Annotated in this window: 46 protein-coding genes, 2 tRNA genes and 2 pseudogenes (2 of these 50 running past the window's edge); 10 read left to right on the top strand and 40 right to left on the bottom strand. The window is 59.8% G+C overall.

All coding sequences use genetic code 11. The features are described 5' to 3' along the window. From LOY56_RS02560 to rnr, 11 genes are all read right to left on the bottom strand, one after another. A protein-coding gene (locus tag LOY56_RS02560) for a DUF2126 domain-containing protein (RefSeq protein ID WP_258619459.1) crosses the window boundary here: on the bottom strand, window positions 1–2,447 show its 5' portion. The gene continues 829 nt to the left of window position 1, outside the view; 2,447 of the gene's 3,276 nt are visible here — the first part of the coding sequence; the start codon lies at window positions 2,445–2,447; its stop codon lies off the left edge, out of view. A 188-nt stretch (window positions 2,448–2,635) separates the two neighbouring features. Then, a complete protein-coding gene (locus tag LOY56_RS02555) occupies window positions 2,636–3,085 on the bottom strand; it encodes a hypothetical protein (RefSeq protein ID WP_258619458.1) in 450 nt (149 codons plus the stop codon). Beyond that, complete coding sequence (locus LOY56_RS02550; protein ID WP_258619456.1) at window positions 3,082–4,002, bottom strand: NAD synthetase; 921 nt, start codon at window positions 4,000–4,002, stop codon at window positions 3,082–3,084. Before LOY56_RS02550 ends, LOY56_RS02555 begins: the two co-directional genes overlap by 4 nt. Window positions 4,003–4,213: 211 nt before the next feature. Further along, window positions 4,214–6,517 (bottom strand): YgiQ family radical SAM protein, encoded by a 2,304-nt coding sequence (locus LOY56_RS02545; RefSeq protein WP_030128321.1) that lies wholly within the window; start codon window positions 6,515–6,517, stop codon window positions 4,214–4,216. 269 nt (window positions 6,518–6,786) lie between these two features. After that, window positions 6,787–8,181 (bottom strand): replicative DNA helicase, encoded by a 1,395-nt coding sequence (dnaB, locus tag LOY56_RS02540; RefSeq protein ID WP_109627711.1) that lies wholly within the window; start codon window positions 8,179–8,181, stop codon window positions 6,787–6,789. Between the two features lie 122 nt (window positions 8,182–8,303). Next, window positions 8,304–8,750: a 50S ribosomal protein L9 gene (gene rplI, locus LOY56_RS02535; protein WP_008035347.1), complete on the bottom strand. Its 447-nt coding sequence runs from the start codon at window positions 8,748–8,750 to the stop codon at window positions 8,304–8,306. Window positions 8,751–8,769: 19 nt separating this feature from the next. After that, window positions 8,770–9,663, bottom strand: coding sequence for a hypothetical protein (locus LOY56_RS02530; RefSeq protein WP_007902692.1), 894 nt, complete (start codon window positions 9,661–9,663; stop codon window positions 8,770–8,772). 36 nt (window positions 9,664–9,699) lie between these two features. Beyond that, the gene (rpsR, locus tag LOY56_RS02525; RefSeq protein ID WP_002551829.1) at window positions 9,700–9,930 is read right to left on the bottom strand and encodes a 30S ribosomal protein S18; all 231 of its coding nucleotides are present in this window, start codon (window positions 9,928–9,930) and stop codon (window positions 9,700–9,702) included. Window positions 9,931–9,958: 28 nt separating this feature from the next. Next, window positions 9,959–10,381: a 30S ribosomal protein S6 gene (gene rpsF, locus LOY56_RS02520; protein ID WP_007902678.1), complete on the bottom strand. Its 423-nt coding sequence runs from the start codon at window positions 10,379–10,381 to the stop codon at window positions 9,959–9,961. Between the two features lie 271 nt (window positions 10,382–10,652). Further along, the gene (gene rlmB / locus LOY56_RS02515; RefSeq protein WP_258619437.1) at window positions 10,653–11,414 is read right to left on the bottom strand and encodes a 23S rRNA (guanosine(2251)-2'-O)-methyltransferase RlmB; all 762 of its coding nucleotides are present in this window, start codon (window positions 11,412–11,414) and stop codon (window positions 10,653–10,655) included. Next, window positions 11,411–14,041 (bottom strand): ribonuclease R, encoded by a 2,631-nt coding sequence (gene rnr / locus LOY56_RS02510; protein WP_258619436.1) that lies wholly within the window; start codon window positions 14,039–14,041, stop codon window positions 11,411–11,413. Before rnr ends, rlmB begins: the two co-directional genes overlap by 4 nt. 226 nt (window positions 14,042–14,267) lie before the next feature. Here rnr and LOY56_RS02505 point away from each other — a divergent pair. Together LOY56_RS02505 and LOY56_RS02500 are read left to right on the top strand one after the other, a co-directional pair. Continuing rightward, window positions 14,268–14,354: transfer RNA gene (locus tag LOY56_RS02505), tRNA-Leu, on the top strand. Window positions 14,355–14,519: 165 nt separating this feature from the next. Next, window positions 14,520–14,606: transfer RNA gene (locus tag LOY56_RS02500), tRNA-Leu, on the top strand. 204 nt (window positions 14,607–14,810) lie between these two features. On the opposite strand, the gene LOY56_RS02495 is transcribed toward LOY56_RS02500, so the two are convergent. The 12 genes from LOY56_RS02495 to LOY56_RS02440 form a co-directional block, all read right to left on the bottom strand. Beyond that, window positions 14,811–16,745 (bottom strand): methyl-accepting chemotaxis protein, encoded by a 1,935-nt coding sequence (locus tag LOY56_RS02495; protein ID WP_258619435.1) that lies wholly within the window; start codon window positions 16,743–16,745, stop codon window positions 14,811–14,813. Window positions 16,746–16,894: 149 nt separating this feature from the next. Beyond that, complete coding sequence (locus LOY56_RS02490) at window positions 16,895–18,184, bottom strand: adenylosuccinate synthase (RefSeq protein ID WP_030128327.1); 1,290 nt, start codon at window positions 18,182–18,184, stop codon at window positions 16,895–16,897. A 54-nt stretch (window positions 18,185–18,238) separates the two neighbouring features. Then, entirely contained in the window at window positions 18,239–19,426 is a 1,188-nt protein-coding gene (locus LOY56_RS02485) for an ATP phosphoribosyltransferase regulatory subunit (protein WP_258619434.1), read from the bottom strand. A gap of 313 nt (window positions 19,427–19,739) precedes the next feature. Then, window positions 19,740–20,609: a protease modulator HflC gene (gene hflC / locus LOY56_RS02480; protein WP_258619432.1), complete on the bottom strand. Its 870-nt coding sequence runs from the start codon at window positions 20,607–20,609 to the stop codon at window positions 19,740–19,742. Then, window positions 20,609–21,781, bottom strand: coding sequence for an FtsH protease activity modulator HflK (gene hflK / locus LOY56_RS02475; protein WP_008009825.1), 1,173 nt, complete (start codon window positions 21,779–21,781; stop codon window positions 20,609–20,611). Before hflK ends, hflC begins: the two co-directional genes overlap by 1 nt. A 96-nt stretch (window positions 21,782–21,877) precedes the next feature. Further along, the gene (gene hflX, locus LOY56_RS02470; RefSeq protein WP_008009827.1) at window positions 21,878–23,179 is read right to left on the bottom strand and encodes a ribosome rescue GTPase HflX; all 1,302 of its coding nucleotides are present in this window, start codon (window positions 23,177–23,179) and stop codon (window positions 21,878–21,880) included. A 12-nt stretch (window positions 23,180–23,191) separates the two neighbouring features. Next, the gene (gene hfq, locus LOY56_RS02465; protein ID WP_007902656.1) at window positions 23,192–23,452 is read right to left on the bottom strand and encodes an RNA chaperone Hfq; all 261 of its coding nucleotides are present in this window, start codon (window positions 23,450–23,452) and stop codon (window positions 23,192–23,194) included. Between the two features lie 94 nt (window positions 23,453–23,546). Then, window positions 23,547–24,518: a tRNA (adenosine(37)-N6)-dimethylallyltransferase MiaA gene (gene miaA / locus LOY56_RS02460; RefSeq protein ID WP_258619424.1), complete on the bottom strand. Its 972-nt coding sequence runs from the start codon at window positions 24,516–24,518 to the stop codon at window positions 23,547–23,549. Continuing rightward, window positions 24,518–26,428 (bottom strand): DNA mismatch repair endonuclease MutL, encoded by a 1,911-nt coding sequence (gene mutL, locus LOY56_RS02455; RefSeq protein ID WP_408980349.1) that lies wholly within the window; start codon window positions 26,426–26,428, stop codon window positions 24,518–24,520. Before mutL ends, miaA begins: the two co-directional genes overlap by 1 nt. Further along, window positions 26,425–27,855 (bottom strand): N-acetylmuramoyl-L-alanine amidase, encoded by a 1,431-nt coding sequence (locus LOY56_RS02450; RefSeq protein ID WP_309474872.1) that lies wholly within the window; start codon window positions 27,853–27,855, stop codon window positions 26,425–26,427. The genes mutL and LOY56_RS02450 overlap by 4 nt, the downstream gene beginning before the upstream one ends. Beyond that, a complete protein-coding gene (gene tsaE, locus LOY56_RS02445) occupies window positions 27,856–28,326 on the bottom strand; it encodes a tRNA (adenosine(37)-N6)-threonylcarbamoyltransferase complex ATPase subunit type 1 TsaE (RefSeq protein WP_258619422.1) in 471 nt (156 codons plus the stop codon). It lies immediately after the preceding gene. Beyond that, window positions 28,314–29,813 (bottom strand): NAD(P)H-hydrate dehydratase, encoded by a 1,500-nt coding sequence (locus LOY56_RS02440; protein WP_258619415.1) that lies wholly within the window; start codon window positions 29,811–29,813, stop codon window positions 28,314–28,316. The genes tsaE and LOY56_RS02440 overlap by 13 nt, the downstream gene beginning before the upstream one ends. Window positions 29,814–29,876: 63 nt before the next feature. Here LOY56_RS02440 and queG point away from each other — a divergent pair, with 63 nt between their 5' ends. Then, window positions 29,877–30,941 carry a tRNA epoxyqueuosine(34) reductase QueG gene (queG, locus tag LOY56_RS02435; protein WP_258619409.1) on the top strand — a complete coding sequence of 355 codons (1,065 nt, stop codon included), beginning with the start codon at window positions 29,877–29,879 and terminating at the stop codon, window positions 30,939–30,941. A gap of 83 nt (window positions 30,942–31,024) precedes the next feature. Here queG and LOY56_RS02430 read toward each other — a convergent pair whose 3' ends face one another. Then, window positions 31,025–31,636: a trimeric intracellular cation channel family protein gene (locus LOY56_RS02430; RefSeq protein WP_258619400.1), complete on the bottom strand. Its 612-nt coding sequence runs from the start codon at window positions 31,634–31,636 to the stop codon at window positions 31,025–31,027. A gap of 246 nt (window positions 31,637–31,882) precedes the next feature. After that, on the bottom strand, window positions 31,883–32,425 hold the full coding sequence (gene orn, locus LOY56_RS02425) for an oligoribonuclease (protein ID WP_008068863.1): 543 nt from the start codon (window positions 32,423–32,425) through the stop codon (window positions 31,883–31,885). A 107-nt stretch (window positions 32,426–32,532) separates the two neighbouring features. On the opposite strand from orn, the gene rsgA reads away from it, so the two are divergent. Continuing rightward, window positions 32,533–33,564, top strand: coding sequence for a small ribosomal subunit biogenesis GTPase RsgA (gene rsgA, locus LOY56_RS02420; RefSeq protein WP_007902636.1), 1,032 nt, complete (start codon window positions 32,533–32,535; stop codon window positions 33,562–33,564). Between the two features lie 100 nt (window positions 33,565–33,664). Here the strand turns inward: rsgA and motB are convergent, their stop codons facing one another. Both motB and motA read right to left on the bottom strand, forming a co-directional pair. Continuing rightward, entirely contained in the window at window positions 33,665–34,693 is a 1,029-nt protein-coding gene (gene motB / locus LOY56_RS02415; protein WP_258619389.1) for a flagellar motor protein MotB, read from the bottom strand. Between the two features lie 3 nt (window positions 34,694–34,696). Next, on the bottom strand, window positions 34,697–35,548 hold the full coding sequence (motA, locus tag LOY56_RS02410) for a flagellar motor stator protein MotA (RefSeq protein ID WP_258619388.1): 852 nt from the start codon (window positions 35,546–35,548) through the stop codon (window positions 34,697–34,699). A gap of 165 nt (window positions 35,549–35,713) precedes the next feature. On the opposite strand from motA, the pseudogene LOY56_RS02405 reads away from it, so the two are divergent. The 3 genes and pseudogenes from LOY56_RS02405 to asd all read left to right on the top strand — a co-directional run bounded on the left by LOY56_RS02405 (window position 35,714) and on the right by asd (window position 39,037). Then, window positions 35,714–37,247: pseudogene (locus tag LOY56_RS02405) on the top strand (HDOD domain-containing protein). 95 nt (window positions 37,248–37,342) lie between these two features. Next, a complete protein-coding gene (locus tag LOY56_RS02400) occupies window positions 37,343–38,158 on the top strand; it encodes a rhodanese-like domain-containing protein (RefSeq protein ID WP_258619386.1) in 816 nt (271 codons plus the stop codon). A gap of 18 nt (window positions 38,159–38,176) precedes the next feature. Beyond that, entirely contained in the window at window positions 38,177–39,037 is an 861-nt protein-coding gene (asd, locus tag LOY56_RS02395) for an archaetidylserine decarboxylase (protein ID WP_258619384.1), read from the top strand. A 56-nt stretch (window positions 39,038–39,093) separates the two neighbouring features. On the opposite strand, the gene LOY56_RS02390 is transcribed toward asd, so the two are convergent. Beyond that, window positions 39,094–39,495, bottom strand: coding sequence for a lectin OAA (locus tag LOY56_RS02390; RefSeq protein WP_258619380.1), 402 nt, complete (start codon window positions 39,493–39,495; stop codon window positions 39,094–39,096). A 198-nt stretch (window positions 39,496–39,693) separates the two neighbouring features. On the opposite strand from LOY56_RS02390, the gene LOY56_RS02385 reads away from it, so the two are divergent. Continuing rightward, entirely contained in the window at window positions 39,694–41,481 is a 1,788-nt protein-coding gene (locus LOY56_RS02385) for a molecular chaperone (protein WP_258619379.1), read from the top strand. A 50-nt stretch (window positions 41,482–41,531) separates the two neighbouring features. On the opposite strand, the pseudogene serB reads toward LOY56_RS02385, so the two are convergent. After that, window positions 41,532–42,747, bottom strand: a pseudogene (gene serB / locus LOY56_RS02380) (phosphoserine phosphatase SerB). Between the two features lie 134 nt (window positions 42,748–42,881). On the opposite strand from serB, the gene LOY56_RS02375 reads away from it, so the two are divergent. Continuing rightward, a complete protein-coding gene (locus LOY56_RS02375) occupies window positions 42,882–44,417 on the top strand; it encodes an AhpA/YtjB family protein (RefSeq protein ID WP_258619378.1) in 1,536 nt (511 codons plus the stop codon). Between the two features lie 253 nt (window positions 44,418–44,670). Here LOY56_RS02375 and LOY56_RS02370 read toward each other — a convergent pair whose 3' ends face one another. From LOY56_RS02370 to LOY56_RS02330, 9 genes are all read right to left on the bottom strand, one after another. Continuing rightward, the gene (locus LOY56_RS02370) at window positions 44,671–45,384 is read right to left on the bottom strand and encodes a membrane integrity-associated transporter subunit PqiC (protein ID WP_258619375.1); all 714 of its coding nucleotides are present in this window, start codon (window positions 45,382–45,384) and stop codon (window positions 44,671–44,673) included. 176 nt (window positions 45,385–45,560) lie between these two features. Further along, window positions 45,561–47,828, bottom strand: coding sequence for a DNA topoisomerase IV subunit A (parC, locus tag LOY56_RS02365; RefSeq protein WP_038978692.1), 2,268 nt, complete (start codon window positions 47,826–47,828; stop codon window positions 45,561–45,563). Window positions 47,829–47,838: 10 nt separating this feature from the next. Continuing rightward, on the bottom strand, window positions 47,839–48,360 hold the full coding sequence (locus LOY56_RS02360) for a TIGR02281 family clan AA aspartic protease (RefSeq protein WP_095052871.1): 522 nt from the start codon (window positions 48,358–48,360) through the stop codon (window positions 47,839–47,841). After that, window positions 48,357–49,343: an esterase-like activity of phytase family protein gene (locus LOY56_RS02355; RefSeq protein WP_258619370.1), complete on the bottom strand. Its 987-nt coding sequence runs from the start codon at window positions 49,341–49,343 to the stop codon at window positions 48,357–48,359. The genes LOY56_RS02360 and LOY56_RS02355 overlap by 4 nt, the downstream gene beginning before the upstream one ends. Beyond that, on the bottom strand, window positions 49,343–51,247 hold the full coding sequence (gene parE, locus LOY56_RS02350; protein ID WP_258619369.1) for a DNA topoisomerase IV subunit B: 1,905 nt from the start codon (window positions 51,245–51,247) through the stop codon (window positions 49,343–49,345). The genes LOY56_RS02355 and parE overlap by 1 nt, the downstream gene beginning before the upstream one ends. Window positions 51,248–51,299: 52 nt before the next feature. Beyond that, complete coding sequence (locus LOY56_RS02345) at window positions 51,300–51,908, bottom strand: YqiA/YcfP family alpha/beta fold hydrolase (protein ID WP_258619368.1); 609 nt, start codon at window positions 51,906–51,908, stop codon at window positions 51,300–51,302. Between the two features lie 146 nt (window positions 51,909–52,054). After that, window positions 52,055–52,870, bottom strand: coding sequence for a 3',5'-cyclic-AMP phosphodiesterase (gene cpdA, locus LOY56_RS02340; protein ID WP_258619367.1), 816 nt, complete (start codon window positions 52,868–52,870; stop codon window positions 52,055–52,057). A 98-nt stretch (window positions 52,871–52,968) separates the two neighbouring features. Further along, window positions 52,969–53,421: a DUF1249 domain-containing protein gene (locus LOY56_RS02335; RefSeq protein WP_007902592.1), complete on the bottom strand. Its 453-nt coding sequence runs from the start codon at window positions 53,419–53,421 to the stop codon at window positions 52,969–52,971. Then, window positions 53,412–54,029 (bottom strand): NUDIX domain-containing protein, encoded by a 618-nt coding sequence (locus tag LOY56_RS02330; protein ID WP_052965984.1) that lies wholly within the window; start codon window positions 54,027–54,029, stop codon window positions 53,412–53,414. Before LOY56_RS02330 ends, LOY56_RS02335 begins: the two co-directional genes overlap by 10 nt. A gap of 240 nt (window positions 54,030–54,269) precedes the next feature. On the opposite strand from LOY56_RS02330, the gene LOY56_RS02325 reads away from it, so the two are divergent. Continuing rightward, window positions 54,270–55,016, top strand: coding sequence for an RsiV family protein (locus tag LOY56_RS02325; RefSeq protein WP_258619366.1), 747 nt, complete (start codon window positions 54,270–54,272; stop codon window positions 55,014–55,016). Here LOY56_RS02325 and cytX read toward each other — a convergent pair. Both cytX and thiC read right to left on the bottom strand, forming a co-directional pair. After that, entirely contained in the window at window positions 54,985–56,277 is a 1,293-nt protein-coding gene (gene cytX, locus LOY56_RS02320; protein WP_258619365.1) for a putative hydroxymethylpyrimidine transporter CytX, read from the bottom strand. The genes LOY56_RS02325 and cytX overlap by 32 nt on opposite strands. A gap of 108 nt (window positions 56,278–56,385) precedes the next feature. Beyond that, a protein-coding gene (thiC, locus tag LOY56_RS02315) for a phosphomethylpyrimidine synthase ThiC (protein WP_258619364.1) crosses the window boundary here: on the bottom strand, window positions 56,386–57,671 show its 3' portion. The gene runs 604 nt beyond the window's last position; the window shows 1,286 of its 1,890 coding nt (coding positions 605–1,890); its start codon lies off the right edge, out of view — the gene reads right to left on this strand; it ends in the stop codon at window positions 56,386–56,388.

Genomic DNA, 57,671 nt, shown 5'->3' with positions numbered 1-57,671 from the left:
GAATAGAGTTTGTCGATGCAAAACTCGGCGCGGTGGGTGTTGCCGGTCACATCGATCAACAGGTTGCGCAACAACCGGTCGACCAGCCATGGCGGACATTCTTCGCCCGGTTTCGGCATTTGTGCGAAGGCGATTTCCAGTTCATACAGCGAATCGTTGCGCGCCTCATCCACCCTCGGCGCTTGAGACGTCGGGCCGATGAACAATCCGGAAAACAGGTAGGACAAGGACGGATGGTTGTGCCAGTAACTGATCAGGCTGCGCAGCAAATCGGGACGGCGCAGAAACGGTGAGTCAGCCGGAGTCGCGCCGCCCAATACGAAATGGTTGCCGCCGCCGGTCCCGGTGTGTCGACCGTCGATCATGAATTTCTCGGTGGTGAGTCGAGTCTGGCGCGCCTCTTCGTAAAGAAACTCGGTGCGCTCCACCAACTCATCCCAGGTGGCGGACGGCTGGACGTTGACCTCGATCACGCCCGGGTCCGGGGTAATGCGGAAGTTGCTCAAACGCGGATCACTCGGCGGTTCATAGCCTTCCAGCAACACCGGGCAATGCAATTCCTCGGCGGTGGCTTCAATGGCGGCGACCAGCTCCAGATAGTCCTCGACCCGCTCCAGTGGCGGCATGAACAGGTACAACCGGCCTTCTCGCGCTTCGGCGCAGAACGCGGTGCGGGTCAGCCAATCGGCGGACTCATCGATCTTTGGCGCACGCTCGTCGGCGGTTTGCGGTTGAGCGTGATGCTGTAGCTGGTCGGTGCCCGGCAGCTCAGGGAAATCCTGATTCGGGTCGACAGGGTGAATGAACGGGTACTCCGCTGCCTTCACCCAGGGCTGCGAACCGAGTGGCAAGCGATACCCCAGCGGCGAATCCCCCGGCACCAATCGGCAATGTTCTTCCCGCAGATACCAGCGACCGCTCTGCCATTGATCGCCCTTGGCGGTGCGCGCCAGCGGCAGGACCTGACCGATGACTTTGTCCAGGCCTTGGCTGAAGACTTTGCGCAGGCGCGCACGCTCCAAAGGTTCTTCCAGCCGTGAGTCTTCGGCGCAGACGTTCTGCGGCAATGCGCCTTCGCGCCAGAGGTAATAGAAATTGTCTTCGTAGGCCGGGAACACAAAGCGCGTCGGAATTTTCAGGCGCTCGGCGACACTCGCCAGAAAACGCCCGGCCATTTCACCATCGGCGCCGTAGTCTTCCTGCTCATCGGCGATCAGCGCGCTGTTGTGCCAGATCGGCACGCCATCGCGGCGCCAGTAGCCATTCAGCGACCAGCGCGGCAATTGCTCACCGGGGTACCACTTGCCCTGACCAAAATGCACGAGCCCCTTGGGCGCGTAATGTTTGCGCATGCGTTGAAACAGTTCGGCAGACAGACGACGTTTGTCGGGCCCAAGCGCCGCGGTATTCCACTCGGCGCCGTCCGGGTCATCGATGGAAACGAAGGTCGGCTCGCCGCCCATGGTCAGGCGCACGTCACCTTCGAGCAGGTCGGCATCGATCTGCCGACCCAATGCCTGAATCGCCAGCCACTGGTCATCGGTGTAGGGCTTGGTAACCCGCGGCGCTTCCCAAATCCGCTCGACCGACATCTCATGGGTGAATTCGCACTCGCACGGTTCCACCAAGCCACTGATCGGTGCCGCAGAGGACGGATCGGGACTACAGGCCAACGGAATGTGTCCTTCACCGGCAAACAGCCCGGAAGTCGCATCCAGGCCGATCCAGCCAGCACCGGGCAAATAGACCTCGCACCAGGCGTGCAGGTCAGTGAAGTCCACTTCGGTACCCGAGGGGCCGTCGAGGCTTTTGACATCGGCGGTCAACTGAATCAGGTAACCGGAAACAAATCGCGCCGCCAGGCCAAGGTTGCGCAGCAATTGCACCAGCAACCATGCCGAATCGCGGCAGGAGCCGGAGGCATGCTCGAGCGTGTGTTCCGGGGTCTGTACGCCTGGCTCCATGCGAATCAGGTAGCCGATGTCTTCGCTGAGGCGCTGGTTGAGCGCGACCAGGAAATCCACACTCGGCAGCGGCGTGCGATCGATGCCATCCAGATAGGCCTTGAATGTCGGCGTCAGGGGCAAGGTTTCCAGGTACGGCGCCAGCTCTTTGCGCTCATCCGCGGCATAGGCGAAAGGGATCTTTTCGGCGTAGGGCTCGAGGAAGAAGTCGAACGGATTGAACACCGCCATCTCCGCCAGCAAGTCGACCTCGATCCGCAGCTCATCGGTTTTCTCCGGGAACACCAACCGCGCCAGGTAGTTGCCTTGGGGGTCCTGCTGCCAGTTGATGAAATGCTGCTCGGGCGAGACTTTCAGCGCATAGGACAGTATCCGCGTGCGGCTGTGGGCAGCCGGGCGCAGGCGAACGATCTGCGGACCGAGCTCGATGGCGCGGTCGTAGCGGTAATGCGTGACGTGATGCAATGCGACATGAATCGACACGGCGGCCTCCTGCGAGCCAGGGCATGGACACAGAGCGCGCAAGACTTATGCCAGAGCGGCCGTCATTGCGCTTTATCAACAGACCCGGTGCAGTACAGCACCAAAACGGCGCCGTGGCTGCGGTTATAGTGCAAGGGCTGCACATATTTGTGGCGCACGTGTGAGGGGCGGGTGCTGAATCCACCCAACTAACGGTCTTTGTGCTTTGCAATAACAGCTTGGCGCAAGTGACGTACTTCAAGCAGCTTCTGGCGCATCTCGCGGTGACGCTTGCTGTTGAGCAACAATAGCGCCAGCAGTGGGAACAGCAACGTCACAGCATAAGTCAGGGGATGCACCTCATATGCAATGGTGGGCAATACCCCAAGAAAACAAAGGGCCAGAAGCACGACCAGAGGCCGCACCCATTGCGGACGACCGCGCGCGATCATGAAATGGCAGTGCACGACGATGAGGGTCAGCGCGATCCCCCCGAAAAAAGAGTACTTGGCGTTGTCAGCCAACGGAAGGTTTCGAAAATAGCTTTCGAAAAACAAAGGCACCGCAAAGACCAGGGTAAAAATTGACGCGAATATTGCCCCCATGAAGACGGGGAAATACTTCGGTAGAAAACTGCGAATGCTGGGCAGCTCATTCATTGCTCAGCCTCCTCGTACAGACCTACGGCAATGGTGCGGACATTCCCCGAAATTGCACTGCCGGTAAAACCGATAGCGGCGCCCAAAGCGTCTTTTATCTGAGTGACCGTTGCATGCTTGACCTCGGTGGGCGTGAAACGCTTGGGCAATTCACCCGACAACTGCTTCAACTTGATCATCTTCGACGTCAAGCGCGGGTCGTTGATGCTCAATAGTTCTTTCGTCAGTTTGGCACGTTCCTGTCGATTCAGACCCCTGAGCACTTCCCTGACACTTTTCCCGGTCGTGGCCTTATTCAGCCTGACCAGTTTGAGCGTTGTCAGCGAGGATGCTCCTACCCCGACCAAGGACGCAGCATCCAGCGCAATCATGGTGTACTGGTACCACTCTTCGCTGTCGAGCTGATCGTTACGGGCAGGGTTGACGATCTCATTGCGGGTCCGATAGCCGCTGGCAAAACACTGCACTGAGCTGGCAGCCGCAGCGGTATAACCGAGCGCAGCGACCACAGTACTTGCCCCTGCCGAAAACGGAATAGCCACGGAGCCACTGAGCACTACGATCCAGCCGATCACTGCACCCGCGCACGATAAGGTGGTGTTAACTGCCTCACCAACCAGGCGTGATTCGCGAGGATTGTCCTGCACCTGCTGGGCGAATTGCGCAGGCGCAATGTACTTTTGCGCTTCGCGCAAAATGATTTTCTTGGGCCTGATACTGCAAATCGGCTGGAACTCGCGCAGGGTCACTACGTTGAATTCGGCGTCGATGTACACCACGCCCGCGCCGACAATTCCGGGGTCGGCGTCAATGGCGGCGAACAGGCGTGGCAGGTTGATCTGGCTTTCGATGCGTTGGCGAGCCATGAACTGGGAGGGGCTGTAGTCCATGCCGATGCCCGGTAAGGGGTTACTCATGTGATCGTCCTTGAAAATCGGGGTGAGATCTTTATTGCCCGTGCCGCCGTCATCGCGGGCGAGTCCAGCTCCCACAGGGTTTGGCGTTGTTCAGGGAAATCGGTTTCCCGGGCAGTCATGAAGTGCGCGCCACCTTAGCAAACAGGTCGCACACTCGCCAGAAAACAAAACGCCAGCACTGAGGCTGGCGTTTTGCGATAGGGCGTGCAGATTAACGCGGCACGACTGGCTTGCGGGCCGGTTTCGGTCCCTTGCCTTTGGCCGCGTCCTTGCGCTCCTTGGCCGCCTGCTGATTGCGGGCAAACGCCGCAGCCTTGGCCTGTTCACGCTTGTCCCACGGATTGCCGCCGTCGCTGGCGCGCGGCGGCAAGCCAGTGTGCTGGGTCAGGATCTTGGTGGTCTTTTCTCCGGCCACTTTGTGGCTGCCGGCCGGTGTCGAGTTCTTGCGACGGGCGCTCTGGTAGCTGTCGGTCGCCGGCTGATGCAGCGGGATCAACTGGTTCTTGCCCGGCCCGATCAGGTCGGCGCGGCCCATGCGGGTCAGCGCTTCACGCAGCATCGGCCAGCCTTTCGGGTCGTGATAACGCAAGAACGCCTTGTGCAGACGACGCTGCTCTTCGCTCTTGACGATGGTCACGCCGTCACTCTTGTAAGTGACCTTGCGCAACGGGTTCTTGCCCGAGTGGTACATCGCGGTGGCGGTGGCCATCGGCGACGGGTAGAACGCCTGCACCTGGTCGGCACGGAAACCGTTGCCCTTGAGCCACAGGGCCAGGTTCATCATGTCTTCGTCGGTGGTGCCCGGGTGAGCAGCGATGAAGTACGGAATCAGGTACTGCTCTTTCCCGGCTTCCTTGGTGTACTTCTCGAACATGCGCTTGAACTTGTCATAGCTGCCGATGCCCGGTTTCATCATCTGGTTGAGCGGACCTTCCTCGGTGTGTTCCGGGGCGATCTTCAGGTAACCACCGACGTGGTGGGTCACCAGCTCCTTGACGTATTCCGGCGACTCGACCGCGAGGTCATAACGCAGGCCGGAAGCGATCAGGATCTTCTTCACACCCGGCAAGGCACGGGCGCTGCGATACAACTGAATCAGCGACGAGTGATCGGTGTTCAGGTTCGGGCAAATGCCGGGGAACACGCACGAAGGTTTGCGGCACGCAGACTCGATCTCCGGCGTCTTGCAGGCGATGCGGTACATGTTCGCGGTCGGGCCGCCGAGGTCGGAAATGACACCGGTGAAGCCTGGGACTTTATCGCGGATCTCTTCGATTTCGCGAATGATCGATTCTTCGGAACGGTTCTGGATGATCCGGCCTTCGTGCTCGGTGATCGAGCAGAACGTACAGCCGCCGAAGCAGCCGCGCATGATGTTCACCGAGAAGCGGATCATGTCGTAGGCAGGAATCTTTTCCTTGCCGTACGCCGGGTGCGGAACCCGTGCGTAAGGCATGCCGAACACGTAATCCATTTCTTCGGTGGTCATCGGAATCGGTGGTGGGTTAAACCACACGTCGACTTCGCCATGCTTCTGCACCAGCGCACGGGCGTTGCCCGGGTTGGTTTCCAGGTGCAACACGCGGTTGGCGTGGGCGTAAAGCACCGCGTCGCCACGGACTTTCTCAACCGATGGCAGACGAATCACGGTTTTGTCGCGAGTCATCTTCGGGCTGGCCAGGATCTGCACGACCTTTGCTTCGCTCGGGTCTTCAACCGGACCTTTTTCCTGCTCGATGGCGCAGGCCTGCGTGTCCTGGGTGTTCACGTACGGGTTGATGATCTTGTCGACTTTGCCCGGACGGTCGATGCGCGTGGAATCGACTTCGTACCAGTCTTTGGGCGTGTCACGACGAATGAACGCGGTGCCGCGCACGTCAGTGATGTCTTCGATCTTGTGACCGTAGGACAGACGCTGGGCGACTTCGACGATCGCACGCTCGGCGTTGCCGTAGAGCAGAATGTCAGCACAGGCGTCGATCAGGATCGAGTTGCGCACTCGGTCCTGCCAGTAATCGTAGTGGGCGATGCGGCGCAGGGAAGCTTCAATGCCACCGAGCACGATCGGCACGTTCTTGTAGGCTTCCTTGCAGCGCTGGCTGTAAACCAGGCTCGCGCGGTCCGGACGTTTGCCCGCCAGGCCACCGGGGGTGTAGGCGTCGTCGGAACGGATTTTCTTGTCGGCGGTATAGCGATTGATCATCGAGTCCATGTTGCCGGCCGCGACGCCGAAGAACAGGTTCGGCTCGCCGAGCTTCATGAAGTCGTCTTTGGACTGCCAGTTCGGCTGCGCGATGATCCCGACGCGGAAGCCCTGGGCCTCCAGCAGTCGGCCGATGATCGCCATGCCGAACGACGGGTGGTCGACGTAGGCATCACCGGTGACGATGATGATGTCGCAGGAATCCCAGCCAAGCTGATCCATCTCCTCCCTGCTCATCGGCAGGAATGGCGCTGGCCCGAAACATTCGGCCCAGTACTTGGGATAGTCAAATAACGGCTTGGCTGCTTGCATGTCGATAACCGGTGTTGGCTTTCATTGAATTTCGCGGGCGCGGAATATAGCACAAAATTTGATCAATTCCGACGGCTATGGTCGGAAATGTCGGTGGTTGTTTTGAGCATTGATCCTAAGGTCACGCCTCTGTGGCGAGGGAGCTTGTCGGAACGCCGCACCGTCCCGCTGGGCTGCGAAGCGGTCCCAAAATCTTGTGAGCGCTGCGCACTCAAGCGGGAGCAAGCTCCCTCGCCACAAAAGCTTCTTTGCCACAGGTTTTTGCCGGGTCACTCGTCGTCGAAGTTGTAGCTGCCCGGCGCCAGGTTTTCGAAGCGGGTGTATTTACCGATGAACGCTAGTCGTGACGTGCCGATCGGGCCGTTCCGCTGCTTGCCGATGATGATCTCGGCGATGCCTTTATGCTCGGTTTCCGGGTGGTACACCTCATCTCGGTACACGAACATGATCACGTCAGCATCCTGCTCGATCGCTCCGGATTCCCGCAAGTCGGAGTTGATCGGGCGTTTGTTCGGTCGCTGCTCCAGGGAGCGGTTGAGCTGGGACAGCGCCACTACCGGGCAGTTGAACTCCTTGGCGAGGGCTTTCAAGGAACGGGAGATCTCGGAGATCTCGTTGGTCCGGTTGTCGCCGCCGGAACCTGGAATCTGCATCAGCTGGAGGTAGTCGATCATGATCAGGGCTACGTCGCCGTGCTCACGCACCAAGCGACGGGTCCGCGCACGCATTTCTGACGGGCTGATACCGGCTGTGTCGTCGATGAACAGCTTACGATCGTTCAGCAGGTTGACCGCCGAGGTCAGGCGTGGCCAATCGTCGTCATCCAGGCGACCGGCCCGGACCTTGGTCTGGTCGATACGCCCAAGGGACGAAAGCATACGCATGATCAGCGATTCGCCTGGCATCTCCAGCGAGTAAACCAGTACGCACTTGTCGCTGCGCAACACGGCGTTTTCCACCAGGTTCATCGCGAAGGTGGTTTTACCCATGGACGGACGGCCGGCGACGATGATCAGGTCGGAAGGCTGCAAGCCGCTGGTCTTCTCGTCGAGATCGGTGTAACCGGTGGACAGGCCGGTGATGGCGTTGTCGGTGTTGAACAAAGTGTCGATGCGGTCGATAGCCTTGGTCAGCAGGTCATTCACGCTCACCGGGCCGCCGGTTTTTGGCCGGGCCTCGGCGATCTGGAAGATCTGTCGTTCGGCTTCGTCGAGAATTTCTTCAGCCGTACGGCCTTCCGGGTTGAAGGCGCTGTCGGCGATTTCGGTGGCGATGCCGATCAACTGCCGCAACGTCGCCCGCGCACGAACGATTTGCGCATAGGCCTTGATGTTGGCGACGGACGGCGTGTTTTTCGCCAGCTCACCCAAGTAACCGAGGCCACCGACCTGGGACGTCTGACCTTCCTTGTCCAATTGCTCGGCAAGGGTCACGACGTCGATCGGGGAGTTCTGATCGGCCAGTTTGGCGATCGCACGGAAGATCAAACGGTGATCATGACGATAGAAATCGCCGTCCGAGACCTGATCGAGCACACGTTCCCAGGCGTTGTTGTCCAGCATCAGACCACCGAGTACGGCCTGTTCGGCCTCGATGGAATGTGGCGGCACCTTCAGGGCAGCGGTTTGCAGATCGTATTGCTCAGGGGCGGAGATATCGTTCATGGCCACTTGGATTCTGGTTATGAAAAGCGGGAGTTGCAGAAAGACAAAGGGCACGACCTGTAAACAGGATCGTGCCCGATGTTACCGGCAAGCACCCGAAGGTACCAGCCGACAAGTGCTGCTTAAGCTGCTACCACGACAACGCGTACGGTGGCTTCAACTTCGGCGTGCAGGTGCACGGCTACGTCGAATTCACCTACGTTGCGGATGGTGCCGTTCGGCAGACGAACTTCGCTTTTTGCAACTTCAACGCCAGAGGCGGTCAGTGCATCAGCGATGTCGTGGGTGCCGATCGAACCGAACAGCTTGCCTTCGTCACCAGCGGTGGCAGTGATAGTCACTTCCAGCTCAGCCAGTTGGGCGGCACGGCTTTCAGCCGAAGTTTTACGGTCTGCTGCGGCTTTTTCCAGCTCAGCGCGACGCTCTTCGAACGCAGCCAGGTTGGCTGGGGTCGCAGCGGTAGCTTTGCCGTAAGGCAGCAGGTAGTTACGACCGTAACCAGCCTTAACGTTCACTTTGTCACCCAGGTTGCCCAGGTTGGTGACTTTTTCCAGAAGGATCAGTTGCATGTGAAAATCCTCTTAACTTTTAACCTTCACCGTTCGCGTTATCGGCATCTTTCGGTGCCGAACGACCGCGAAAATCAATCAGGCTGTCGACGATGGCCAAGACCACCAGCAACGGATAGATCAGCTGCATGAACAGCAACAGCGTGACGTACAACCCCACCAGCCAGAATTTGGCCAGTCGCTTTTGCGCCACCAGCCCGTGAATCAGGGCCAGCCCGGCGAACACCAGCGGTACACTGCACAACGGTGTCAACATGGCCATCTGCGAACCTAAGTTAGGCCCCAGAAGCATCAACACCAGCAGCAACATCGCCGGTAAAAGCGGGATTCGGATGGCGCGAAACTCGCGACCAAAACCACCCGGGTTGTACAACAACGCCTGCCAGTAGCGCCCGACAATCAGGCTCAGCACACTGACGATTTGCAACAAGGCCGCAATCAGGCCGGTCAGGACCGGTGCAATCAGGGACGCGAAACGCGCTTGCTCGTCTACCGACAATTGCTGGTAGACATCACCGAGTAGCGACGGCATGACTTTTATCAAAGCCTGCGCCAGCATCTCGATCTGGGGCGCAAAAGCCGCCCCCAGCACCACTGAAAACACCAATCCCATCGCTATGCTGACCAGCAGCACGCGGTTCCAGGACTCGCTTGCGCGCAAAACCAACGCAAGGCTCGAAGACCCCAGCAGCACCAGAAGTGCCCGTGGGTCGTCGGAGTAAAGCCACCAGATCAACGCCGGCAGCAGTCCCAGAGCAAGAACGCCCAAGGCGTCCTTCAATCCGCGCCGCAGGAGCACAAGGCATCCGGCGGCAGCACCCAACCAATACAACAGCGGCAATGTTGCGCATCCGGCCACTACCAGAGTGGCCTGCATACGGCCGCGCATGATGAACTCAGCTAAGGCGCGCATGCATTCAATCCTTTGCAACGTGTCGACTGCCCGGTCTCAGCGGCCGTGGCTGTCGGTGTAGGCCAGCAGGGCCAGGAAGCGGGCGCGCTTGATAGCGGTGGCCAGCTGACGCTGATAACGAGCTTTGGTACCGGTGATGCGGCTTGGAACGATTTTGCCGGTCTCGGATACGTAAGCTTTCAGAGTGTTGAGATCTTTGTAATCGATCTCTTTCACGTCTTCAGCGGTGAAGCGGCAGAATTTACGACGACGGAAGAAACGTGCCATTTGATAGGCTCCTTAAAAGGTCCGTGGATTACTCGTCAGCGTTATCGCTGGCGTCGCTGTCATCACCATCAACGCCTTCGGCGTCGGAGTGCTCAGGACGGTCGCGACGCTCACGGCGCTCACTGCGGTTTTCTTCAGCCTTGAGCATCTCGGATTGGCCGGTAACGGCTTCTTCGCGACGGATGACCAGGTTACGGATCACTGCATCGTTGTAGCGGAAGTTGTCTTCCAGCTCGGCCAGGGCCTTGCCAGTGCACTCAACGTTCAGCATCACGTAGTGAGCCTTGTGAACATTGTTGATTGCGTAGGCCAGTTGACGACGGCCCCAATCTTCCAGACGGTGGATTTTGCCGCCGTCTTCTTCGATCAGCTTGGTGTAACGCTCAACCATGCCGCCGACTTGCTCGCTTTGATCCGGGTGGACCAAAAAGATGATTTCGTAATGACGCATGAATGCTCCTTACGGGTTGTAGCCTGCCGCTCAAAAGCGGTCAGACAAGGAGTGAATGACACTTATGGACTTGCTTGCGATAGACACATGCGTGCCTGCCATCACAGCAAGGGGCGCAATTGTAGAGAAGGGACAAGAGAGGCGCAAGGCAATTGGTGATTATTTGAGCAACAGCTACAAGCTACAAGCTACAAGCTACAAGCTACAAGCTACAAGCTACAAGCTACAAGCGCGGACCGCTCTTAACTTGAGGCTTGCAGCTTGCAGCTTGTCACTTCCGCGAAGCGGCGGCTTTGACGCCGCGCTGGCGCAGGGCCTCGAACAGGCACACTCCAGTAGCCACGGACACATTGAGACTGCTGACACTGCCCGCCATCGGCAGACGCACCAGGTAGTCGCAAAGATCGCGAGTCAGGCGGCGCATTCCGCTGCCTTCCGCGCCCATGATCAGGATGGTCGGGCCGGTCAGGTCTTGCTGATACAGCTCCTGCTCGGCCTCGCCCGCCGTACCGACGACCCACAAGCCACGCTGCTTGAGCTTTTCCAGGGTGCGCGCCAGGTTGGTCACAGCCACCAACGGAATCACTTCCGCCGCGCCGCAGGCGACTTTACGTACCGTCGGGGTCAGGGTCGCTGACTTGTCCTTTGGCACGATCACCGCCAGCGCGCCGGCCGCATCGGCCGAACGCAGGCAAGCGCCGAGGTTGTGCGGGTCAGTCACGCCGTCGAGCACCAGCAATAGCGGCGCGCCTTCGGTACGATCGAGCAATTCGTCGAGCATCGCTTCGCCCCAGACCTGACTCGGACTGACGTCCGCGACCACGCCCTGGTGCACGCCCTCTACCCACGCATCCAGCTCACGACGCTCAGCCTGACCGACCGCTACGCGATTTTCGGCAGCGAGTGCGATCAGCGTCTGCACCCGCGGATCACTGCGGCCTTCCGCCAGCCAGATCTGCTTGACGCGTTTCGGGTGATGACGCAACAACGCTTCTACAGCGTGCACGCCATAGATCTTTTCCAACTGACTCATGACTTGGCCTTAGGTTTGCGCGCCCCGCCGCTTCTGGCGGCTGGAGCGGAACCCGCTTTTGGCGGGCCTTTACGGTGTTTGCTCGGTTTGGCTGGCTGGCCGCCGGAGGCCTTGTCAGGCGCCGACCGCCCGGTCTTTCCCCCTGACGCCGCCTTACCGCCGCTTTTCGCTTCAGACAGCAACGCCTGTTTCAGTTCACGACTTTTGCGCAACTCGGCATTTTTTGCCGCTGCATCGCTCGAGCGATAGGCTTCGACAGCCTTTTCCTTGGCAGGACGACGACCGGTTTTCGACGGTACCGGCTCTGCGGCGGTTTTGGCGGCAGGAGCTGCGGTTTCAGCGCCACGTTTTTTGCGGCCGATCGGCGCGCTGATGGTTTTTTCAGCCATCTCGAAGTCAATCTTGCGCTCGTCGAGATCGACGCGCATGACGCGCACTTCAACGGTGTCACCAAGACGGAAGCTGCGACCGGTACGCTCACCGGCGAGGCGGTGGTGGACAGGATCGAAGTGATAGTAATCACCCGGCAGCGCGGTGACGTGCACCAGACCCTCGACGTAAATGTCGGTCAGTTCGACGAACAGACCGAAACCGGTCACGGCAGTGATCACACCCGGGAACGATTCGCCCACGCGGTCTTTCATGAACTCGCACTTGAGCCAGTTCACCACGTCACGGGTCGCTTCGTCGGCACGGCGCTCGCTCATCGAGCACTGCTCGCCGAGTTGCTCCAGGGTCGCTTCGTCGTACGGGTAGATGCGCGCTTTCGGAATGATCATCGCGCCGGCACGGCGAACGTGCGGGGTGTCCATTTTCGAATGGATGACGCTGCGAATCGCCCGGTGCGTGAGCAAATCCGGGTAGCGGCGTATCGGTGAAGTGAAGTGGGTATAGGCTTCGTAATTCAGGCCGAAGTGGCCCTGATTATCGGCGCTGTACACCGCTTGGCTCAACGAACGCAGCATGACGGTCTGGATCAGATGGAAATCCGGACGGTCCTTGATGCTTGCCAGCAAAGCCTGGTAATCCTTCGGCGACGGACCATCCTTGCCTTTGTGCAGGGACAGGCCGAGCTCGCCAAGGAAGGCGCGCAGTTTTTCCAGACGCTCCGGTGGCGGGCCGTCGTGGACGCGATACAAAGCAGGGATTTCGTGTTTTTTCAGGAATTCGGCAGTGGCCACGTTGGCCGCCAGCATGCATTCCTCGATCAGCTTGTGGGCGTCGTTGCGAACGGTCGGACGAATTTCGGCGATCTTGCGCTCGGAACCGAAGATGATCCGGGTTTCCTGGGTTTCGAAATCGATCGCGCCGCGTACGTGACGGGCCGCCAGCAGAACCTTGTACAGCGAATACAGCTGCTTGAGGTGCGGCACGACGTCGGTGTATTCGCCACGCAGCTTGCGCGCCTCGGTGGCTTTCGGCGTCTCCAGCATGGCACTGACCTTGTTGTAGGTCAGGCGAGCGTGAGAGTGAATCACCGCTTCGTAGAAGCAATAATCGGTCATCTCACCGGATTTGGAGATGGTCATCTCGCAGACCATGGCCAGACGATCGACGTGCGGGTTCAGCGAACACAGGCCGTTGGACAGCTGCTCTGGCAGCATCGGAACGACACGCTCGGGGAAGTACACCGAGTTGCCACGAACCTGGGATTCGTTATCCAGCGCCGAACCGATTTTCACGTAGCTGGAAACGTCGGCAATCGCCACGTACAACTTCCAGCCACCGGAGAACAGGCGCAGCTTGCCCGGCTTGGCTTCGCAGTAAACCGCGTCATCGAAGTCGCGCGCATCTTCGCCGTCGATGGTCACGAACGGCAGGTGACGCAGGTCGATGCGCTTCTCTTTGTCCTTCTCTTCGACTTCAGGCTTGAGCTTGGCAGCTTCCTTGAGCACCGCTTCAGGCCAGACGTGAGGAATATCGTAGGTGCGCAGGGCAACATCGATTTCCATGCCCGGCGCCATGTAGTTACCCACGACTTCGACCACGTCGCCTTGCGGCTGGAAGCGTGGTGTCGGCCAATGAGTGATCTTCACTTCGACGAACTGACCGATCTGGGCGTTGGCGTTGCGGCCGGGCGTCACCAGCACTTCTTGCTGGATCTTCGGATTGTCCGCGACGACGAAACCGATACCGCCCTCTTCGAAGTAACGACCGACGATGGTCTCGTGGGCACGAGACACCACTTCAACGATCATGCCTTCGCGACGACCGCGACGGTCGAGGCCGGAAACGCGGGCCAGGGCACGGTCGCCATCGAACACCAGGCGCATTTGTGCCGGGCTCATGAACAGGTCGTCACTGCCGTCGTCCGGGACCAGGAAGCCAAAACCGTCACGGTGACCGCTGATGCGGCCCAGGATCAGATCGAGCTTGTCCACCGGCGCATACGTGCCGCGACGGGTATAGATGAGTTGAGCATCGCGCTCCATGGCGCGCAAGCGGCGGCGCAGGGCTTCGATCTGGTCTTCTGTGGTCAGACCAAACTCTTCGACCAGCTGCTCGCGGTTAGCAGGCGAACCTCGATCAGCAAGGTGCTGAAGGATCAGTTCGCGGCTAGGAATAGGGTTTTCATATTTTTCCGCTTCACGAGCGGCCTCGGGATCGAGGGATTGCCAATCGGCCATTAGAGAGTTTTCACCTTGTCTATATGCGGGTTAGTTTGGCATAGGCGTAATGAAACGGGAAATTTCAAGCTGTGACAGCCCATCTAAAGCCCTTTATCGACATCGCAAAGCTGATTTGAATGCCTCTTGTAAAATTTTCCAGGTTTTTTTGGCGACAGGGGTTTACAGTTAAAAAGACGCTCCGTATAGTGCGCGCCATCGACGACGCAGACGCGCTGCCGATACTGCCCAGATGGTGAAATTGGTAGACACGCCAGCTTCAGGTGCTGGTGACCGCAAGGTCGTGGAAGTTCGAGTCTTCTTCTGGGCACCAATTTAGAGCTTGAGATTAGAACAATTTCAAGACTCACACAAAAACCCGCGAAAGCGGGTTTTTGCATTACAAGCATCTGATTTATTAAATCCAAATCAGGGGTTTACAGATCAAAAGGCGCTCCGTATAGTGCGCCACATCAACAGCGGCAACGCTGAAGATACTGCCCAGATGGTGAAATTGGTAGACACGCCAGCTTCAGGTGCTGGTGACCGCAAGGTCGTGGAAGTTCGAGTCTTCTTCTGGGCACCAATTCAAATTCAAGGTCACGATCTTGAATTTCACAGAAACCCGCGAAAGCGGGTTTTTGCATTTCTGGCTCTCAGAAATAAAGCTTCGCGGGCAAGTCGGATCGCCGCCCGCTCACCCCTGCAATTGCGTAATCCTTATAGGAGCGAGCGGGCGGCGATCCGACTTGCCCGCGAAAGCGCCAGACCTGCAGAACGCAGAAAAAATTTAAGCCCTGAACTGCCCCAGGCTCGCCTTCAACTGCGCCGCCAAGCCATCCAGCACTTTGCCGCTGGCCGTGGTTTCCACCACCGCCTGAGCAGCCCTCTCAGCCTGCGCATGAATGGTCTCAACCCGCCCACGCACTGCCTGTGCACCTTGCGCCTGATGCGCCGCGGCCTGGGTCGCCAGACCGATCGCCGCATGCACCTGCTCGACCGACGCCTGCACCGACTGCTGCAACCGCGCACTGTCGCGCAACACCAACAAACCTTCGCTGGCCTGACGTCCAGCTTGACCAATCGCTGCAACAGCCTCCCGCGCGCCCCGCTGCAGCGCAACGATATGGGCCTGAATGTCGCCGGTTGAACTCTGAGTCTTGCTCGCCAGCGCCCGCACCTCATCCGCCACCACGGCAAACCCCCGACCGGTCTCGCCGGCACGCGCCGCCTCAATGGCCGCGTTCAACGCCAGCAAGTTGGTTTGCTCGGCGATCCCGTGAATCACCGTCAACACCACTTCAATCTGCTCACTCTGTTGCGCCAGGCGCTCAATGACTTTCGCGCCAGTGTCAACTTGTCCGGCCAACGCTTCGATCAGGCCGCCGACTTTCGCCGAGGTCCGAGTGTTTTCATCCGTGGCCTGGCGAATGTCCACCACTTGCTTCAAAGCAGCCTGCATGGCGTGGCTTTCAGACTGAGCTTCGTCAGCCATTTGCGACAACGCGCGCAAACTTTCAGCCACTTCATCGCGCTGCATGCCCGCCGCTGCATCCGCACCGGCATTGCGCAGGGTCATGGCGCCGATTTCCACGCCGGTACGCTGGGCCACATCGCCCGCCTCCCGCACGATCGGCTGCAACTTATCCACAAAGCGATTGACCGCCGAGGCCATGTCGCCAATCTCATCCTGGCTGTTGATCTGCACACGCTTGGTCAAATCGCCCTCACCTGCCGCCAGGTCATCCATGGCGGCGATCAGCAGCTTCAAGCGATTGACCACTCGCCGACCCAGCACCACCGCCAGCAACAACAGCACACCAAAACCCACCACCGCCAGCCCCATACCGATGCGCCAGCGCAAAGCCCCGGCAGCTTCCTGCACCGCACCAGTGGTATTGGCTTTCATTTCAGTGGCGGTGGACTGCGCCGATTGCAGACGTCCACGCATCGCCGCTGCGCTATCAGCTGCCGCGCCTTTGAGGCTGTCACCCACCAATTGATCGCTACTGGCGATCAGCGCCGAGAAGCGCTTGTCCAGCGCCGCCAGATCGGTTTCCACCGAGGCGGTCGAGACACCCATCAAAACCTTGCCGATCTCCACCCCATTGGGGTTGATCGAAGCTTCAAGGTAGTAGACCGACGGATCGCTCTTCGCCGCATCCAGCACCTTGTCCAGCGCCCGCTCACCTTGACCCTTTTCCAGAAGCGCCTTGTTGATCGGGTTCTCCCGGTTGAGGTAGCGCGTCAGGTGCTGGCCCGTGGCGTCGTCGTAGACCACGAACAACACATTGGGATTGCGCTGGGCACGGCGAGCGAATTCGGACAGGGTGGGAATGTCGCTGTCCCACATAGCGCGGGGTGCGACCGAGGCCAGAAGCTGTGCCATGTCGTTGGCCGAATCCTTCAGATCCTTTTCCAGCGTCGTACGCAGTTGTGCCTGCTCGTCCTTCAGACGCGAAGACAGCCCGACGGTCAAGCGCTGACGGGTACTGGTGGAGAGACTATCCAGACTCGACGTGACTTCACGGCCTGCCTGCTCAAGCTCACCAGAGAGCTTTTGGCTATCAGCGTCCAGCCGTGCACCCAGATCAGCCTCCAGCGCAGTCACGGTGCTCCGGGTCAGAGCGACAGCCACCAGCACCTGCACCAAAAGGGCGATACCAAGGGTAACGAACACGGGCCGCAAGAGACGGCTTTGTAACAGTGAGAGAACGGCCGACACTTTAAATCCCTCTGCTTGGGCGCCATTAAATTGATGGCACACTGGAAGCGATGCTTTTAACAAGATCACAGCAAAGGTCATGCCGTGCGACAGGCATAAACGACAAAGGCCCCAATTAAGGGGCCTTTGTGTTTTACATCAACGGCTTATTAAGCGAACGGATGACGCAGTACGATGGTTTCGTTGCGGTCCGGGCCCGTCGAAATAATGTCGATCGGCGCGCCGATCAGCTCTTCAACGCGCTTGATGTAAGCACGGGCGTTAGCGGGCAGCTCTTCCAGGGTTTTGGCACCCACGGTCGACTCTGTCCAGCCCGGCACTTCTTCGTACACCGGCTGCAGACCCATGTAGCTGTCAGCGTCAGTCGGAGCAACGTCCTTACCTTCTGCATCTTTGTAGCCGACGCAGATGTTGATGGTTTCCAGACCGTCGAGTACGTCCAGCTTGGTCAGACAGATGCCCGAGATGCTGTTCACATCGATAGCGCGACGCAGGATAACGGCGTCAAACCAGCCACAACGACGAGCACGGCCAGTAGTCGCGCCGAACTCGTGACCTTGTTTAGCCAGGTGCGCACCGACTTCGTCGAACAGCTCAGTCGGGAATGGACCCGAACCAACGCGCGTGGTGTAGGCCTTGGTGATACCCAGGATGTAGTCCAGGAACATAGGACCAACGCCCGAACCGGTAGCAACGCCGCCAGCGGTGGTGTTAGAGCTGGTCACGTACGGGTAGGTGCCGTGGTCGATGTCCAGCAACGAACCTTGGGCGCCTTCGAACATGATGTCTTTGCCAGCACGACGCAGGTCGTGCAGCTCGGCAGTCACGTCCAGCATCAGCGGCTTGAGCAGCTCAGCGTATTCTTTGCACTCGGCCAGGGTCTTGTCGAAGTCAATGGCTGGCTCTTTGTAGAAACCGACCAACATGAAGTTGTGGTATTCCACCAGCTCACGCAGCTTGGCTTCAAAGCGCGGCATGTTGAGCAGATCGCCTACGCGCAGACCGCGACGGGCAACCTTGTCTTCGTAAGCCGGGCCGATGCCGCGACCGGTGGTGCCGATCTTCAGCTCGCCACGGGCCTTTTCACGGGCCTGGTCCAGCGCTACGTGGTAGGACAGGATCAGCGGGCAGGACGGGCTGATACGCAGGCGCTCGCGCACCGGTACGCCTTTCTCTTCCAGCTTGATGATTTCCCGCAGCAGGGCGTCAGGTGCAACCACCACGCCGTTGCCGATCAGGCACTGCACGCCTTCGCGCAGCACGCCCGACGGGATCAGGTGCAAGACGGTTTTTTCGCCGTCGATCACCAGGGTGTGGCCAGCGTTGTGGCCACCTTGGTAGCGCACCACGGCGGCAGCATGTTCGGTCAGCAGATCAACGATCTTGCCTTTGCCCTCATCACCCCATTGGGTGCCCAGGACTACGACATTCTTACCCATAACACTTGTCCTCATTCGCGCAAACTTGGTGCCGGCGGCGGCCGGCAGGAAAACTCAAGAAGCCAGCGGCAATACTTGCCAAAGCCCGTTCTGCTGAATCAATTGCCGGTCGCAGTCCGCTTCACGGGCGGCGGCCAAAGGTTGCCCAGGCAACGCCTGAACGACACGCTGACCCTCACTGCGCAACTCGCAAACCTGCTGCCAGAGTGCTGCATCCGTACTGTCAGGCATCCAGATACCGCCAGACGGTAGCTCGATTTCAGCACGCCCCAGGGTCACCAGGGTTTTCAAATCGGTAGAGAAACCCGTTGCCGGACGGGCACGACCGAAGTCGGCGCCGATGTCGTCGTAACGACCACCCTGAGCAATGGACTGGCCAACACCCGGCACGAACACGGCGAACACTACACCCGTGTGGTAGTGATAGCCGCGCAACTCGCCCAGGTCGAAATACAGCGGTAATTCCGGGAAACGCGTGGACAGACGTGCGGCAATCGCCAGCAAATCGTCCAGAGCCGCCAACACGGGTGCCGGCGCATTGGCCAGACGCTCACGCGCTGCACTCAACACTTCACGACCGCCACACAGGTCGACCAGCGCACGCAGCATGCCCGACAGATCGGCGGGCAGGCCTTCGGTCAAGGTAATGACCTCGTCGATGGCTTTACGTTGCAACGCGTCGAACAACTGTTGCTCGACTTCGCCGGACAAACCGGCGGCGCGGGCCAGGCCGCGATAGATACCGACATGACCCAGGTCCATGTGCACATCCGGCACATCGGCCAGTTGCAGCATGGCCAGCATCAGGCTGATGACTTCCACGTCACTGCTCGGGCTGGCATCGCCGTACAACTCGGCGCCCAGTTGAATCGGGCTGCGCGAGGACGACAAGGCGCGCGGCTGAGCATGCAGCACGCTGCCGGCATAACACAAACGGCTCGGCCCTTCGCGACGCAGGGTGTGCGCATCGATGCGCGCCACTTGCGGCGTGATGTCGGCACGGAAACCCATCTGCCGGCCCGACTGCGGGTCGATGACCTTGAAGGTACGCAGATCGAGGTCAGAACCTGCGCCGGTCAGCAGGGATTCCAGGTACTCGATATGGGGAGTCACGACAAACTCGTAACCCCAGCTCTGGAACAGATCCAACACCTGGCGACGCGCTACTTCGATGCGCGCAGCTTCTGGTGGCAGTACTTCTTCGATGCCATCTGGCAGCAGCCAGCGGTCTACCGTTGCCATTACGCCATTCCCCTATGATCCGGGCGACAAGCCTTTGGGCGAGCCTTGAGTGAAGCAGAAAATGATCGGCTCATGTGCAAACCACGCGCATGAACAACGGGGCGAAAAGCCTGAAACCGGCTTCGCCAACCACTTTCCTCGAAAAACCTGTCGAGTTATTCAACTCGGGCGCCCGCATAAAAACAGCAATCAAACGTGCAGACGCAAAAAAGCCGGGAATTTCCCGGCTGCCGCATCATACACACGTTTTCCAAAAGGATCACCCCGCCCGAGGTTTTAGCCGCCCGGCGGGATGATTCAGGTCAACGTCGTATCAAGGCTTGGCTTTTTCCAGGTAACGGAAAAAGTCACTGCCCGGGTCCAGGACCATGACATCGGATTTGTTCGCGAAGCTTTCACGGTAGGCGCGCAGGCTACGGTAGAACGCGTAGAACTCCTGATCCTGACCGTATGCCTTGGAGTAGATCGCAGCAGCCTGGGCGTCACCGTCACCGCGAACCTCTTCGGATTCACGATAGGCTTCAGCCAGCAGCACGCGGCGTTGACGATCGGCGTCGGCACGGATGCCTTCCGCCAGCTCGTTACCCTTGGCGCGGTGCTCGCGAGCTTCACGTTCCCGCTCGGTGCTCATACGCTCGAACACGCTGCGGTTCACCTCTTTCGGCAAGTCGATGGTTTTGACCCGAACATCGACAACTTCGATGCCTAGCTCTTTTTCCGCCATCTTGTTCAGCGAAGAGGTGATGTCCGCCATCAGCGCATCACGCTCACCAGACACCACTTCGTGCAGGGTGCGCTTACCGAACTGGTCCCGCAGGCCCGACTCCAGACGACGGGAAAGACGCTCGTCGGCAATCTGCTTGAGGCCGGAAGTCGCGGTGTAGAAGCGCTCGGCATCTTTCACGCGCCACTTGGCATAGGCATCGACCATCACGGCTTTCTTTTCCAGCGTCAGGAAGCGTTGTGTCGGTGCATCCAGTGTCATCAGGCGCGCGTCGAATTTGCGCACTTTGTTTACGTAAGGCACTTTCACGTGCAGGCCCGGCTGAACGTCGGTCTGAACCACGCGACCGAACTGCAGCATCACCGCGCGCTCGGTCTGAGCCACGATGTAGAAGCAGTTCCAGGCAACGATCGCCACGACGACGCCGACAATAAGGGCGATCAGCGATTTATTGCTCATCAGCGACTCTCCCTGGTACGCGCTTGCTGTTGCTGCAGATCAGCTGCCGCACGCGCATTCACTTCATTACTGCTGGCTGCTGCGCCGGTCACTGGAGCGCCGGGGCTGCGACCACTGTCGATCATCTTGTCCAGCGGCAAGTACAGCAGATTGTTCTGGCCATTCTTGTTGCCGGTCACGAGAACCTTGCTGGTGTTGCTGAAGATTTCCTGCATGGTGTCCAGGTACAGACGCTGGCGGGTAACTTCAGGGGCCTTGCGATACTCGGCCACCAGCTTGGTGAAGCGATCAGCCTCACCCTTGGCGCGGGAGACGGTCTCGTCACGGTAACCGTTGGCATCCTCGAGGATGCGCTGGGCCTGACCACGGGCTTCCGGCACGACGCCGTTGGCGTAGGTTTCAGCCTGGTTGCGCGAACGCTGCTCGTCTTCACGGGCACGGATCACGTCATCGAAGGCTTCCTGAACTTCACGCGGTGCCGCTGCGCTCTGTACGTTGACCTGGGTGACGGTAATGCCGGTGCGATAGGTATCGAGGAAGCGTTGCAGACGTTCCTTGATTTCGCTGGCCATCAATTCACGACCTTCGGTCAGCACCTGATCCATGGCGGTAGAACCCACCACGTGACGCAAGGCACTGTCAGTCGCATGCTGCAGGCTGATTTCCGGCTGATCGACGTTCAGTACGAAATCCTGCAGATTGCTGATCTTGTACTGCACGGTCAGCGGCACTTCGACGATATTTTCGTCTTCAGTCAGCATTTGACCCTGCTTGGTATAGGCACGCTCACGCGTGACGTTTTCCATGTACTTGCGATCGATCGGCGGGAAATAGATGTTCAGTCCTGGGCCGACGGTTTCATAGTATTTGCCGAAGCGCAGCACTACCGCCTGCTCCTGCTCGTCGACCACGTAGACAGCGCTGTACAGCCACACGGCCGCCAGCACGACCAGGCCGATGCCGAGCAGGCCGCCGAAGCCGCCACTCTTGCCCGAACCGCCGCCCTCGTCACCGCGTTTTTTACCACCACCGAACAACCCGTTCAGGCTTTCCTGCAGCTTTCGGAAGGCCTCGTCGAGATCCGGTGGTCCCTTGCGGTCGCCGTTATTGCGGCGCTTGCCACCCCAAGGATCCTGATTATTCGAGTTGCCACCCGGCTCATTCCAAGCCATAGCGCTCTCCATCTGATAAAGCAAAGACGCACCCACGGCGCGCCGACCAATGCTACAGAATGCCTGTCACCACGGCACAACCGCTTTCTCAGGCTTTTATTGCAAAGTGTGTTGCTCGATGAATTCCATCGGTTGCAGACCTTCGCGACTCACGAGTCGATTCAACTCGATCCGTGGCAAGCGAACGGCCAGCAAGCTGATGCCTTCTTCGTCATGTTCTTCTTTTTGCACCGCACCGAGTTCGAAAAACTGCGCACGCAGTCGAGCAAAACGTTGCGGCAAGCGCAAGGTGCCAACAAACAAATCACTGCCTAACAGTTCAGCCACAGCCTGCTTGAGCAGGTCCAGGCCGGTACCGTCCTTGGCCGACAACCAGACCCGCTGCGGTTTGCCATCGGCATCGCGCTGGATCTGCGGCTCAACACCCTCGAGCAAATCGAGTTTGTTGTATACCTCAAGGATCGGCAAGTCCTGCGCCCCGATCTCCCCGAGCACCACCATGACCTGTTCAATCTGGGCCATCCGCTCAGGCTCATGCGCATCGATCACGTGCAGCAGCAGGTCGGAGTTGCTCGACTCTTCGAGCGTAGCCCGAAATGCCTCGACCAGTTTGTGCGGCAAGTGGCGAATGAAGCCCACGGTGTCGGCCAGCACGATCGGCCCGAGGTCATCGAGTTCGAGTCGGCGCAGGGTCGGGTCGAGGGTAGCGAATAGCTGGTCGGCGGCGAAGACGTCGGAATCGGTGACCGAGTTGAACAGCGTCGATTTGCCGGCGTTGGTATAACCCACCAGTGAAACCGTCGGAATGTCAGCACGTTTGCGCCCGCGACGAGATTGCTCGCGCTGGCTGCGAACCTTTTCCAGGCGCCCCTTGATCTGCCGCAGGCGAACCCGCAACAGGCGCCGGTCGGTTTCCAGCTGGGTTTCACCCGGGCCGCGCAGACCGATACCGCCCTTCTGCCGCTCAAGGTGAGTCCAGCCACGAACCAGCCGCGTACTCATGTGTTCAAGCTGGGCCAGTTCGACCTGGAGCTTGCCTTCATGGGTGCGGGCGCGTTGGGCGAAGATATCGAGAATCAAACCCGTGCGGTCAATCACGCGGCACTCGAAAATACGTTCGAGGTTACGTTCCTGACTGGGCGTGAGGATGTGATTGAAAATCACCAGATCGACCTGTTCGGCGCTGACCAGGTCGCGTAACTCTTCGACCTTGCCGCTGCTAATCAGGGTTTTGGCGGTTGGCCGATGACGCGGCACGTTAAAAAACGCGACGGTCTCGGCGCCAGCCGAAATTGCCAACTCCTGAAACTCCTGCGGATCTTCGCGCGCCTCAGGGTCCTGACCATCCAAGTGAACGAGAATTGCCCGTTCACCACCACCGTGGCGCTCAAAGAACAAAGGAGACTCCTATCAGGCGTTACCTGGCTCAGCGTCACCTGCTTCGGATTCGGTTGCGCTAGGCAGACGAATTGGACGAACCGGCACCACTGTAGAGATAGCGTGTTTGTAAACCATTTGGCTAACGGTGTTTTTCAGCAGGATAACGAACTGGTCGAAAGACTCGATCGTGCCTTGCAGTTTGATCCCGTTGACCAGGTAGATGGAAACCCCCACTTTCTCTTTACGTAAAGTATTCAAGTAAGGGTCTTGTAGCGAATGCCCTTTTGACATGTGCCGCACTCCTTTAAGGATTCAATATAAAAAATAGGTAAACAGATGGCTTGGGGCCGTCACACCCCCAAGGATAGACGGCAATTGCAAGGACTCAGCTCAATATGGAGATGGTCCCGAGGTATTTCAAGGCGCGCGGCAGATTGTCGCAATCGAGGCTGTCCAACCAATGTAAATCAGCCCAACTGCGCAGCCAGGTGAACTGGCGCTTTGCCAATTGGCGCGTGGCAATGATTCCACGCTCCTGCATCTCGGCTTGCGTCAGCTTGCCATCCAGGTAATCCCAGACTTGTCGATAGCCTACAGCACGTATAGACGGCAAACCCGAATGCAGGTCACCTCTATCTCGCAGGGCTACGACCTCGTCGATGAATCCCTGTTCCAACATATTTGTGAATCTTTGTTTAATACGCTCGTGCAGTACCTGGCGATTTGCCGGGGCGATGGCCAAGTTCGCGACAGTATAGGGCAATTGTTGCAGTCCCGAAGCGGCTGCTTCAGTACTTTGCGCAGATTGTCGCAAGCGTAGCTCAGTCATGCTCTGACCACTGACGCGATAAACTTCCAGCGCTCGACTGAGGCGTTGTGGATCGTTCGGATGAATACGCGCCGCGGACTGCGGATCGATGACCGCCAATTGATCGTGCAGGGCTTGCCAGCCAAGGCGCGCAGCTTCCTCTTCGATTTGCGCGCGAACGTCCGGGTCGGCCGCTGGCATATCGGCCAGACCTTCGAGCAAAGCCTTGTAGTAGAGCATTGTGCCGCCTACCAATAGCGGAATTTTGCCCCGCGCGGTGATCTCGGCCATGGCCTCAAGCGCATCGCGACGAAAATCCGCGGCGGAATAACTTTCGGCAGGGTCGAGAATATCGATCAGGCGGTGTGGGAATTCGGCCAAAAGTTCTTTGGAGGGCTTGGCGGTGCCAATGTCCATGCCACGGTAAACCAGCGCCGAATCGACGCTGATCAGCTCGCAAGGCAGGACCTTGGTGAGTTCGATGGCTAGGTCGGTCTTGCCGGCAGCCGTCGGCCCCATCAGGAAAATCGCAGGAGGGAACTGGCTCATCAACGACCGCGCAAAAACAGTTTGTCCAGATCGTCCAGGCCCAATTGGGTCCAGGTCGGTCGGCCATGGTTGCATTGACCGCTGCGTTCGGTGTTTTCCATGTCCCGCAGCAGACCGTTCATTTCCGGCAGGGCCAGACGCCGATTCGCGCGAATCGCGCCGTGGCAGGCCATAGTACCGAGCAGTTCGTTCAGGTGTGCCTGAATCCGGTCGCTGGTGCCGTATTCCATCAAATCCGCCAGAACGTCGCTGACCAGTCGATTGGCTTCAGCCTGTTTCAGCAACGCGGGGATTTGCCGGATCGCCAGAGATTCCGGGCCAAGGCGCTGTAATTCAAAGCCCAATCGCTGGAACCAGGCGACATGCTCTTCAGCGCAATCGGCTTCGCGCTGACTGACCGCCAAGGACTCTGGCACCAACAGCGGTTGACCGCTCAGGCCTTCACTGGCCATGGCGATTTTCAGGCGTTCGTACATGATCCGCTCATGGGCGGCATGCATGTCTACCAGCACCAGGCCCTGGGCGTTTTCCGAAAGAATATAGATGCCCTTGAGCTGCGCCAACGCGTAACCCAGCGGCGGAATATCGTCTTGCCCGGCCGGCAGCGAGACCGCGTTGGCCTCAGGCAACGGCGCGAAGAACTCGCGATAGGCCGCCTGAGCTTCAGCGACGGGCACGCCAGACTGAGGCCGCGGCGTGTATTGATACTGATAACCGGCACCAGCGCCGGAGCCCGCCGGCGTGTTGAACGACGGTTGTGCCTGAGGCTGTTCCAGCAGCGCATTGGCCGCCAGACGCATTTCGCCCTGCGGACCGAACTCACCGGCGTCGAGCCCGGTGGGCCTGACCATGGCCGTCGCGACAGGCGCGGCCAGATGATCTTCCGGCCGCACATCGCCGAGGGCGCGGTGCAAAGTGCCATAGAGGAAATCGTGAACCATGCGCCCGTCACGGAAGCGTACTTCGTGCTTGGTCGGGTGCACGTTGACGTCGACGCCCGCCGGATCGACTTCGAAAAACAGCACGAACGTCGGGTGCCGACCGTTGAACAGCACGTCGCGATAAGCCTGACGCACCGCGTGGGCCACCAGTTTGTCGCGCACGGCACGGCCATTCACAAAGAAATATTGCAAGTCTGCCTGGCTGCGGTTGAAGGTCGGCAACCCGACCCAGCCCCACAAGTGCAGGCCGTTGCGCTCGATTTCGATCGGCAACGCCTGCTCCAGAAAACCCGCCCCGCAGATCGCCGCCACACGCCGGGCGCGGGCCGCGTCATCGTGGGCTTCGTGCAGGCTGAGGATGGTTTTGCCGTTGTGGCGCAGATGGAACGCCACATCGAACCGCGCCAGCGCCAGACGCTTGATTACTTCTTGCAGGTGATCGAACTCGGTTTTTTCGGTCTTGAGAAATTTACGGCGCGCCGGGGTGTTGAAGAACAAATCGCGCACTTCCACCGAAGTCCCCACCGGATGGGCCGCCGGTTGCACGCGCGGCGCCATGTCCCGGCCTTCGGTTTCCACCTGCCACGCCTGATCGGCATCGCGAGTGCGGGACGTCAGGGTCAGACGCGCCACGGAGCTGATGGACGCCAGTGCCTCACCGCGAAACCCCAGGCTCATCACCTGTTCAAGGTCTTCCAGATTACGAATCTTGCTGGTGGCGTGACGGGCCAGGGCCAAAGGCAGGTCATCGGCGGAAATGCCGCTGCCATCGTCGCGTACCCGCAGCAGCTTGACGCCGCCCTGTTCCACATCGACATCAATGCGTTTGGCACCGGAGTCGAGGCTGTTCTCCAGCAACTCCTTGATGACCGAGGCCGGGCGCTCAACCACTTCACCGGCGGCAATCTGGTTCGCCAGTCGTGGGCTGAGCAGCTCGATGCGAGCGCTGCTGATCACGCTCTGATTCATTCTTTGGCCGCCAGTTCGGTGCCTGGAATGGTCAAGTGCTGACCGATCTTGAGTTCATCGCTCGACAGGTTGTTGGCGCCGCGCAAGGTGGCCGGAGACACCTGATAGCGCACAGCGATCATTGCCAGGGTTTCGCCGGGGCTCACACGATGATCACGCGGGCCTTGGGCTATCTTGCCGGAGTCGCGCAACCAGGCAATGTAAGTACCCGGCGGTGGATTCTGCTGGAAGAATTGCCGCACGCCGCTGCTGATAGAACGCGCCAGTGCCTGCTGGTGGTTCGCTGCGGCAAGCTTGGAAGCCTCGTTGGCGTTGGAGATAAAACCGGTTTCCACCAGGATCGACGGGATATCCGGCGACTTCAGCACCATGAACCCGGCTTGCTCCACGCGCTGTTTGTGCAGCGGCGTGACGCGACCGATGTTGCTCAAGACTTTCTGGCCAACGTTCAGACTGGATGTCAGGGAAGCGGTCATCGACAAATCGAGCAACACGCCGGCCAGCATGCGGTCCTTGTCATCGAGGCTGACGTTGCCGGCACCGCCGATCAAGTCGGAACGGTTTTCGCTGTCGGCCAGCCAACGGGCGGTCTCCGACGTAGCGCCGCGGTCGGACAGGGCGAACACCGACGCCCCGAACGCGGCGGCTGAAGGTGCAGCGTCAGCGTGGATCGAAACGAATAGATCGGCGCCCTTCTTGCGGGCGATTTCGGTACGGCCGCGCAATGGAATGAAGTAGTCGCCGGTACGCGTCAGTTCGGCGCGGAAGCCTTTCATACCATTGACCTGACGCTGTAGTTCACGGGCGATGGCCAGCACCACGTCTTTCTCACGCTGCCCGCGAGAGCCCGAGGCGCCCGGGTCTTCGCCACCGTGGCCGGCATCGATTACCACGATGATGTCGCGCTTGCCGGCCGGAGCGGGTGGCAGCTTGATCGCCGGTTCGACAGGCGTGACTGGCACCGCGGGAACCGTTGCGACCGAAGGCGTCGGCGCCGGAGGAGGCGCGGCGTCAGCCGGGTTATCGAACAGATCGACCACCAGGCGGTTGCCGTACTGGGCGTTGGGGGCCAGGGAGAAGCTTTTCGGCGTCACGGCCTTTTTCAGGTCGATAACCACCCGCAGGTCGGTCGGCGTGCGCTGAGCCGAGCGCATGGCGGTAATCGGGGTGTTCGAGGTGTTGACGTTCAGCGGTGCACCGAGGGTCGCGCCATTAATGTCGATCACCAGCCGATCCGGGGCGGTCAGGGTAAAGACGCTGTGCTGGACAGCCCCTGTCAGGTCAAACACCAGTCGCGTGTTATCCGGCGCCCGCCACAGGCGAACACTGTTGACCTTCGTCTCGGCCACAGCGTCGACGGTCACCGCCAAAAACAACAATCCTACGGCAGCAACCAACGCGCGAAAGCGCATACCTAACCCCATCATTTAATTGGATTCCAATGCCAAAGAGGCACACCACGACTCGCCACGCGAGCCCTGGGGCAAAATTTTCAGCGAACGCCCGCTGTCTTGCGGGCTAATGGTAATGGTCAGGTCGGGCTTTGGCAAAAAGCCTGCACCATTGCGGGGCCATTCGATCAGGCACAATGCGTCGTCTTCGAAATAGTCGCGGATGCCGAGGTACTCCAGCTCTTCCGGATCGACCAGTCGATAGAGGTCGAAATGGAAGGCACGGATGTCGCCGATCTCGTAAGGCTCTACCAGGGTGAAGGTCGGACTTTTTACCGCGCCGGTATGCCCCAGGCCTCGGATGATGCCCCGGGACAGCGTGGTTTTCCCCGCGCCCAGATCCCCCTCAAGAAAAATCAGACCGTGCCCTTCAGTGGTTTGTGCGATGCGCGCACCAAACGCGGTCATCGCCTCTTCATCAGCCAGGTACAGGGTTACTTCAGACACGGTGCTTGCTCCTCCAACAACTGACGAATGGCTGGAATCAGATCACTGGCCGCCAGCCCGCGGCCGAATTTACCTTGTTGCGCACCGGCATTGGCGTGCAGCCAGACCGCCAGGCATGCCGCGTCGTACGCGTCCATGCCTTGAGCGAGCAAGGCGCCGACCAGACCGGCCAGCACATCGCCCAAACCGGCAGATGCCATGGCCGGATGGCCCTGATGACACAACCCCAGACGCCCGTCGGGGCTGGCGATCAAACTGCCGGCGCCCTTGAGAATCACCACCGCTGTATATTTTTTGCTCAATGCATGGGCAGCGGCCGGACGATCGGCCTGAACATCGGCCGTCGATATATTCAGCAATCGCGCGGCTTCGCCCGGGTGCGGCGTGATAACACAACCTGCAGGCAGGCTCACGCCACCGTCGGCTAACAGGTTCAACGCATCGGCATCCCAGACTTGTGGCAGCGGCGCATTGGCCGCGGCCGACAACAGACTGCGTCCCCAGGCGCCCGGCCCCAGCCCTGGGCCGACGACCAGCACCGTGACCTTCTCAAGCAAGCCCATTAATTGATTGGCCGACGAAGTGCCGAGCACCATTGCTTCCGGCAATCGCGCCAAGGCAGCCGAAACATGCTCGTTGCGAGTGGCCACGGACACCATGCCGGCACCGCCGCGCAGGGCGCTTTGTGCACTGAGCAAAATGGCGCCGCCGAAACCGCGATCGCCGCCGATCAGCAATACGTGGCCAAAGTTGCCTTTGTGGGAAGTGGAAGCGCGACCGGTCAGACGCGGCACATTATCGGCCGTCAGGCGACGCGCGCTGACCGTGGCCCCGATAAACGTCTCGGGGGCGGCTTGCAGATCATTGAAGACCAAATCGCCGACCACATCCGCAGCGTCACCGGTGAACAGACCGAGCTTCAAACCGATGAACGTCACCGTCAGATCGGCTCGAACCGCAATGCCGAGTATGCGCCCCGTATCGGCGCACAGCCCCGAGGGGATATCCACCACCGCCACCGGTAGCCCACTGGCGTTGATCGCGGCGATGACACTGGCGCATGGCTCGCGCACTTCACCGGTCAGGCCGGTGCCGAGCAAGGCATCCAGCACAATGCCGCGTAATTCTGAATGTGCGTTCCAGTCTTGAATGGCAACGCCTTCGGCTACCGCCTCGGCATGGGCCGACGCGGCATCGCCCTGCAAACGCCCGGGATCACCGGCAGCCAGCACCCGCACGTGCCAGCCGGCACGTCGGGCCAGCACGGCCACCAGGTAACCGTCGCCCGCGTTATTGCCGTGGCCGGCCACCACGCTCAATTCGTGCGCCGCTGGCCAATGACGGACCAGCGCGCGCCAGGTCGCCCGCGCCGCACGCTGCATCAATTCGAAGCCCGGTGTACCGGCCGCAATCAGGCTCGCATCGAGCCCTCGGACTTGCGCGGCGCTATACAGCGCGTCGGGTAATTCATCTTTAGTGTGCGGCATGCGTCTTCAGGCTCCGATGTCTGGCAGAATTATACGCACCTCAGCTCAGGTTTCTCTCGTCTCATGCCCGCTATTACCACAGACATGCCCGCCCTCGCCCAATCGATCAAGGACTGGGGCCGCGAGCTGGGCTTTCAGCAAGTCGGCATCAGCGGCCTCGACCTGGCCGAGCATGAGCAGCACCTGGAGCGCTGGCTCGAAGCTGGCTACCACGGCGAAATGGAGTATATGGGCGCCCACGGCAGCAAACGTTCACACCCGGAAGAGCTGGTGCCGGGCACGCTTCGCGTCGTTTCCCTGCGCATGGACTACCTGCCGGGCGACACCGAAATGGCCAAACGCCTGGCCGAACCGGAAAAAGCCTACGTCTCGCGTTATGCCTTGGGCCGCGATTACCACAAACTGATCCGTAAACGCGTGCAACAACTGGCGGAAAAAATTCAGGCGGTGATCGGTCCGTTCGGCTACCGCGCCTTTGTCGACAGCGCCCCGGTGCTGGAAAAAGCCATCGCCGAACAGGCTGGCCTTGGCTGGATCGGCAAAAACACCTTGGTCTTGAATCGCAAGGCTGGCAGCTACTTCTTCCTCAGCGAACTGTTCGTCGACCTGCCGCTGCCGGTCGACCCGCCCCACGTCACCGAACACTGCGGTCGCTGCACCGCCTGTCTGGATATCTGCCCAACCAACGCCTTCGTTGGTCCGTATGTACTGGACGCCCGGCGCTGCATTTCGTACCTGACCATCGAACTGAAAAGTGCGATCCCCGAAGATTTGCGGCCATTGATCGGTAACCGGGTGTTCGGTTGCGATGACTGCCAAATCGTCTGCCCATGGAACCGCTTCGCCCGGCCTTCCGGCGAAAGCGATTTCAAACCAAGGCACAATCTGGACAACGCCGAACTGGCCGAACTGTTCATGTGGGACGAGGAAAAATTTCTCAGCAGTACCGAGGGCTCACCACTCAGACGCGCGGGTTACGAGCGTTGGTTGCGCAATCTGGCAGTGGGATTGGGCAACGCGCCTTCAACGATTCCGGTGCTGGAGGCGCTGAAGGCACGGCGGGACTATCCGTCGGAACTGGTACGCGAACACGTCGAATGGGCCTTGAAACAACACGGTCTGGCGTAGGAGCTGCCGCAGGCTGTTCGCAGCCTGCGGCAGCTCCTACCGGTATGAGTACAGCCTGGAAAATGAGGGGTATTTCGTGAGGGTCAAGCCTCGTCGTTATAAACAAACTTGGGCATTTCCCAGTGGAAACGGATCGCCAGCAAGCGCAGCAGGAAGCCGCCGAACAGGGTGATCAGGATCGCCTGTTCACCGGGTAATTGCAGGTAGAGGCAGAGCAGATAACACCACGCCGCCGCAAACGAGACACTGGCATAGAGCTCGCGGCGGAAGATCAGCGGAATGTCGTTGCAGAAGATGTCCCGCAGGATGCCACCGAACACCCCGGTGATCACACCGCTGACCGACGCCACCAGCATGCCATGGCCCATTTCCAGGGCAGTCATGCAGCCGATCAGGGTGAACGCCACCAAACCCACGGCGTCGAGCACCAGAAACAGCGAACGCAGATGGCGCATCCAGCGGGCGATGAAGATCGTCAGCATCGCCGCGACAGAGGTCAGCACCAGGTATTCCGGGTGTTTGACCCAGGTCAGCGGGTAGTGGCCAAGCAACACGTCACGCACCGAACCGCCACCCAGCGCTGTGACGCATGCAATCAGCACCACGCCAAACCAGTCCATGCCGCGACGGCCCGCAGACAAGGCGCCAGTCATGGCTTCGGCAGTAATGGCTATCAGGTAGAGCATCAGCAACATGGTGGCGGTCCTTACAAGAAGGCGCGCAGTCTAGCCATTTAGGAACAGCACCAAAAGAGGGCAAGAGAAAGCACAGAGAACCTGTGGCGAGGGAGCTTGCTCCCGCTGGGCCGCGGAGCGGCCCCTTTGCTGACAGAGCGATTCTTCAGATAGACCGCGCCGGCTGACTTTATGACCGCTGCGCCCGGACGCGGATCGACCGGCGGGAGCAAGCTCCCTCGCCACAAAAGCCCACCCTATGACCAATCAGAACTTGATGAAATTCTTGCGGTAGTGCTGCAGCTCGGCGATCGATTCGCGGATGTCGTCCAGGGCCAGGTGTGTGCTGCCCTTTTTGAAGCTGTCGCGTACGTCCGGCGCCCAGCGCGCGGCCAGCTCTTTAAGAGTCGACACGTCGAGGTTGCGGTAGTGGAAGTAGCTTTCCAGCGACTTCATGTGGGTATAAAGGAAGCGACGGTCCTGGCAGATGCTGTTGCCACAGATCGGCGACTTGCCCTTCGGCACCCATTTCTCCAGGAAGGCGATGGTCTCGGCTTCGGCTTCGGCCATGCTGATGCGGCTGTCGCGAACTCGTTGGGTCAGCCCGGAGCCGCCGTGCTGACGGGTATTCCACTCGTCCATACCGGCGAGGATCTCGTCGCTGTGATGGATGGCGATCACCGGACCTTCGGCCAAGGTGTTCAAATTACTGTCGGTGACGATAGTGGCCATCTCGATGATGACGTCGGTATCAGGGTTCAGACCGGTCATTTCCAGGTCGATCCAGATCAGATTTAGCGGGTTTTGCATGAGTCGGCTCCTCGGCGTAGGTGTGCAGTTTAGCCTAGGGAGGCCACCGGGCGTGCTAAACTCGCGGCCGTTTTACCTAATCGCTGCATTCTCGATACGGAACACCCATGGCCAAACGCCAACTCAATCGTCGTCAAAACTGGCGCATCGAAAAGATTCAGGGCGAGCGCGCTGCCCGCGCCGCCAAACGCGAGTCCTCGGCTGTCGAGGCACTCGAAGGTGGCGACCTGGGTCCGGAACAGACCGGCCTGGTGATCGCGCACTTCGGTGTGCAGGTCGAAGTCGAGGCCCTCGATGGCGAATTGGCCGGCCAGGTGTTCCGCTGCCATTTGCGCGCCAACCTGCCAGCGCTGGTGACCGGCGATCAGGTTGTGTGGCGTGCCGGCAACCAGGGCATCGGCGTGATCGTGGCGCAACTGCCGCGTAAAACCGAGCTCTGCCGTCCCGACAGCCGTGGCCAGCTCAAGCCGGTGGCGGCCAACGTCGACTTGATCGTTATCGTCTTCGCCCCGTTGCCCGAGCCTCACGCCAACCTGATCGATCGTTATCTGGTCGCTGCGGAACACGCCGGTATTCGGCCGTTGCTGCTGCTGAACAAATTCGACTTGATCGACGAGCAGAACGCCCCGGCACTGAATGCCTTGCTGGCGGTTTACCGCACGCTGGGTTACCCGGTGCTGGAAGTGTCGGCCCACCACGGCAATGGCATGGAGCAGTTGCAGAAGCAGCTGGACGGGCACATCAGCGTATTCGTCGGCCAGTCCGGTGTCGGCAAGTCGTCGCTGGTCAACAGCCTGCTGCCGGAAGTCGACACCCGCGTCGGCCCGCTGTCCGAGCTGTCGGGCCAGGGCACCCACACCACGACTACCGCGCGGTTGTTCCACTTCCCCGGTGGCGGTGAGTTGATCGACTCCCCGGGTATCCGCGAGTTCGGCCTGGGTCACGTCAGCCGTGCCGACGTCGAAGCCGGTTTCATCGAGTTCAACGACCTGATCGGCACCTGCCGTTTCCGCGATTGCAAGCACGACCGCGAGCCAGGATGTGCGCTGCTCAAGGCCCTCGAAGAAGGTCGCGTGCAGCAGCAACGGATGAACAGTTATCGGTCGATCATCGCCAGCTTGCCGGAAAGCAGCTATTAGGTAGCCTGGATCATTTTCGTGATGCTACGAAAATGATCAGCAACCTGCAGAAACAGAAAAGCCACAAAAAAGCCGACATCACTGTCGGCTTTTTCATGGATCACTGCTTCGGCGCTTCCGCTGGTTTCGGCGCCGGATTATCAAACAGATTCAACCGCTCCCGAAGCTCATGGGCCGGCAGTGGCTCCTTATCCGCCGGCAAGGCATTCGGATCGACTGGCGGCGCGGGCATTTCGCCCGGGCCACCCTGCCCTTGCTTCGGCACTGGCGCAGGCTCTGCACCTTGCGAACCTTCAATGGCCTTCTGGGCTTTCTTGGTCAGTACCACGATGTCGATACGGCGGTTGACCGGATTGAACGGGTTCTCACGGTCAAACAGCGCCGACGAGGCGTAACCGACCACCCGCGCGACCTGAGCGTCCGGATAACTGCCCGCGACCAACGCACGACGAGCCGCGTTGGCGCGATTGGCCGAGAGTTCCCAGTTACCGAAGTCGCCAGTGCCCGAGTACGGCTTGGCATCGGTATGGCCGCTGATGCTGATCTTGTTCGGCACCGCTTTGATGGTGTCGGCCATGGCCAGCAGGATGTCTTCGAAATACGGCTTCAGACGCGCACTGCCGGAGTCAAACATCGGCCGGTTTTCGGCGTCCACGATCTGGATGCGCAAACCGTCCGGCGTGATTTCGAACAGAATCTGGTCCTTGAACTTCTTCAGCTGCGGGTTCTCTTCGACCTTGTTCTGCAGTTCTTGCAGCAACAGTTCGAGGCGTTCCTTCTCGACCTGCTCGGCCATGCCTTCAACTTGCTCAGCGTCGATGGTCACCTTGTCTGGCTGCGGCTGAGATTTCACCTCGGGGTTGAGGGTGCTCTCCGGCGCCAGGGTCGGCGTGCCCCCCAGGTCGATGATGTACGGCGTACCGCTTTCGGAAAACCCGACCGGGTCCTTGAAGTAACCGGCGATGGCAATCTTCTGTTCCGGCGTCGCGGTGGACAGCAGCCACAACACCAGGAAGAACGCCATCATCGCGGTCGCGAAGTCCGCGAAGGCGATTTTCCAGGCGCCTCCGTGATGCCCGCCGGCGATGCGCTTGACGCGCTTGATGATTATCGGCTGGTTATTTTCCATGACTTAGCGACCGCGAACCGCTTGTTCCAGCTCAGCGAAGCTAGGACGGTGCGCCGGGTACAGAACCTTGCGACCGAACTCCACCGCCAGCGACGGCGGCATCCCGGAAGCCGAAGCCACCAGCGAAGCCTTGATGGCTTCGTAGATGTTCAGTTCTTCCTTGGCATCGTGGCCCAGGGAAGTGGCCAATGGGCCGAAGAAGCCGTACGCCGCGAGAATACCGAAGAAGGTACCGACGAGGGCCGCACCCACGTGCAGGCCGATGGATTTCTGATCACCTTCACCCAGGGACGCCATGGTCACCACGATGCCCAATACCGCCGCGACGATACCGAAACCGGGCATGGCGTCGGCAATGCCGTTCACCGCGTGGGCAGGGTGTTCCAGGTCTTCCTTGAGGCTGTAGAGCTCCATGTCGAACAGGCCTTCCAGCTCATGGGGAGCCATGTTGCCGGAGGACATGATGCGCAGGTAATCGCAGATGAACGCGGTCATGCGTTCGTCTTTGAGCACCGCCGGGTACTTGGCGAAGATCGGGCTCGCGGCGGCATCTTCGATGTCGCCTTCGATCGCCATCATGCCTTCGCGGCGGCTCTTGTTGAGGATCTCGTAAATCAGGCCCAACACTTCCAGGTAGAAGGTGTGGTTGAAACGCGAGCTGAACATACCCAAGGATTTCTTGAGCACATGCATCGTCATGTAACCAGGGTTGGCCTGCAGAAATGCGCCAAGGGCCGCCCCCCCGATAATCATCACCTCGAAAGGCTGGATGAGAGCGGCAATCTTGCCGTGGGAAAGCACGTATCCGCCGAGCACGCTCGCGAATACGACGATGATGCCGATAATTTTAGCCATAGGTAGGAGAGCACTTACTGAGTCGGGTTCAAGGTCATATTCGGAAGTTAAAAAATCTCTTCTTCTCCTTATCGGCAAAACTGCGCCAGACTATAGCCAGTTCAGGCGAAAAGCTATTTTGACCCGCGCAGAGATAGGTAATGCAGACGATGATTGCGTCCAGACATGGCTAACGAAACGAACGTCCCAACGCCAAGACCAACCACGCTCGAAGGCTGGGTCAAGCTTCTGGATGGTGTGCGCCTGCCGATTCCGCAAGCCAGTCATGACCGCGTCAGCAAAACCATCCGCGATAACCGCAGCTCACTGCGAGACATCGCCGAACTGATGCAGGACAGCCCGGCTCTGGCCTTGAGCGTGATTCGCGAAGCTAACCGCCATACCCATGGCAGCATGACCGAGCCTGCTGAAAACCTTGAGGTGGCAATCAATCGCCTCGGTTTGAAACGCACCGAAGAATTGCTCGAGCGCCTGCCGGCCGAACCTCAATCACAGATTCCCGTTGCACTGCGCCAGCTCCAGCTGATCAGCCAGCACGCCACGCAACAGGCCAACGGTTTTTTTTGCCAGTCGCCTGGCACGGCTATGGCAAGACATCCACTGGGGCAGCCTGCTGTTTCTTTCGCCACTGTGGCCCATGGCATTAACCCATCCGCAGTTGCTCGAAGAGTGGGAGCTGCGGGTCATCCATAAAGGTGAGTCGGCGCGCAGAGTCGAAACGCAATTGTTCGGCGTGCGTCTGCTGGAAATCTGTCTGACGCTGGTGGACACCTGGCGTTTGCCGATCTGGGTCCAACAGGGTTATCGGCTGCTGCTCAATGAGCAACGTGAACTGGTGAAAGTCTTGCGCATCGCGCGTGACAGCGAGCACCCGCTGCGCCAACAGAATCGCCTCGATGACGACCCGACGCTGCGCCGCTGGCTCAATCAGCCAGCCAATACCGTGCTGCTGGCCAATGGTCTGGCACTGTCGGCACAACAAGCCTGGGACAGTCCCCATTGCGAACGCTGGCAATACCTGACCAGCCTTTACTTGCAAATTCCGCTGGATGAGGTGCGGCAACAATTGCACCAACAGGCCGCTAACAGTGCCCGCCAACACGCCATGCCAGACCTCTGGCACCCGGCCGAAGCGCTGATCTGGCCGTCGGGGACCAACCGCCTTCACGCCGGCTTCCTACCAGCCCCGGCGCCCACTGCCGAAGACCTGGCGAAGTGGCGCAAACAATGCGCCGAGTTGCTGGTGGAGCCGAGTCCTTTTACCAATGCCATGCACTTGACCACATCGGCCCGAGACGCCCTGTTGGCGTGCGGCATGCGGCGGGTGATGATTCTGATGGCTGACCGTACGCACGCTAATCTGCGCGCGCACCAGACTGCCGGGTTGCCCAAGGAAGTGGCCGGCCTGAATCTGGTGGTCAGTCAGAGCACTGTGCTGCAGCGCCTGCTCACGCAACAGGCGCAGGTGCGCCTGACGCCGGCCAACAACGCACAATTCTCGGCCCTGCTGCCGGCCAGCCTGCGTCAACAGTTCAGCGGCGAACACTTGTTGCTGCGCTCGCTGGTCAACAATGGCCGGGTGATCATGATCGTGGTGGCGGATCAGGGCGGTGGGCCGTTCTCGGAAATCACCGTGCAAGCGTTCGGCAAAACCGCGCAATGCATCGAGAAAGCCCTGCACAACTTCAGTCACCGCTAGGGCTGTTATCAGTTACTTCCTGTACCGAAATAACTGATAACAGGCCCCCATGACGCTGCGCTACAATCCTCCCCTTTGTGCTCTGGAGACCTCACATGTCTGACTTCTCTGGCTTGGCGCTGGTGATCGAGCCGAGCGACCTGCTCCCGCGTCTCGATTCCCGCGAACTGATTCTGGTGGACCTGACCAGCAGCGCCCGATATGCCGCAGGGCATATTCCCGGAGCACGCTTTGTCGATCCAAAACGTACTCAACTGGGTCAGGCGCCTGCGCCAGGTCTGCTGCCGACCCAAGCCGCGCTTGAAGCATTATTCGGCGAACTGGGCCACAACCCCGAGGCGGTCTACGTCGTCTATGACGACGAAGGTGGCGGTTGGGCCGGGCGCTTTATTTGGCTGCTGGATGTCATCGGCCACAGCAAGTATCACTATATCGATGGTGGCCTGCCGGCCTGGCTGGCAGAAGGCTTGCCCATGTCTATCCAGATCCCGCCAGCGGTCGGCGGCCCGGTCGCCCTGACGCTGCACGATGACCCCATCGCCACCCGCGAATACCTGCAAAGCCGTCTCGGTGCCGCCGATCTGGCAATCTGGGACGCACGCGGGCCGCTGGAGTACTCCGGCGAGAAAGTGCTGGCAGCCAAGGGCGGGCACATTCCCGGCGCGGTCAATTTCGAGTGGACAGCCGGCATGGATCAAGCGCGCTACCTTCGCATCCGCACCGACATGCCGAAAATCCTGGAACAACTCGGTATCACCAAAGACAAAGAAGTCATTACCCACTGCCAGACTCACCACCGTTCTGGCTTCACGTACCTGGTGGCCAAGTCGCTCGGTTATCCGCGTGTCAAAGGCTACGCCGGCTCCTGGGGCGAATGGGGCAACCATCCCGACACGCCCGTAGAGATTTAAGGTTTTTAAGGACAGTTAATGAATAAGCGTTTGTTTATCCTCAGCCAATACCTGCTGCCCCACCACTTGCTCTCGCGACTGGCCGGCTGCATTGCCGAATGCCGCGTACGCTGGTTCAAGAACGCCTTGACCGCCTGGTTCGCCAAGCGTTATCAAGTGGACATGTCCCAGGCACTGGTCGAAGACCTGACGGCTTACGAGCACTTCAATGCCTTCTTCACTCGTGCCTTGAAAGACGGCGCTCGCCCGCTGGACCCAACCCCAGACGCAATCCTCAGCCCGGCCGACGGTGCCGTCAGCCAGCTCGGCCCGATCGAACACGGTCGCGTTTTCCAGGCCAAGGGCCACAGCTTCAGCGTGCTGGAACTGCTGGGGGGTGACACGGCCAACGCCGCGCCATTCATGGGCGGTGATTTTGCCACCATTTACCTGTCGCCCAAGGATTACCACCGCGTGCACATGCCGCTGGCCGGCACCCTGCGCGAGATGGTCTACATCCCCGGCCGCATCTTCTCGGTCAACCAGACCACCGCTGAAAACGTACCGGAACTGTTCGCTCGCAACGAGCGCGTGGCGTGCATTTTCGACACCGAACGTGGCCCGATGGCCGTAGTGCTGGTGGGCGCGATGATTGTGGCGTCGATCGAAACTGTCTGGGCCGGGCTGGTCACGCCACCAAAGCGCGAGCTGAAAACCTTTCGTTACGACGAAGCGGCCCGTGCGCCGATCCATCTGGAGAAAGGCGCCGAATTGGGTCGCTTCAAGCTCGGTTCTACGGCTGTGGTGCTGTTCGGGCCGGATCAAGTGAAATGGGCCGAAGGGCTGGGCGCCCTTTCGCCCGTGCAGATGGGCCAGGGCATCGGCTTGCCAACCGCCTGACCCCCTGATCCGACCCTGCGAACGTCTTCGCGGGGTCGGACATTTCGGTGGTGCCGTTACTCTATCTGTCCACGGAAGCCGATCGGCCCTTCGTCGGCGTAGGTATTGGTGCCACTGAGGTTTTTCCCTCCATCGCTGGAGGTCACGCTCAACGCCACAACGTTCTGATTATCCCGACCTCCGATGACCCATTTGCCACCCGGATGCCACGGGGCATCGTTGCCACCCCACTGATTTTCAACGTTGTACTGGTTCTGGCCCGTGCGCTGAGCCCTGAAGCCAATGGGACCTTCACCCGCATACGTCATGGTGCCGGTGAAACTCTTCCCGCCATCTCCCGATTTGATCTCGATCGCGACAACGTTCTGGTTGTCCCGCGCGCCTAGCGTCCAGTTTCCGCCCGGATGCCAGGGTGCCGAACTACCGCCCCATTGATTTGCCACTACATATATAGACATAAACTTCATCTCCTTGAAGTTACAAAGAGACCTGCCCTGCGTAGGCAGCAGGCCATACGACTGTGTATCCGGTCGCACGAGTGTCAGATTAGTAGTACGCCCGGATGGCACTCGACTGACAGACAAACGGTAAGAATCCATAGCTGCTACAGTCAGATCATTCACTGCCCATTTAACGGGTCGGAGTTTGTCTACGGCATGAATGAGACCAATCCTGTCCTGCTGCTACGCGCACCGATTCCGACGCAATCGCGTCTGTCTTTCTGCGAAGCCACGCCACGCGACCTCAAGCGCTGGATCGCCAATCTGCCCAAAGCCAACATCGGCGAAACCGCTCGCCAGTTGTATCAAGGCTTGAGCGAACTCAACCAACTGCTTACACCCAGCGACAATCGCCTGCAATTGCTCGAACTGTTGCGGCCCGAGGTGTATTACGTCTGCAAGCACCTGGAGCGGCACTTCCTGCATCAGGCCATTGTGCTCGACGAACGCTCGCGCAAAATCGCCAACCTTTGCCAGGCGCTGCAGAGCCACTTGGCGATCGGCTACAAGCAAATCGTCATCCGCATCGCACCGCGCTTCAGCAAGGACCGTGCAGCGTTGCTGACCCAGGCTTTGCAACGAGCGATCCATTGCCTGAACGGCGCGTTGATCCGCGCCACTGAACTCTATTGTCCGGCGCCCGAAAATCTGTGGCTGGAGTTACATCAGCTGTACCGGACTGGCTGTCAGTTCCAACTGCAACATTTGAGCGTGCATGATGAACTGGCCAACCAGACGCAAAACCTGAGCATCGAGCAAACCTACGTCGTCGCCCTCCTCCTGGGTGCTTCACGCTGCAATCAACTGCGCCAGAACCAGATCGCCCGGCTCGCCGAGGTACTCGAACCCTGGAGCCAGAGGATCAAGCTGCAACCGGCCAAACCGGACAACGGGCTGTTTGCTATCGCCCCGGATCTCGACACCGGGCCGCGCTACCGCTCTAAATTCCCTGCCGAACAACAGAAGCGCTTGCTGGGGATCGATCCGCAACCTCTGGTCGCGGCCATCGAAACCCATTTGCAGTCGGCCGACAAGGCATCTTCGTTGCTCGTTCCGGCAGGGCTGACTCTGGATACGCTGCAACACCTGTATGCCGCCTGGGGTCAGGCCGCCGAGCGCAGTTTCCAGCGCACCGTCGGCCACGGCACGTTGACCCTGTGCGTGGGCATGAGCGCGTTGCACTTCTATCTCGGCGAGCAACGCTCGTTTAGCGACATCCTGAAAAAACCCGGCGCCCGTCCCGCACAGTTTTCGGTTATCGACCCGACAGGTCGCGCCAAAGACCAATGGAAACAGGCCTTCGATGCCGCCCCGCATGGCACGGCAGACACTCTGCTGCCCTACGAAGAGATCGAATACCCGCACCTTCAGCACGATGACAGCCACGAGGCATCCGATCGCCAGCAGTATTTTCCGACCTATGTGCTGCCGGTGATCAATCACAGCCCTGGCGGCTATTGCCTGGCCTGGCACGGCGCGGTGCCCGCCGAATTACAGGCTGGCGAAATGGTCGGTGTCGAGGCTACCGCCGGCCAAGGCTGGAGCATTGCCGTGGTGCGCTGGATCCGCCAGGTGCGAGGCGGCGGCACGCAGATGGGTATCGAGCAAGTCGCGCCTTGTGCCGAACCCTGCGGCCTGCAACTGATACGCTCCGACGACGAGCACAGCCAGTACTTGCGCGGACTGTCGCTGCCCGCCATCAGCGCCATCGACCTGCCGGCCACCCTGCTCTCGCCGCGCCTGCCGTTCCAGGAAGGCAATAAGGTGTTGATCAATATCAATGGCGAAGAATACCGGGCCGGGCTGGAGCGTCGGGTGGCGAGCACCAACAGTTTTAATCAGTTTGCCTATCGTTTGCTTGAGACAGCCAGAAACGAAAACGCCGCGAAGAGCGGCGTGGTCGGGGCTGTGGGAGAGTTTGATTCGTTGTGGAAGTCGCTTTAAGCGTCAGGCATTTGATCGGCGGTGATGCTTTCGCCCAGACAACCTGAAACTCAGAGCTGCCCGTCGCGATCCCGCAAGCCCAGCAAATACAGCACGCCATCCAGCCCAAGGGTGGAAATCGCCTGCTTCGCTGATTGCTTGACCAGCGGCTTGGCACGGAACGCCACGCCCAACCCGGCAATCGCCAGCATCGGCAGGTCGTTGGCACCGTCACCGACGGCAATCGTCTGCTCCAGACGCAAACCTTCCTTATGCGCCAGCTCACGCAGCAGATCGGCCTTGCGCTGTGCATCGACAATCGGCTCGACCGCCACACCGGTAACTTTGCCATCGACCACAGCCAGTTCGTTGGCGAACACATAGTCGATGCCCAGCTTGGCCTGCAGTTGCTTGGCGAAGTAGGTGAAGCCGCCCGACAGAATCGCCGTCTTGTAGCCCAGACGCTTGAGTTCGGCGAACAGGGTTTCGGCGCCTTCGGTCAGGCGCAGCGAGGCGCCGATAGAGTCCAGCACGCTGACATCCAGACCTTGCAACAAGGCCAGGCGCTCCTTGAAGCTGGCGCGGAAGTCCAGCTCGCCGGACATCGCCCGTTCAGTGATCGCGGACACTTGGTCGCCCACACCAGCAGCCTTGGCCAATTCGTCGATGACTTCGGCTTCGATCAGCGTCGAGTCCATGTCGAACACCGCCAGACGGCGGTTACGGCGGAACAGCGAATCTTCCTGGAAGGCGATATCGACGTTCAGCTCTTGCGCGACGCTGAGGAATTCCGCTCGCAGCGCTTGCGGGTCAGCCGCCTCGCCGCGCACGGAAAACTCGATGCAGCCCTTGCCCTTGTCAGCCGGAGTGTCCAGCGGCATGCGCCCGGACAGGCGATCGATATGGTCGATATTCAAACCATATTTGGCGGTGATCGAGCTCACACGCTGCAATTGCTCGGCGGTCACTTTGCGGGTCAACAGGGTGACGATGTGGCGTTTTTTTTCCCTGATTGCCGACCCATAGCTGGTAATCCTCTTCGGACACCGGCGTGAAACGCACCTGTTGCTCAAGCTCATAGCCTTTGAACAGGATGTCTTTGAGCACCGAGTTGCCTTGCTCGGTATCGGGAATTTCAACCAGGATGCCGAACGACAACGTGTCGTGGATCACCGCCTGACCGATGTCGAGAATGTTCACACCACCTTGGGCCAGAACGCCGGTAATGGCCGCAGTCAGACCCGGACGGTCGACTCCCGTGATGTTTATCAGGACGATTTCGCGCAAGGCGCACCCCCGCAGGTGGAAAAAAATCGCATTCTACCCATTTTCAGTGACCATCGGGCACCGCGAGCGCTTTGACGACCTATGGCCTGTCGCTATACTGCGCGTCAACTTCACGGACAAAGAGCCGAGCTCAAGTGAACCGGCCCACGCCAGTTAAAACCGATAACTTCTTTCTGCTGATCTTCCGCGCACTGCGTCACCGCCGTGTACCGATCGCATTGCGCATTGCCAGCCATAACGTGATCCTGGTCGCTCTGGCCCTGGTGATCTATGCCTGCGTGATGGGTTTGCAGTTCAAGCAGGCCATGCACGAGCAGGCGGATGCCCTGGGCGAAAGCCTGACCACCCAGACCGCGACCTCGGCCACGGAACTGTTGGTGTCCAATGACATCCTCAGCCTGAACGTGCTGCTCAACAACCTGACCAAGAACAAACTGGTGGCCCACGCGGCCATCTACAGCATGGACAACCGCATCCTTGCCGAGTCCGGCCAGCGGCCCAAGCACAGCCTGCTGGGCGAAGCCGAGGGTATTTACCAAAGCAAGATCACCTTCCAGGACGTGACCGCCGGGCAACTGCGCATCAGCCTGGACATGGATCAGTTCCAGCAACCGATGACCATCAGCCTGCAAAGCATGGGCATTCTGAGTGCGATTCTGCTGGCCCTGTCCCTGGCCTTGAGCCTGCGCCTGGGACGCAATATCTCCACACCGCTGATGCAATTGCGGGTATGGCTGCGCAATATCGACGAATACACCCCGGCCACCGAGCGCCAGGATGAGGTCGGCGACCTGGCTCGTCAGCTGCACGCCAATTTTGCGCCAGAGCCGGCCGAGCCGGAATCCGCGCCGGAGCCTGAATACGACGACAGCGATTACGAGGACGCCGACGATAACGAGCCGACCTTCGAAGTGCGTAACCTGCGCGACCCGGGTTTCGATGAGACCAGGCCTGTGGCCGGCCTCAAGCCAGCGCCGCGGCGTACGGTCAGCACCGTCGAGGACGATGAGGACGACGAAGATCCGTTTGCCGATCTGCGTGACGATTCCGCAGACAGCGCACCGAAACCCGTCGTCAAGCCACCGGTATCGAACGTGCCTCAGCACAGCGCGGTACTGGCCGTGCAACTGGGCGCACAGGATCAACTGCGCCGCCTGCCCCGCGCACGCCTGGAAGAACTGCTGAAACGCTACCGCGATTGCCTCGATCAGGCCGCCTCGCTTTACCAGAGCGAACTGCACACCCTGAACGATGGCAGCACGCTGATGTTGTTCCACACCGAAGACAGTGGCGACGACTACCTGACCAACGCCATCTGCTGCGGTGAGTTGCTGCGTGCCTTGGGCCATCAGTTGCAGATCGAAGTCGCCGACAGCGGCATCACCCTGCAACTGCAACTGGGTTTGACGCTGGGTGACGAGTTGTTCGGCTTGAGCCAGATTGATCTGCTGCTGACCGAAACCGCTCAGGATGCACTGGCCCTGTCGCAACACAGCCGCAACCTGCTGCTGGTGGAGCGCAAGATCAGCGACGACGCACTGATTCGCCAGCGTGCACGAATCCGGCCGATCGCAAGCCCTGAAGGTGCATGCTGCGTAGAGCGCTTGATGGAGCCTTATCCGTCGATGCTGGAACGGCAACTGGCGCGGATGCATGAACGCCGGGCGTAAGCCTTGGCCCTGCTGTAAAGAAGCCCGCAAATGAGTGATCGTCTGCGGGCTGATCGTTCCCACGCTCTGCGTGGGAATGCCTCCAGGAACGCTCTGCGTTCCAGCCCCTCCTCAGAACCTGGCACCGATGTGACGCAGAGCGTCACGGGCTGCATTCCCACGCAGAGCGTGGGAATGATCAGATCAGCAGCGTCACCCTGCTGAAACAACAAAGCCCGCATCAATGCGGGCTTTGCTTTGGATCAATCCAGGCTTAGAACCTGAACACTTCCATATCCGTGCGAATCGGCGAAGCCATCGGAATCTTCGGTTGCTTCTCCGGCTCTGCTGCCGGCGCCACAGGCTTGGCAGCCTGTTTGCGAGGTGCCTCGGCGATCGGCGGCTGGTTGGCCAGTGGCTTGAGCGCCGTCGACAGTTGTTCGGCCAGACGCTGCAGCAACACACCCTGAGCCTGAACCTGAGCCGCAGTCCCGCCAGCGTGCTGCTCCTGCAGATGAATGATGCGGTTATCGCGCACCTGACCACGACGGTCGATCAGGCGCCATTGCGCATCAAGCACCGCCGGTTGCGATGCACCCGAGTCCAGACGCGTGATCGTCAACAGAACCTGAACATCCGGCGCGAAACCCACTGTCGCCGGCGCCAGGACAACGCGCTGACTATCCAGACGACCGGCAACCTGACGCAGCAACAACTGATCGATGTCGGACGACAGGCTACCCGCCCAACGACCGTCAACCGACGCTTGCAGGCTGCCATCGGGCTGACGCTGCAGCAAGGTTTCGCGTTGCAGGTAATCGGCAACCGTTACCGGCCCCAGCAATACCGCCATGCCGGCGCTTTGCGCAGGCTGAGCCGGACTTCCGCTGTCCAGCTGATACAGCGATACCGGCTGGTGAACGCTGCAACCCGCCAGGCCAAGTACGCCAGCGAGCATCAAAATAAAAGGAAGGCGCAGAGCAGTCATCGTCCCATCCAGGTGGTTGCCACAAGGCTCACCACAGTGAAAATACTCAAAAAATATGAAGAACGCTCGGCCACGCCGGCGCTTGAAAGGCCATATCATCCGTGAATATGCGTTCCGACTCCAGCGGCAAAGCGCCGATCTACGCGTTAAATCGTAGATCGAGCGCTCTAGCACGCTTAATTGAGGTTTTCGACGAACAGCGCATCCACCCTCTGAAAGCCCCTCGGCAGCTTGTTACCGCGACGCCCACGCTCACCTTTGTAGTGTTCGAGGTCATCCGCTTTCAGCGACAAGGTACGTTTTCCGGCTTGTAGCACCAAAGTGGCACCCTCCGGCAAAACGGCGATGTCCGTGACATATTCCTCGCGACTGGCAACACGCTCACCGGAAATCCCGATGATCTTATTGCCCTTACCTTTACCTAATTGTGGCAGATCGCTGATTTTGAAAATCAGCAGGCGACCTTCGGTGGTCACCGAAGCCAGCCAGTTGTGCTCACGATCGGCTACCGGACGCGGCAGAATAACTTTGGCGTTGTTCGGCAGACTCAACAGAGCCTTGCCCGCCTTGTTCTTGGCTTGCAGGTCTTCACCCTTGACCACGAAACCGTATCCGGCATCAGACGCAATTACGTACAGCGAATCGTCTTCAGGCATCAACACGCATTCGAAGCTCGCCCCTGGCGGCGGTGTCAGACGACCGGTCAGCGGTTCGCCCTGGCCACGGGCCGATGGCAGCGTATGCGCGGCTACCGAATAGCTGCGACCGGTGGAGTCGATAAACACCGCAAACTGGTTGGAGCGCCCGGCCGCCAAGGCCTTGAAACCATCTCCGGCCTTGTAGGAAAGCCCGGTGGCGTCGATTTCGTGCCCCTTGGCAGAGCGAACCCAGCCTTTTTCCGACAGAACTACGGTCACTTTCTCGTTCGGCAGCAGATCGTGCTCGGTCAAAGCCTTGGCTTCTGCACGCTCGACGATGGGCGAACGACGGTCGTCGCCATACGTTTCGGCGTCCTTGATCAGCTCGGTGCGTACCAGCTTTTTCAGCTTGGCTTCGCTGCCCAGCAGGGCTTGCAGCTTGGCCTGCTCCTTGAGCAGTTCATCCTGCTCGGCACGCAGCTTCATTTCTTCCAGTCGCGCCAACTGACGCAGACGGGTGTCGAGGATGTAATCGGCCTGGATTTCGCTCAGGGCGAAACGCTCGATCAGTGCGGCTTTCGGGTGTTCCTCGGTGCGGATGATATGAATCACTTCATCCAGGTTGAGGTAGGCAATCAACAAACCGTCCAACAGGTGCAGCCGACGCTCGACCTTGTCGAGGCGAAATTGCAGGCGGCGACGCACGGTCTGCACCCGGAATTCCAGCCACTCGACCAGCAGAGCCCGCAGGTTTTTCAACTGCGGTTTGCCGTCCAGACCGATGATGTTGATGTTGACCCGGTAGCTCGACTCCAGCTCAGTGCTGGCGAACAGGTGCTGCATCAGCGCGTCATGGTCAAAGTTTTTGCGTGCACCCGGAATGATCACGATCCGGCACGGGTTTTCGTGGTCGGATTCATCTCGCAGGTCAGCGATCTGCGGAGCCTTGGAGGGCTTGGCCTGCATCATGGCCGCTATCTGTTCCAGCACCTTGGCGCCCGAAACCTGATGCGGCAGCGCGGTGACGATGATGTCGCCGTCTTCGATGTGGTAGACGGCGCGCATGCGCACCGAGCCCTTGCCGGTTTCGTAGATTTTCAGCAGGTCGGCGCGCGGCGTGATGATTTCCGCTTCGGTCGGGTAATCCGGGCCCTGGATGTGTTCGCAGAGCTGTTCGACCGTGGCTTTCGGCTCGTCCAGCAAGCGCACGCAAGCGGTCGCGACTTCGCGCAGGTTATGCGGCGGTACGTCGGTGGCCATGCCCACGGCAATACCGGTGGTGCCGTTGAGCAGGATGTTCGGCAAACGGGCCGGCAACACCAAAGGCTCTTCCAGCGTGCCGTCGAAGTTCGGCCCCCAATCCGCGGTGCCCTGGCCCAGTTCGCTGAGCAGCACTTCGGAATAACGCGACAGCCGCGCTTCGGTGTAACGCATGGCGGCGAAGGACTTCGGATCGTCCGGCGCACCCCAGTTACCCTGGCCGTCGACCAGCGTGTAGCGGTAGCTGAACGGCTGGGCCATCAGAACCATGGCTTCGTAGCATGCCGAATCGCCGTGCGGGTGGAATTTACCGAGCACGTCACCGACGGTACGCGCCGATTTCTTGTGCTTGGAATCGGCGTCCAGCCCCAACTCGCTCATCGCGTAGATGATGCGCCGCTGTACCGGTTTCAGACCGTCGCCGATATGCGGCAGGGCACGGTCCATGATCACGTACATCGAGTAGTTGAGGTAGGCATTTTCGGTGAAGTCAGCCAGTGACCGGCGCTCTACACCATCCAGGCTGAGATCAAGGGAGTCGCTCATGCGGGCCTCATTATTTCGTGGTCTGGCGCAGCAGCATGGTGCCACCGCGCTGGGTAAATTCAAGTTTGTTCAGTGCGCTCATGCCGAGCAGCACCTGATTGCCTTCCAGGCCTGGCGCAACCAGCGCGCGAACATCACGCAGCACGATGTCGCCCAGTTGTAGCCGGTCGATGCGGGTTCGATAACCCTGGCTCAAGCCATTGGCCGTGCTCAGGGTCACCCCGAAACCTTTTTCCAGTTTCAGCCGCTCGGCCAGACTGGCCGGGATCGAAACGTCGGTGGCCCCAGTATCGAGCATGAAATCTACTGGCTGGCCGTTGATCTGGCCACTGGCGACAAAATGCCCCTGACTGTTACCAATCAGTTTCACTTCGATAAAACCTTCGCCCTGCTCAGAACTGACCACCCCGTTCGGGTTTTGCTGGCGCTCTTCCCATTGGCCGAAAAACCGCGTTGCCAAAAACAGCGCGGCGCACCAGGCCAGGATCATCAACACCCGACCAGCGCGCTTGCCCGGTGGTTGTTGACTCATGGCTTGGCGCTCCAGCCACCTTCAGGCGCGGCAAAGCGCCAGACAATCGGGCGTGTCTCGCCGTCGGCGCGCGCGCCGTTGTTGTTATCGATGCCGATCCAGGCGCCGTCGACGTCCACGATCAATGCTTCCGCCAGCCCAAAGGGCTGTGAATAACGACGGTTTTCCTGCAACGCCTCGTCGGCAAACGACCAGCAGCGCTCGACCTTGGCCGTCACTGCGTCACGGCGGCAGACCTGAAAGGCGTTGCGCTCAAGGGTAAACAGCTTGCCGTCGAACAATGACAGATCAGCAAAATCCCGGGAGCGCGCTCTGGCCTTGGGAAATTGCGCTGGCTGCATTTCCACCCCCGCTTCACTCAGCAGCACACAGCCACCGTCGCAGTCCCAGACCGATTGTTTGCGCTTGATCAGCAGCAAACCACGGCGCTCACGCTCAGCGGCCAGCCACAGCGTGTCACCGGCCGGATTGATCGTCAGGCCTTCGAACAACGCATTGAAGTGCAGCAACATGCCACTGGCCCGCGCTTCGCGAACCAGCATCGGTGAGATTTTCAGCCAGGACGCAGGCCCGATTGGCGGAACTTGCAGCACCGCGGCGTGCGCTTCGCTGACGATGTAACGATTGCCGGCGCTGTCACAGGTGATGCCTTCGAAATCCAGGTTCCCACCCCGCACGAACGACGCCGCCCAGGTCCGCGAACGCAAGCCCCAGGGTAATCCGCTGTCGGGCACCAGCGGTACGTCCATGCGCACGGTTTCGGCTTGCCAGGTAGTGTTGCGGGTGTCGAGGCGATAGATTTGGTCATCGTCACGATCCGAAACGGTCCACAGATCCTTGCCGCACTGGGCCAGCCCCGACAGATTGCCGCCGCGCATGCCGTCGACAGCATGCTCGGATAACAGGCGCAGCTCGGGAGGCTGCGCCGAAACCGTTATCGAGGTCAGCAGCAACGCACACGCCAGGGCCCAGCCAAATCGCATCAGCCCAGAACCTCGGCCAGGTTGCCCTTGGACTCCAGCCAGGACTTGCGATCGCCGGCGCGTTTTTTCGCCAGCAGCATGTCCATCATTTCCGAGGTCGCGTCGAAATCTTCCAGCGTCAACTGCACCAGACGCCGTGTGTTCGGGTCCATGGTGGTTTCGCGCAGCTGCGGCGGGTTCATTTCACCCAGACCTTTGAATCGGGTGACCTGTGGTTTGCCGCGTTTCTTCTCGGCGACCAGACGATCAATAATGCCATCGCGCTCGGCCTCGTCCAGGGCATAGTAAATTTCTTTGCCCAGGTCGATACGGTACAGCGGCGGCATGGCGACGTAGACGTGACCGGCATCCACCAACGGGCGGAAATGCTGGACGAACAAGGCGCACAGCAACGTGGCGATGTGCAGACCGTCGGAGTCGGCGTCGGCGAGGATGCAGATCTTGCCATAACGCAGCTGGGCGATGTCCGCCGAGCCCGGATCGACACCGATGGCCACGGCGATGTTGTGCACTTCCTGGCTGGCCAGCACTTCGCTGCCGTCGACTTCCCAGGTGTTCAAAATCTTGCCGCGCAATGGCAGGATCGCCTGAAACTCTTTGTCCCGCGCCTGCTTGGCCGAACCGCCGGCGGAATCACCTTCCACCAGGAACAGCTCGGAACGCATCGGGTCCTGCCCGGCGCAGTCGGCGAGTTTGCCCGGCAACGCCGGCCCTTGGGTAATGCGCTTACGCTCGACCTTTTTGCTGGCCTTCAGACGACGGCCGGCGTTGTTGATCGCCAGTTCCGCCAGCAGCATGCCGGTTTCCGGGTGGGCGTTGAGCCACAGGCTGAAAGCGTCCTTGACCACACCGGAAACGAAAGCGGCCGCTTCACGGGATGACAGGCGTTCCTTGGTCTGACCGGAGAATTGCGGTTCCTGCATCTTCATCGACAGGACGAACGCAATGCGTTCCCAGACGTCTTCCGGCGCCAGCTTCACGCCACGCGGCAACAAGCTGCGGAACTCGCAGAACTCGCGCATCGCATCGAGCAAGCCCTGACGCAGACCGTTGACGTGTGTACCGCCCTGGGCCGTCGGGATCAGGTTGACGTAGCTTTCCTGAACGCTGTCGCCGCCCTCGGGCAACCACAGCAGCGCCCAATCGACCGCTTCTTTGTTACCGGCCAGGCTGCCGCAGAACGGTTCGTCCGGCAGGCGTTCGAATTCGCTGACGGCGTCCACCAGGTAGGAGCGCAGGCCATCTTCGTAATGCCATTCGACTTTTTCGCCGGTGGCCTTGTCTTCAAAACTGACCAGCAGCCCCGGGCACAGAACGGCCTTGGCCTTGAGCACGTGCTTGAGGCGGCTGATGGAAAACTTCGGCGAATCGAAATACTTCGGGTCCGGCGCGAAGAACACGCTGGTGCCAGTGTTGCGCTTGCCGACGGTGCCAATCACTTCCAGCTCGGTCTTCTTGTAACCATCAGCGAAAGTCATCTGGTATTCGTTGCCGTCGCGCTTTACACGCACCCGGACTTCGGTCGACAAGGCGTTGACCACGGAAATACCCACCCCGTGCAAACCGCCGGAGAACTGGTAGTTCTTGTTGGAAAACTTGCCGCCCGCATGAAGCTTGGTAAGGATCAGCTCGACGCCCGACACACCCTCTTCCGGGTGAATGTCCACTGGCATGCCACGGCCGTCATCGCTGACTTCCAACGAGTGATCGGCGTGCAGGATGACCTGCACCGATGTCGCATGCCCGGCCAAGGCTTCGTCGACGCTGTTGTCGATGACTTCCTGGGCGAGGTGGTTCGGCCGACTGGTGTCGGTGTACATGCCGGGGCGTTTGCGCACCGGGTCGAGGCCCGAGAGGACTTCGATGGCGTCTGCGTTATAAGAGCTAGCGCTGGGAGTGGCCATGGGGTCTCGTCGTCCGCCTGTAAAAAGTGTTCTGTGAAAAAGAGGCGACAAATCACAGTGCAGTGAAATCAATCGCCTGATACAAATCTGCGCCGATGCCGGCGAAACTCAACATTGCCGGCAATCGCTCGGCAAAACCTTGGAAACTATGGTCGCCGCCCGCCTGGATGCGCAAGGCACAGGCCCGGTAATACTGCTGGGCGAGGCGATAATCCAGCGTTTCATCGCCGGTCTGCAACCACACTTGAAACCACTGCGGATCCTGGGGTGCCGGCACTTCCAGCTCGGCCAGGGCCGTTACGTGGTCGCGGGTCATTTCCCAGGTCTCGTCGGTGTACAGGTTTTTCTGCGTCCCCAGGAACCCGTCGAACATCCGGTGCGGGCTGACGGCAGGATTGATCAACAGGGCTTTCAAGCCATGGCGCTCGGCCAAGTGAGTCGCATAGTAGCCGCCGAGTGAGCTGCCGACCAGCAGCGGCCGCCCCAGCTCGGCAATCGCCTGCTCCAGCTGACCGATGGCCTCGCGGGGATGATGATGCAAGGCCGGCACTCGCAACTGATCGCTCAAGCCCAGCCGTTCCATCACATTGATCAACTGGCAGGCCTTTTTCGACGCCGGCGCGCTGTTGAAACCGTGGATATAAAGAATCGAACCAGACATTTGAGCGCCTTGTGCGTCGGGTAAAGAGGCGCAGTTTACAGGGTGTCGGGGCGTGTTGGTTGCCGACATGCATGGAAATGAAGAGCCCCCCGTAGGAGCTGCCGAAGGCTCCTACAGTGGAAATCGGCACATCTGCGGGAAAAGTGTCAGTAGCCGTTGGAGCCGTAATCCACCTGGAAATCGAACCCGGTGACGCGTTCCACACCCGTTTCCAGCCGACCATCCGGCAACAGCCGCAACCACCGATAACCCGGCGCCTGCTCGCTCACCTTGAAATCATCACTGCCCGGCTCGAACTGAATGCAGGTCGAAGGCGATGCAATCAGGCGAACACCGTTGCGCATCTGGTCAATTTCCTGATGCACATGCCCCCACAACACCGCACGCACCTGTGGAAAGCGATCCAGCACCGCGAACAACGTTTCTGGATTGCGTAACCCGATGGGCTCCATCCACGCACACCCGATTGATACCGGATGATGATGGAAACACACCAGATGATGTCGCTGCGGCGCCTCACTCAATGAACGGGCCAGCAACTGCAACTGCTCATCCTGCAAATACCCCGGCACCGAGCCTGGCACCGCAGAGTCGAGCAAGGTGACGCGCCAGTTGCCGATGTCCACCACCGGTTCCAGCAGCGCACTCTGCACGGCTGCCTTGGCCATGATCTGCGGCTCGTCATGATTACCGGGTATCCAGCGTGCCGGCGCATCGATCTGCCGGGTCAGGTCGCGAAACAGCTGATACGACTCCAGCGTCCCGTCCTGCGAAAGATCACCACTGGCAATGATCAGGTCGGTCTGCGGCTGCTGAAGTTTTACCAGCTCAATGACTTTTTGCAGGCTGTCGCGGGTATTCATGCCCAGCAACGTCCCGTGCGCCTCGGCAAACAGATGGCTGTCGGAGAGTTGCACCAGCAACGCCGGATCGGCGGTGGTCAATGTGGATACGCTCGGCAAGGCGTTCTCCCAGGGCGTGATCACGGGATGGATAAGTGCCGCAATTATGCTGGGGGGCGATCAAAAGAGGAAACCTGTGAACCGGACGCAGTTCACAACTACCGAACGACTGCGTACTCGTGCCCACATGCCAGACAGTGACTCAGCCATTCCCCCAAGAACAGATTGAGCTGAGCTTTTTCATCCGGCTGATGCATCGCGGCGTTCGGGTAAGGATAGATGCCCCGGAAGCGTCGTGCATGCTCAGCGCTGACGACCTCGGCCATGCACGCGTCGTGATAGACCTGAACTTCCAGTTGCGGCACCGGCAGCCACGGCAGACTGTGTTCCTGGCGCACTTGCAGGGTCGTGGTGTACGGGCAGACTTGCAACACTTCCAGGGCCAGCACGCCAAGCATCTGGTCGCCGTGGGTCACGGCAATGCGCCGCGCCTGCGGCTCGCTACGCATATCCGGCAGCAGTCGCATCAGGCGCGCGTAGTTGGCCTCGCAGGAGGCTTGCAGCCCCACGAGGTCAATCCGGTAGCGATCGCGCAGCTTGTTTACGACCATAACCCCCTCACTTCAACGCGGTTCAAAGCCAGCCATTGCAAGGCAATGATGCTTGGCGCGTTGGCAATACGTCCGTCGCGTACGGCTTGCAGGGCATCTTCGAACGCCCAGACCGTGACGCGGATATCTTCTGCCTCTTCCTCCAGACCATGCAGGCCGCCAACCCCGGTACTGTCGCAACGCCCCAGATACAAATGCACAAATTCGTTACTGCCACCCGGCGATGGAAAATATTTGGTTATCGGCCAGAGTGCCCCGAATACAAGCCCAGCTTCCTCCTGCGCTTCGCGGTGAGCAACTTCTTCCGGTACTTCATCCTTGTCGATCAGACCGGCGACCAGCTCGATCAGCCACGGGTTGTCGGTCTTGCCCATGGCGCCGACGCGAAACTGCTCGATCAGCACCACTTCGTCGCGCTGAGGATCGTAAGGCAATACGCACACCGCATCGTGACGAACAAACAATTCACGATTGATCTCGCGACTCATGCCACCGGCGAACAATTCGTGGCGCAAGTGCACGCGATCAAGCTTATAGAAGCCCTCGTAGCACTTTTCGCGCCGAACGATATCAACGGCGGTCGGAATAGCGTTGGCAAAATCAGTCATGACAATCCTCTTTACTGCAAATCCGATTCGAGGCTCCTTTTTGTTACTTGCATTGTTACTTGCAACCTCGACTTCGCGCCATCCTAACGCGCCCGCGATGTTTGATGCAGCCCCTTTCCAGTCAGCGGGATAGACGGTGAGGGCGAAACCAACTCTAATTAGCTTAGTGGCGAACTGACTGCTTCGTTAAGAGTCGAAGCGGGTAACTTTTCGCCTTTCCCTGTTTTATGAAGGACGCCCATGTCGCTTTTTAAAATCGCCTCTGTGGCCGCAATCGCCCTGACCCTGGGCGCTTGCCAGAGTCTGTTCCAGCCCAACTACCGGGCGCCGCTGGAAACTACCCGCGACACCTCGGAACAGTTGAAACCAGACTGCACGACCCCTGACTGCCCGTTGGTGAACATCGATACGCTACATTTCCCGGATGAGCCTGCGCTTGACGGCATCATCGAAAAACGCCTGCTGCAAATGACCCGCACCTCACCCGACGCCCCCGTAGCGCCGACGCTGGCGGCCTATCGCGAGCAGTTTTTGAGCAGTACCGGCCCGCATGACAGCAGCTACCTGCAAGCCAAGGTACGTGAGCAGCATGACGGCTTGGTGATTGTTGAATTGTCCAGCTACCTGGACACCGGCGGCGCCCATGGCACGCCGGGTCGTGGTTTCATCAACTATTCACGTCAGCAGCATAAAGTGCTGACACTGTCGGATATGTTGATCCCGGGGCAGGAAGAGGCGTTCTGGAAAGCAGCCCAAGTGGCGCACAACAGCTGGCTGATCAGCACCAAACTCGACCAGGAACCGGAGTTCGTGAAGCGCTGGCCCTTCGTGAAAACCCAGAACGTGGCGCTGACCTACGGCGGGGTGATCCTCAAGTACGAAGTAAGCACCCTTGCGCCTTACGCATTGGGCCACGTCGAACTGAAGATCCCCTACCCGCGCCTGAACGGTATTTTCAAACCTGAGCTGTTTCCCGGCCGTAGCTGAAGGCTCGACCGAGCAGCAGTTGTAGCAGCCCTGCCAGTACCAGCGATGGCAGGGTTGCGCCGATGTCCGGATAGAGATTGGCCAGCAAATGATAGGTACTCACCCCGCCCAACCAGGCGAGCAACGCCGGCCAGCGCAATGCGGCTGACGCTACATGAGCACTGCGCTTGCGCAGGATGAAATGATCCACCAGTACTACGCCGAACAGCGGCGCAAACACCGAGCCGATCAGCAGCAGGAAGTTCTGGTATTGCGCCAATGGCGCCAGACAGGCGATCAGTGTGCAGATTACGCCGATGGCCAAGGCCAGATGCTCGACTTTCAAGCGCAACAGAATCCCGCTGGACACCGCCGCCGAGTGAATATCGGCAAAAGCATTTTCCGACTCATCCAGCAGAATCAACAGCAAAGGAATCCCCAAACCTGCACCGGCCAGCGCCAGCAGCAAGGCATTCACTTCACCGCTCGGCGCGAACGCCAACGTGTAGGCCACGCCCAGGCTCATCAGCCAGAAGTTACCGATAAAGAAGCCCAGCGCCGTACCGCCGAAAGCATTCTTCGCGCGCTTGCCGAATCGCGAGTAGTCGGCAATCAGCGGCAGCCAGGACAGCGGCATGGCGATCGCTATGTCGAAGCCCACGGCAAACGGCATCGAACCATCACCGGCCTGCGCCCACAACGCGGCCAGATCGGCTTTGGTGAACAGGTTCCAGGTCAGCCAGATGCACGCGGCCAGCAGCAGCCAGATGCCCCACTTGCGTAGGATTTTGCGCACAAAGGTCAATGGGCCACTGACGGCGAGCAGAGTTGCCAATGCACCGAAGAACAGCGTCCACAGCAGCGGATTCGACCACAGGCTGCCTTCGCTGAAGGCACGGGCGCCGAGCAGACTGGCGGCGTCGCGCATCACGATGATTTCGAACGAACCCCAACCGATCAGTTGCAGCAAGTTCAACACCGCCGGAAGGCTGGCGCCATGACGGCCCAAGCTGAGTTTGAGCGCGGCCATCGACGACAGGCCGGTGTCGCTGCCGATCACGCCGACGGCGGCCAGCAACAGAACGCCGACCAGCGTGCCGAGAAAAATCGCCAGCAATGAGCCGGACAGGCCCAGACCTGGAGCGAGCAGCGCGCCGGTCTGCAATACCATCAGGCCGATGCCGAGGGAGAACCACAGGGAACACAGATCACGGCCGCCGAAGACACGCTTGTCGATCGGCACCGCGCAATCCGGGGAATAAGTGCTGGGTTGAATGCTCAAGGGGGGTTATCTCGATAGAAGCAGCGGCAAGCTTTAAGCGGCAAGCTACAAGTTAGAAGCAAAGCAGGACCTGCTTTTTCTTGCAGCTTGGAGCTTGCCGCTTGGGGCTTAGATTTTCTTGTACAACTGACTGCCTTCCTGCTTGAAGCGCTCGGCCTGTTCTGCCAGGCCTTGTGCAACTTCCGCATCCACCGTTTCAATCCGCTGGTTGGCCGCGTATTCACGGACCTCCTGGGTGATTTTCATCGAGCAGAATTTCGGCCCGCACATGGAGCAGAAGTGCGCGACCTTGGCCGAATCCTTCGGCAGGGTTTCATCGTGGTACGAGCGCGCGGTGTCCGGATCGAGGCCCAGGTTGAACTGGTCTTCCCAACGGAATTCGAAACGCGCCTTGCTCAAGGCGTTGTCGCGAATCTGCGCGCCCGGATGCCCCTTCGCAAGGTCGGCAGCATGAGCGGCAATCTTGTAGGTGATGATCCCGGTCTTCACGTCATCCTTGTTCGGCAGGCCCAAGTGTTCCTTCGGCGTCACGTAGCAAAGCATCGCGCAACCGAACCAGCCGATCATCGCCGCACCGATACCGGAGGTGATGTGATCGTAGCCTGGGGCGATGTCGGTGGTCAGCGGCCCGAGGGTGTAGAACGGCGCCTCGTCGCAGCACTCGAGCTGCTTGTCCATGTTCTCTTTGATCAACTGCATCGGCACGTGGCCCGGGCCTTCGATCATGCACTGCACGTCGTGCTTCCAGGCGATTTTGGTCAGCTCGCCGAGGGTTTCCAGCTCGCCGAACTGTGCTTCATCGTTGGCGTCGGCAATCGAGCCCGGACGCAGGCCATCGCCCAGCGAGAAGCTGACGTCGTAGGCCTTCATGATTTCGCAGATGTCTTCGAAATGGGTGTAAAGGAAGTTTTCCTTGTGGTGCGCCAGGCACCACTTGGCCATGATCGAACCGCCACGGGAAACGATGCCGGTGACGCGCTTAGCGGTCAGCGGCACGTAGCGCAGCAACACGCCGGCGTGGATGGTGAAGTAATCGACGCCCTGCTCGGCCTGCTCGATCAGCGTGTCGCGGAACAGCTCCCAGGTCAGGTCTTCAGCGGCGCCGCCGACTTTTTCCAGGGCCTGATAGATCGGCACGGTACCGATCGGCACCGGCGAGTTACGGATGATCCATTCGCGGGTTTCGTGGATGTGTTTGCCAGTGGACAGGTCCATGACCGTGTCCGACCCCCAGCGAATGCCCCAGGTCAGTTTCGCCACTTCTTCTTCGATGGACGAACCCAAGGCACTGTTGCCGATGTTGCCGTTGATCTTCACCAGGAAGTTACGGCCGATGATCATCGGTTCCAGTTCGGTGTGGTTGATGTTGGCCGGAATGATCGCGCGACCGCGGG

Source organism: Pseudomonas sp. B21-048 (assembly GCF_024748615.1).
GTDB lineage: Bacteria > Pseudomonadota > Gammaproteobacteria > Pseudomonadales > Pseudomonadaceae > Aquipseudomonas.
Note: the sequence above shows the minus strand (reverse complement) of the source record. Positions and strands in the feature narration are given on the sequence as shown.

Excerpts from the sequence above, each read along its gene's own strand:
- LOY56_RS02550 (WP_258619456.1), bottom strand. The coding sequence starts at position 4,002 with ATGAGTAACCCCTTACCGGGCATCGGCATGGACTACAGCCCCTCCCAG.
- rnr (WP_258619436.1), bottom strand. The coding sequence starts at position 14,041 with ATGGCCGATTGGCAATCCCTCGATCCCGAGGCCGCTCGTGAAGCGGAA.
- LOY56_RS02450 (WP_309474872.1), bottom strand. The coding sequence starts at position 27,855 with ATGATGGGGTTAGGTATGCGCTTTCGCGCGTTGGTTGCTGCCGTAGGA.
- rpsF (WP_007902678.1), bottom strand. The coding sequence starts at position 10,381 with ATGCGTCATTACGAAATCATCTTTTTGGTCCACCCGGATCAAAGCGAG.
- LOY56_RS02400 (WP_258619386.1), top strand. The coding sequence starts at position 37,343 with ATGTCTGACTTCTCTGGCTTGGCGCTGGTGATCGAGCCGAGCGACCTG.
- LOY56_RS02370 (WP_258619375.1), bottom strand. The coding sequence starts at position 45,384 with ATGACTGCTCTGCGCCTTCCTTTTATTTTGATGCTCGCTGGCGTACTT.
- LOY56_RS02490 (WP_030128327.1), bottom strand. The coding sequence starts at position 18,184 with ATGGGTAAGAATGTCGTAGTCCTGGGCACCCAATGGGGTGATGAGGGC.
- hflK (WP_008009825.1), bottom strand. The coding sequence starts at position 21,781 with ATGGCTTGGAATGAGCCGGGTGGCAACTCGAATAATCAGGATCCTTGG.
- LOY56_RS02390 (WP_258619380.1), bottom strand. The coding sequence starts at position 39,495 with ATGTCTATATATGTAGTGGCAAATCAATGGGGCGGTAGTTCGGCACCC.
- LOY56_RS02440 (WP_258619415.1), bottom strand. The coding sequence starts at position 29,813 with ATGCCGCACACTAAAGATGAATTACCCGACGCGCTGTATAGCGCCGCG.
- LOY56_RS02330 (WP_052965984.1), bottom strand. The coding sequence starts at position 54,029 with ATGACTGATTTTGCCAACGCTATTCCGACCGCCGTTGATATCGTTCGG.
- LOY56_RS02545 (WP_030128321.1), bottom strand. The coding sequence starts at position 6,517 with ATGCAAGCAGCCAAGCCGTTATTTGACTATCCCAAGTACTGGGCCGAA.
- mutL (WP_408980349.1), bottom strand. The coding sequence starts at position 26,428 with ATGAATCAGAGCGTGATCAGCAGCGCTCGCATCGAGCTGCTCAGCCCA.
- rpsR (WP_002551829.1), bottom strand. The coding sequence starts at position 9,930 with ATGGCACGTTTCTTCCGTCGTCGTAAATTCTGCCGCTTCACCGCTGAA.
- LOY56_RS02530 (WP_007902692.1), bottom strand. The coding sequence starts at position 9,663 with ATGCGCGCCTTAGCTGAGTTCATCATGCGCGGCCGTATGCAGGCCACT.
- LOY56_RS02485 (WP_258619434.1), bottom strand. The coding sequence starts at position 19,426 with ATGGCAACGGTAGACCGCTGGCTGCTGCCAGATGGCATCGAAGAAGTA.
- LOY56_RS02335 (WP_007902592.1), bottom strand. The coding sequence starts at position 53,421 with ATGGTCGTAAACAAGCTGCGCGATCGCTACCGGATTGACCTCGTGGGG.
- rsgA (WP_007902636.1), top strand. The coding sequence starts at position 32,533 with ATGGCCAAACGCCAACTCAATCGTCGTCAAAACTGGCGCATCGAAAAG.
- rlmB (WP_258619437.1), bottom strand. The coding sequence starts at position 11,414 with ATGAGTCAGTTGGAAAAGATCTATGGCGTGCACGCTGTAGAAGCGTTG.
- hfq (WP_007902656.1), bottom strand. The coding sequence starts at position 23,452 with ATGTCAAAAGGGCATTCGCTACAAGACCCTTACTTGAATACTTTACGT.
- LOY56_RS02355 (WP_258619370.1), bottom strand. The coding sequence starts at position 49,343 with ATGCGATTTGGCTGGGCCCTGGCGTGTGCGTTGCTGCTGACCTCGATA.
- parE (WP_258619369.1), bottom strand. The coding sequence starts at position 51,247 with ATGGCCACTCCCAGCGCTAGCTCTTATAACGCAGACGCCATCGAAGTC.
- queG (WP_258619409.1), top strand. The coding sequence starts at position 29,877 with ATGCCCGCTATTACCACAGACATGCCCGCCCTCGCCCAATCGATCAAG.
- LOY56_RS02555 (WP_258619458.1), bottom strand. The coding sequence starts at position 3,085 with ATGAATGAGCTGCCCAGCATTCGCAGTTTTCTACCGAAGTATTTCCCC.
- motB (WP_258619389.1), bottom strand. The coding sequence starts at position 34,693 with ATGGAAAATAACCAGCCGATAATCATCAAGCGCGTCAAGCGCATCGCC.
- hflC (WP_258619432.1), bottom strand. The coding sequence starts at position 20,609 with ATGAGCAATAAATCGCTGATCGCCCTTATTGTCGGCGTCGTCGTGGCG.
- LOY56_RS02360 (WP_095052871.1), bottom strand. The coding sequence starts at position 48,360 with ATGAGTCAACAACCACCGGGCAAGCGCGCTGGTCGGGTGTTGATGATC.
- parC (WP_038978692.1), bottom strand. The coding sequence starts at position 47,828 with ATGAGCGACTCCCTTGATCTCAGCCTGGATGGTGTAGAGCGCCGGTCA.
- asd (WP_258619384.1), top strand. The coding sequence starts at position 38,177 with ATGAATAAGCGTTTGTTTATCCTCAGCCAATACCTGCTGCCCCACCAC.
- LOY56_RS02325 (WP_258619366.1), top strand. The coding sequence starts at position 54,270 with ATGTCGCTTTTTAAAATCGCCTCTGTGGCCGCAATCGCCCTGACCCTG.
- orn (WP_008068863.1), bottom strand. The coding sequence starts at position 32,425 with ATGCAAAACCCGCTAAATCTGATCTGGATCGACCTGGAAATGACCGGT.
- LOY56_RS02430 (WP_258619400.1), bottom strand. The coding sequence starts at position 31,636 with ATGTTGCTGATGCTCTACCTGATAGCCATTACTGCCGAAGCCATGACT.
- LOY56_RS02345 (WP_258619368.1), bottom strand. The coding sequence starts at position 51,908 with ATGTCTGGTTCGATTCTTTATATCCACGGTTTCAACAGCGCGCCGGCG.
- rplI (WP_008035347.1), bottom strand. The coding sequence starts at position 8,750 with ATGCAACTGATCCTTCTGGAAAAAGTCACCAACCTGGGCAACCTGGGT.
- miaA (WP_258619424.1), bottom strand. The coding sequence starts at position 24,518 with ATGAGCCAGTTCCCTCCTGCGATTTTCCTGATGGGGCCGACGGCTGCC.
- LOY56_RS02385 (WP_258619379.1), top strand. The coding sequence starts at position 39,694 with ATGAATGAGACCAATCCTGTCCTGCTGCTACGCGCACCGATTCCGACG.
- dnaB (WP_109627711.1), bottom strand. The coding sequence starts at position 8,181 with ATGAACGATATCTCCGCCCCTGAGCAATACGATCTGCAAACCGCTGCC.
- motA (WP_258619388.1), bottom strand. The coding sequence starts at position 35,548 with ATGGCTAAAATTATCGGCATCATCGTCGTATTCGCGAGCGTGCTCGGC.